Raw genomic sequence first — 57671 nt, forward strand, 5'->3', positions numbered from 1 at the left:
TCGAGCTTCGGCCTGGATGCAAAAGGAAAGGAAGACAACGGAAATCCTGCGACAGCATCCACACCACGCCCGGGATTTCTAAAACACCACGTTTGGTTCCTATAACCCGATGCGCGCGACGCGGGCCGCGCACTCGGCGTCTACGGCAACGCCCGCCCGGTCGGCGTGGTGATCGGCGCGCTTGCCGGCGCGCTCGCCATCGTCGTGGCGCCCGCGTCGCTCGGCTACGTGGCGGTGTTCCCCGCCGCGATCGTATGCGTCGCACTCGCCGCGTTCTTCCTGCGCAAGTAGGACTTCCTTATCCCCTGTGCCCCCTTGAGGGAGCCAGTGCGATTCGGACAGACGGTGGGACCACGGCTTCTTTGCGCCCCCTTGAGGGGGAGCTGGCGCGCGAAGCGCGACTGAGGGGGCTGTCGGCGGAGCCGACTGGAGATGATGGTGCGGGTACGATAGTCCCGTATATATGGTCATAGCGCGAAAAGGGAGTGGTGCATGGTCGGTATGCGCGACGTGGCCCGTCGGGCCGGAACCTCGGTGAGCACGGTGTCGCTCGTCGTCAACGGCACCGGATACGTGTCCGACGAGATGCGCAAACGCGTGCAGGACGCGATGGACGCGCTCGGCTACATCCCCAACGAGCTCGCACGCAACTTCTACCGCGACCGCACCAACATGGTCGGCGTGATCGTGCCGACCGTTCGCCACCCGTTCTTCGCCACGTTCGTCGCCGCCCTCCAGCGCGGCTTCTCGGCACGCGGCATGCGCGTCGTCCTGTGCTCGGTGGCGGACACCGGCAAGGACGAATCCGAGTACATCGACATGCTGCGACGGCACATGATGGACGGCATCGTCATGGCCGCGCACACGCGTCATCCCGCCGACTATTGGACATCCGTAGACCGTCCGATCGTCGCGTTCGACCGCTATCTCGGCGAAGGCGTGCCGTCGGTGAGATCCGACCACGAGCAGGGCGGCCGCATCGTCGCGCGCGAGCTGATAGCGTCCGGCGCGCGTCACGTCGCGCTGGTCGGCGGCCCACGCGCCCAGTTCCACGATCTGACTGACGATGATCCGTCGGACGGCCCGCATCCGGAATCCACGTTCCCCACCGTGCGCTACTACCTCACGCTGGAACGTGAGCTGGACGCGGCCGGCATCGCGCACGAGTACGTCGAGTCGGGCGGCGTCGACGATTTCGCCGGATACGTCGCCGCCGTGCGCGGCCTGTTCGACCGTCGCGGACGCGCGGTCGACAGCGGCGATGCCGGTAACGTCGACGGCGGTGACGACGGCGTCGCGCCCGTCGCGACGGACGCCGCCGTGCCGCCCGTCGACGCGATCGTCGGCAACGACGTCGTCGCCGCGCTCGCCGTGCAGGAGGCGGCGAGGCGCGGCATCCGCGTGCCCGACGACCTCCAGATTGTCGCGTACGACGGCACGTATCTCGTCGACGCGGCCGGCGTGCGGCTCACGACCGTCGCGCAGGATTTCGGCACGATCGCCGAGCGCATCGTCGACCGGATGATCGCGTTGATCGGGGATGGTGGTGACGACGCGACTGCCGGTGACGCTGCGATTGTCGATGATGGCGATGATGACGGAGCGGGGGAGCGCGGCGTCACGCTCGTGCCGCTCGTCCTGCGCAAGGCCGACTCGACGCGGTGACGGCGGCGCGGTGGCCGCGGTGGTGGCTGCGACCTGTCCCGCAGGTTACGGGAATGTGATGGGAAAATGCGACGAATTCGCATGGTTCACATAGTGAACATCAGTGGCCGGCGGCGGAACGGCGCTCCTATGGTGTGGAACCAGTTCGAGCGATAACCGCTCGGAGGACAAACTTCTAGACCGAAAGGAGGCCGCCGCGATGACTGGATACACTGCCGATACCACCGTTGATGAGTCCGTTCTGACCCTCGTCAACGTCGCTCTGCTGTCCGCACGAATTATTATTCCGTCTTCGCTGGCGGCATGATCGGCTTACAAGCTTGAGCCCCGTCAGCGAAGGCAGGGCGAGAGCGATTGATCACGTTTCAAGCCCTGCATGAGATGCGGGGCTTTTTCATTGCCCGCCCGCCACGATCCACAAGATCAGGGCGTGCGATGGAATTCCGCGAAATAGAGAGAGAAACCCCATCCAATTCAGGAGACAATCCCATGAGTGCAGTCGAGGAAACGGCTGAAAACGCAGCTGAAGGCAAGCTGCAGGCGATGGCCCACGATTCCGTGAAGACCGTCATCGCCGCCTCCATGGTCGGCACGGCCATCGAGTTCTACGACTTCTACGCCTACGGCACCGCCGCGGCGAACTACTTCCCGCACATCTTCTTCTCCGCGAAGGACAACCCGACCGTTGCGCTGCTGATGAGCCTGCTGACCTTCGCGATCGCGTTCATCGCCCGCCCGCTCGGCTCCCTCGTGTTCGGCCACTTCGGCGACCGCATGGGCCGCAAGACCACGCTGGTCGTCTCCCTGATGACGATGGGTATCGGCACGTTCCTCATCGGCTGCCTGCCGACCTACAACCAGGCGGGCGTCTTCGCCGTCGCCATCCTGTGCCTGCTGCGCTTCATCCAGGGCATCGGCCTCGGCGGCGAATGGTCCGGCGCGGCCCTGGTCGCGACCGAGAACGCGCCTGAGGACAAGCGCGCCCTCTACGGCTCCTTCCCGGAGCTCGGCGCCCCAATCGGATTCTTCCTCTCCAACGGCACCTACTTCCTGCTTGAGACCTTCAACGACTCCGACGCGATGCTCGCCTGGGGCTGGCGCGTGCCGTTCCTGCTCTCCGCGGTGCTCGTGATCATCGGCCTCGTCGTCCGAGTCCACATGGAGGAGACCCCGATCTTCCGTATGGCCCAGGAGCAGAAGAAGGTCGTCAAGTCCCCGCTCACCGAGGTGTTCCGCAAGTCCTGGAAGCAGGTCCTGCAGGCCACGTTCCTCGTCGCCGTCACCTACACGCTGTTCTACACGCTCGCCACCTGGTCCCTCGCATGGGGCACCAAGGAGCAGGGTGAGGGCGGCGGTGGCCTCGGCTTCACCAACCAGGAATACCTGCTCATGCTCATGATCGCCATCTGCGTGTTCGCCGCCTTCATCGTGATCTCCTGCGTGAACGCCGACAAGTGGGGCCGCAAGCGCGTCATCATCACGTCCTCCGTGCTGCTCGTCGTGTTCGCCGCGCTGTTCCCGTTCCTCCTGAACGGTGAGATCGTCGGCCAGCGCAACTTCTTCGCCAACATGGTCTTCCTGTGCGTCGGCTTCGCCCTCATGGGCACCGCGTTCGGCCCGATCGGCGCCTTCCTGCCCGAGCTGTTCGACGCCAACGTGCGCTACTCCGGCTCCGGCATCGGCTACAACCTCGCCGCCATCGTCGGCGCGGCCTTCGTGCCGACCATCGCCACCTGGCTGAGCTCCCACTGGGGCGTCCACTCCGTCGGCATCTACCTCGGCGTGATGGCCCTGTGCTGCCTCGTCGCCGTGCTCTCCTGCCACGAGACGAAGGACGTCGACTTCACCAAGTGACGTCTTCCCTTGGCTCCCTCTGACGAGGGAGCTGGCCGCCGCAGGCGGACTGAGGAAGAGATATTGCGGGCCGTCACGTTCCAGCTATCTCTCCCCCACCCGCTTCGCGGGAGCCCCCTCGTCAGAGGGGGCCGGAGAAAGCCCTCGCCACTTCCCGCCAGCGGGAGGGGCGCAGGGAATGCGAATCCCCCAAACTTTCCAGCTGTAATCGCGTTTGATTTCGGCTTGATTCCATAACTGAAAATTCAATTCAATATTTGGACGCGGGCGACCGCGCCGCCCACTGCGGGACTAGAAATAGTCCCCAGTGAACCGATGACTTTCCCCGACACAAGGACACAATCCTTCTCGCCGAAGGCCGTCAGCAATCTCACCGATTGTCGGACGTGGAGTTTCGTTCGGCACACTGAACAACATAAAGGAGTGCCTATCATGGCAGCAACTATCTGGTACGAGAAGGACGCCGACCTCTCCGTGTTCGAAGGCAAGAAGGTCGCCATCCTCGGCTACGGTTCCCAGGGCCACGCCCACGCGCTGAACCTGCGTGACTCCGGCGTCGACGTCGTCGTCGGCCTGCGTCCGACCTCCAAGTCCGTCGAGTTCGCCAAGGAGCAGGGCCTCGAGGTCAAGTCCGTCGGCGATGCCGTCGCCGAGGCCGACGTCGTCATGATCCTGCTGCCTGATCAGTACCAGGCCGCCGTCTACAAGAAGGACATCGAGCCGAACCTGAAGCCGGGTGCCGCTCTGGCCTTCGCCCATGGCTTCAACATCCACTACGGCTACATCAAGCCGTCCGAGGATCACCCGGTCTTCATGGTCGCGCCGAAGGGCCCGGGCCACATCGTGCGTCGTGAGTACGCCGCCGGCCGTGGCGTCCCGGTGGTCGTGGCCGTCGAGCAGGATCCGGATGGCAAGACCTGGCCGCTGTGCCTCGCCTACGCGAAGGCCCTCGGCGCGCTGCGCGCCGGCGCCATCAAGACGACCTTCACCGAGGAGACCGAGACCGATCTGTTCGGCGAGCAGGACGTCCTCATGGGCGGTATCAACCACCTGTGCGACATGGGCTTCGACGTGCTGACCGAGGCCGGCTACCAGCCGGAGATCGCCTACTTCGAGGTCTTCCACGAGCTGAAGATGCTCGTCGACCTCGCCAACGAGGGTGGTCTGAACAAGGCCCGTTGGTCCTGCTCCGACACCGCCCAGTACGGCGACTACACCTCCACGGTCATCACCGAGGAGACCAAGAAGCGCATGCAGTACCAGCTCAAGCGCATCCAGGACGGCTCCTTCGCCAAGGAGTTCATGGATGACCAGGCCGCCGGCGCCCCGAAGTTCAAGAAGCTGCAGGAGGAGTTCTCCCACCCGCACCTCGAGACCGTCGGCCCGAAGCTGCGCGCCATGTTCTCCTGGAACAACGGCCCGGCCAAGGATCAGGACGAGGCCGAGTCCTTCAACGGCAAGATTGCTCGTACCCAGGTTCAGTGAGCTTGACCGCCCCGGCTCCCGTCCGATGAGGACGCGGCCGGGCGACCATATCGGTCGGTGAAAGGCCGCCATCCGTTTACCACGGGTGGCGGCCTTTTTGGTTGTTTCTGTTGTTTCTGTTGTTTTGGTTGTTTGGGTCTTTTGGGTTTCGTTTCTTTGCCGGCGGTTGTCGGCCTCGATTGCCGGTCGGCGGCTGTCGTCTGCCCCGTATCGGTCGCCCCGTCCTCGGCGCGATAAATCCCGGGAATTCGGCCTATGCTCCGGGAATCTTTGTGCTGACTCGGTCTCAGCGCAAGGATTCCCGGGTGATGGGGCTGTTTTCCGGGATTTCTTGTGCTGGTGACGGTTCAGTGCAACAATTCCCGGATGACAGGGGTGATTCCCGGGAAAAATTGCGCTGGGAATTTGCGTTGGGGAATGGGGCGCAAGGATTCCCGGGTGATGGGGATGATTCCCGGGAAAAGTTGTGCTGGAGGTGTTTCAGCGCAACGATTTCCGGACGACAGGGGTGTTTTTCGGGAAAAGTTGCGCCGTGTCTGTGGTTGCGCCATGGTCGGCGGGGCGACGCGATGGGATGAGGCCCCGGCTGTCCACGATGCGGGGGAAAGGGTCGGATGATGGCCCGAATCATGGACGTGGGCCACTATCCGACCGCAATATCGCTAGGATTGAGCGCAGTTCACGGGACACAATCCCGTACGATCGAGGTCATCCGGTCAACGCACAACGCACGCGTCACCACGCACACGCGACCGGCGGACCACCCACCCGCGCAACATGCGCCAACGCATAACGCGCAACCACATAACGACACCGTGTACCGTTCGCACGAACGGTCGAACCGGTTGGACACGACCGACGGCGGCCCCGCAGGGGCGATGCCGGCGGGCGTCGTCGGACCGGCGCATCGACCGACGCCGTGCGACGGTACGCAAGTAAAGGAGTGCCACCATGGCTGCACAGATCTGGTATGAGAATGACGGCGATCTCTCCGTGCTCGAGGGCAAGAAGGTCGCGATCATCGGCTACGGCTCGCAGGGCCACGCCCACGCGCTGAACCTGCGCGATTCCGGCGTCGACGTCGTCGTCGGCCTGCGCCCCACCTCCAAGTCTGTGGACTTCGCGAAAGAGCAGGGCCTCGAGGTCAAGTCCGTGCCGGAAGCCGCCGCCGAGGCCGACGTCATCATGATCCTCGCGCCGGACCAGTACCAGCGCAACATCTGGAAGGACGACATCGAGCCGAACATCAAGCCGGGTGCGGCCGTCGCCTTCGCCCATGGCTTCAACATCCACTACGGCTACATCAAGCCGTCCGAGGATCATCCGGTGTTCATGGTCGCGCCGAAGGGCCCGGGCCACATCGTGCGTCGTGAGTACGCCGCCGGCCGTGGTGTCCCGGTGGTCGTCGCCGTCGAGCAGGACCCGCGCGGTGACGGCTGGGCGCTGACCCTGGCCTACGCGAAGGCCCTCGGCGCCCTGCGCGCCGGCGCCATCAAGACCACGTTCAAGGAGGAGACCGAGACCGATCTGTTCGGCGAGCAGAACGTCCTCATGGGCGGCGTGAACAAGCTCGTCGAGATGGGCTTCGAGGTCCTCACCGACGCCGGCTACCAGCCGGAGATCGCCTACTTCGAGGTCTGCCACGAGCTCAAGATGCTCGTCGACCTGATGAACGAGGGCGGCCTCAACAAGGCCCGTTGGTCCTGCTCCGACACCGCCCAGTACGGCGACTACACCAACACCGTCATCAACGAGGACTGCCGCAAGCGCATGGAGTACCACCTGGGCCGCATCCAGGACGGCTCCTTCGCCAAGGAGTTCATCGACGATCAGGACGCCGGCGCCCCGCACTTCAAGGAGCTGCAGGAGAAGTACTCCAACGAGCGCATCGAGACCGTCGGCCCGAAGCTGCGCGCCATGTTCTCCTGGAACAAGGACGGCGTGAAGGACGCCGACGAGGCCAACTCCTTCACCGGCAAGATCGCCCGCGCCCAGGTCCAGTGAGCCTGACGCTCTGAGCTGAGCCCATAAGCAAGGCCGCCGTTCCCCGATACGTGGGGAACGGCGGCCTTTCGCGTTATCGAAGAAATCAAAAGAATCAAAAATATCAAAAGAATCAAAAGCTGGGGTCGGGGAGGGGGAGTCGCGCGCCTGCGGTGCACGGCGTCGGTTCTGCTCCATGCTTGGCGCGGAAGCGACGCTGACGGCCTTCTTAGCGTCGTTGCCGTGCCATGGGTGGCGTGGGGACGACGCATTTGGCACGGATGTGATGGGGATGGCGGTCTTGGCGGTGGTTCCGTGCCATGGGTGGCGTGGGGGCGACGCATTTGGTGCGGAGGCGACGGAATCGGGGGAGTCGAAAGCGGCAAAGTGGGGGTGGGCGGGGGTCTCTCCCTCAGTCAGCCTTCGGCTGACGGCTCGACCGCGATTATGGACAGCCTTCGGCTGGCCTCATATCGGCTCGCCTGGCGGCTCGCACATCGCCTACAAACGCCTCTGGCGTTTGCTTGACGGCGATGTCCCGTCAGAGGGAGTCCCGCTTTGCGGGACAGCTCCCCCTGAAGGGGGAGCAAAGGTGGGGCGTATAGCACGTCTCGGCTGGGAAAACAAGTCTTGTGTTCTGGGAATTTGCGGCGTAAGTTGACGAATGGACTGTGAGTGTTCGACGGCGGCACCGGGAACGGGAAGATAAGGTGCCGTGTCCGGGGGTGGCGTCGGCGCTCGTCGTAACCGATTACGGGATTACGGGCAATCAGCATGGTCGGCCATCACCGATGGTCGTCGTGCGAAGTCGTCGTGCGAAGTCGTCGTGCGAAGTCGTCGTGCGAGGCCGTCGGTCGAATGACCGTAGTGCGTACCGTGCGTGCCCCGTGCCCCCGCGATCGGCAATCATCGACAGACCGATCAGATATGGATATGAGAGGGAACACCCGTATGGTTTCAGGGCATCATCATGCCGGACCATGGCGGTCGATCACGGCGCTTGCCGTGACAGCCGCCATGCTGCTCCCGGCCAATGTGGCGATGGCCGCGCCGGCTGCGTCGCAGCCTGCCGCGGCATCGCAGGATTCCGCCGTGGCCGCCGCGTCCGACGGTACCGGCAACAGCGCCAGCAACACCGTCACCACCGCTGATAGCGGCAAGAACGCCACCGGTAGCACCGGTAGCACTGCCGACACCGCCAAGACCGCCGACAAGACGGACGCGAAGGACGCCGACGCGCTGCTGCGCGCGGTCGGCGAGTCCGCGGACAAGTCCGGCAAGAACGACAAGTCCAGCGACAAGGGGCTGCTGTCCGGCTCCGGCGACGCCGCGACCGGTATCGCGACGATCATCGTGCAGCTCGACGACACCACCGCCGGCGTGCCGTGGTACCGTTCGCTGTTCGGCGTGAGCAAGCAGACGCGCCACCGCGAGATCAAGAACGACATCCGCGATCTGGCCGCGAACCAGCCGTCGCTGATGTCCACCGACGGCGCCAAGTCCAACGGCAAGGCGAAGTCCGTCCAGGTCTCCGACGTGCAGGACTACTACCACGCGATCGACGGCTTCGCGGTCAAGGCCCCGGCCGCGCTGCTCGACGGCATCCGCGAGCTGCCGGGCGTCAAGCGCGCGTTCATCGAAAGCAAGTACAGCATCCCGGACGAGAAGTCCGCGGCCGACGATTCCACGCCCGACCTGAAGAACCAGTCGTCGCTCGACATGACCGGCGCCGACAAGGCCGCGCAGAAGGGCGACGGCCAGACCATCGCAATCATCGATTCCGGCCTCGACACCGACCATGAGGCGTTCCAGGGCGACCTCGACGACGCCAAGGTGAAGATGAGCAAGTCGGACGCCGAATCGAAGATCAAGGAGCTCGGCCACGGCACGTACGTGTCCGAGAAGATCCCGTTCGCGCGCGACTACGCCGACAACGACGACAACGTGAACCCGAGCGACCTGTCCGGCATGGAGCACGGCACGCACGTCGCCGGCATCGCGGCCGCCAACTCCGGCGACCAGATCCGCGGCACCGCGCCCGACGCGCAGATCATGCCGATGAAGGTCGCCGACGATTTCAGCGGCGCCATCTACGATTCCTCCCTGCTCGCCGCCATCGACGACGCGAAGGCGCTCGACGCGGACACCGTGAACATGTCGCTCGGTTCCGACGCCGGCTTCTCCGAGGAGTCCACCGCCACCTACGGCGACGCCATCAAGGCGCTGCGCGACGGCGGCGCCACGGTGAACGTGGCCGCCGGCAACGCGACCACCGCCGCGCTCGGCAACGCCTCCGGCGCGAACCTGCCGTACGCCTCCGATCCGGACAGCTCCGTGATCTCCTCCCCGTCCTCCTTCCTCGATTCGCTGTCCGTGGCGAGCGTGAACAACGCGCAGCGCCAGTCCGCGTTCCTCGGCCCCGACGGCACGGCCATCGGCTACCTGCAGCTCGGCTTCGCCGATGAGAACGGCCAGGCCACCGGCGACAGCACGCCCGGCCTGTCCGACAAGGACAAGGGCCTCAAGGACGGCGAGTACGAGTACGTGGACGGCGGCATCGGCTCCTCCGAGGACCAGAACCGCCTCGCCAATGAATACAACTGGGACCTGTCCGGCAAGATCGTCGTCGTCAAGCGCGGCGGCACCGAGCCGAGTGACGGCCACGCCCTCACCTTCGGCGACAAGCTCATGAACGTCGGCACCGCGCTCAACGCGGCCGCCGTCATCTTCTACAACAACGCGGACGGCGCGATCACCGGCGCGGCCATCAAGACCGGCATCGTCGTCAACATCCCCGTCGTCTCCATCTCCGGCAAGGACGGCGAGAAGCTCATCGCCGCCGCCGACAAGAAGCTCACCGTCAAGGCCGACGCCACCGCCGCGCCCGCCGGCTACTCGATGAGCGACTTCACCAGCTGGGGCGTCACCCCGGACCTGAAGCTCAAGCCCGAGATCACCGCCCCCGGCGGCAACATCTGGTCGTCCATCCCGAACGACAAGTACGAGTACATGTCCGGCACGTCGATGGCCACGCCGCAGATGGCCGGCATCTCCGCGCAGATGCACGAGTACGTGGACGCCGACGGCAAGTTCGCCGGCATGTCCGACGCCGAGAAGGCGAAGGCCGTCACCCGCCTGCTGATGAGCACCGCCAAGCCGGTCGCGTCCGGCGACTCCTACGCCTCGCCGCGCCAGCAGGGCGCCGGCCTCGCCGACGTGCCCGCCGCCACCTCGACCGACGTCTACCTGACCGTCGACGACGCCGACGACGACTCCCGTCCGAAGGCCGACCTCGGCGACAGCACGGACGGCACGTGGTCGTTCACGATGACCCTGCACAACCTCGGCGGCAAGGCCCGCTCCTACACGCCGGACGCGCAGGCCCTGTCCGAGGCGGTCGCCGACGGCCTGTTCCAGAACACCGACACGAACTGGACCGGCAAGGGCATCGACGTCGCCTACTCCGGCAACGGCTACGACGCGAAGACCGGCAAGGTGACCGTCCCGGCGAACGGCAGCGCGAAGCTGACCGTCACCGTCGCCACCGCGCAGGCGTTCAAGGACTTCGCCGCCGCGAACACCCCGAACGGCACGTTCGTCGAAGGTTTCGCCATGCTCAAGGCCGCCGACAAGAACGGCGTCGACCTGTCCGCCCCGTTCGTCGGTTTCTACGGCAAGTGGAACCAGGCCTCCGTGTTCGACTCCGCGCTCTGGGAGAAGGGCGACAAGGCCTACCACGTGTACGGCACCGCGCTCGCCAACCCGAACAACGGCCTGCCGCTCGGTGTGAACCCGCTCGACGGCGACGCCACCGCCGGCCCGGTCTACGACATCGACCCGAACCGCATGGTCGTCTCCCGCACGAACTACAGCAGCTCGCCGATCGCCGCCTGGCCCGTCACCGGCCTGCTGCGCAACGCGAACAAGCTCAAGTACGAGTACACGGACGCGAACGGCAAGGTCGTCAGGAGCTACTCCTACGACTACGTGTCGAAGTCCACGCTCAACCAGACCACCGGCAGCGTGCTGTACGCCGAAGCGCGCCTCGGTAACGGCTCCGGCGCGTTCGACGGCAAGTCGGACGACGGCGCGAACCTGCCCGATGGCACGTACACGCTGCGCCAGACCGCCACGACCGCCGGCCCCGGCTCCACCGAGCAGCAGAGCGCCGCCTACCAGGTGACCCTCGACACGAAGGGCCCGCACATCAGCAACATGCAGCTCACCGGCGAAGGCGACGCGAAGACGTTCTCCTTCGATGTGACCGACGAGTCCTGGCTCTCCGCGATCGACTTCCACGATCCGACCACGCTCGCCTACTTCAAGCGCATCCTCGCGCCCGCCGACTACACGACGAACGCCGACGGCACCCGCACGTGGCACTTCGACGTGAAGGTCGCCGACGTGGCCGCCGCGTGGACCGCGTCCGGCTTGTCCGGCTCCCTGCCGAACACCGTCCCGCTGTACGCGTGGGACTACGGCCTCAACGCGAGCGATCGCACGACCGCCGTCATGACCCCGGTGGCCGCCACCGGCATCACCGTCACGCCGGACAAGCTCACGATCGCGCCCGGCCAGACCGCGAAGCTCAAGGCCGCCGTCCAGCCCGCCGACTCCACCGAGCAGGAGCTGACGTGGACGAGCGCCGACCCGACGAAGGTCAAGGTCGACGCCGACGGCACGCTCACCGGCGTCGCCCCGAGCGACGGCAAGCCGGTCGCTGTGACCGTCGCCTCGAAGATCGATCCGGACGTCAAGGCCGTCGCGCAGGTCACCGTCGCCGACGTGACCGACGAGACCGGCATCGCGATGGCGCAGGATTCCGCCACGATCGAGCCGGGCAAGACGCTCGACGTCGCCGCGATCGTCGCGCCGTCGCTCGACGGGAAGAAGATCGCGTGGTCGAGCTCCGACGAGAAGGTCGCCACCGTCGCCGCGAAGGACGGACAGTCCGGCAAGGCGATCGTCACGGCGGGCGAGCAGGTCGGCACGGCGACGATCACCGCCACCGTGGCCGGCAAGTCCGCCACGATGACCGTGCGCGTCCAGCCCGCCGACTTCGCCCAGTTCGTGTTCGACAAGGACGGCACGACGCTGCTCGGCTACACCGGCAACGCGCGTGACGTCGTGATTCCGAACAACACGAAGGCGATCGACTACAACGCCTTCGCCAACACGCAGGCCGTCACGATCACCGTGCCGTCCAGCGTGGAGACGATCGGCAAGCAGGCGTTCGCCGGCTCCGGAAAGCTGACTACGGTCACGTTCCAGAACGACGCGAAGCACCCGAGCCACCTCAAGTCCATCGGCGATGAGGCGTTCACGCAGACCCTCGCGCTCGACACGGTGAACCTGCCGGTCGACGTGAAGGACTTCGAGCTCGGCGTCAACGTGTTCTACAGCTCGACGCTCCGCCACGCGACGCTGCCCGCCTCCCTCACCGAGATTCCGGACGGCACGTTCAACGGCGACGCCCAGCTCGCCGACGTGACGATCTCCGCCGATACCACCGTGATCGGCGACAACGCGTTCAATGCGAACCAGTCGCTCGGCGCGCTCAAGCTCGTCGACCGGAAGGGCGACGTGACCACCGGCTGGCCGCAGAAGCTGAAGACGATCGGCGGCTCGGCGTTCGCCGGCACCGCGTTCGGCGGCGTCATCGAACTGCCCGCCAGCGTCCGTTCGATCGGCGACAGCGCCTTCGCCCTTGTCGGCGCCGATGTGCGCCTGAACGACGGACTGGAGTTCATCGGCGCGACCGCGCTCTCCGGCACCACCGGCACCGAGGTCGTCATGCCCGATTCGCTCGACGAGGTCGGCCACGGCGCGTTCTCCAACATGCCGAACCTCGCCAAGGCGACGATCGGCGCGAACGTGCCCGACAAGCAGTTGGAGGCCGCGTTCGTCGGCGACGCCAAGCTCGCCGAGTTCACCGTCGGCAAGGACGTGAAGCACTACAGCGAGTTCGGCGGCGTGCTGTTCAACAAGGACCGCACGCGCATCATCGCCTACCCGAACGCCAACGCGCAGGGGCCGAAGGACGGCGTCTACACGATCCCGGCCAAGGGCGAGAACGGCTTCGACACGACCGTGACCGACGTGGCCCAGTACGCGTTCTACGACAACTCCACGCTCAAGGGCGTGAAGTTCACCGAAGGCCTCAAGATCATCGGCGACTCCGCGTTCCTGAGCACCGACTTCACCGAGGTCGTCCTGCCGAAGACCCTGGAGACCGTCGAACACGGCGCGTTCATGAACATGGCGAACCTCAAGTCCGTCGACTTCGGCGGCACCATCACCGTGGGCGGCAGCGCCTTCTACAGCGATCCGGTGCTCACCGACCTCAACATGCGACCCGAGTACAACAGGCTCAAGTCGTTCGGTTCGCTGGCGTTCGGCAAGTCGCCGGCCATCACCGCGCTCGACTTCCCGGATTCGGTGACCGACCTGGGCGACCTGGCGTTCTCCAACATCACCTCGCTCAAGAAGGTCCACCTCGGCGCGGGCATCACGTCCGGCGTGGCCGGCGTCTTCACCGGCGCCAACGGCCTGAGCGAGATCACCGTGTCCGAGAAGAACCCGGTGTACTCCGCCAGCGGCAACGTCCTCTACCAGAAGCAGGATGACGGCCTCCACCTGGTGCTCTCCGCGCCGGGCAACCCCGTCACCGACTACACGGTCAAGGACGGCACCGTCGCCATCGAGGCGCAGGCGTTCCGCAACAACCACCAGTTGAAGCACATCACCCTGCCCGCGAGCCTCAAGACCACGACGACCGGCTCGTTCAACTCGACCGACGGACTCACCGAAGTCGTCTTCCCGGACGGCTTCGAGAGCACGAAGTCCTCGTTCCTGTTCGCCTCCGGCCTCGAATACGTCGAGTTCGGCACGAAGACCAAGAACATCCAGGACGAGTTCTGGGGCCACCGTCCGACGCACCTCGTGGTGCGCGGCGGCCAGGACGGCACGTACACCGGCGGCATCATCGCCGGCGGCATGCAGACCGCGTACTTCGGCGAAGGCATGACCACGCTGAACATCTCCGATACGCCGAGCATCGTCGTCGTGCCCGCCAGCCTGAAGAAGCTGAGCCTCGCCGGTGACGGCACGGTGTACGCGCCCGCCGGCTCGGAAGGCGAGAAGGTCGCCATCGCGACCGTCGGCGCCGACCGCGTCAAGGCGTACACGCCGCTCACCCTCACCGCCGACATCGACGGCGAGGTCAAGGCCGGTGCCAAGGTGACGGTCAAGGCCGAAGCCGAGGGCGGCGTCGACGGCGCGAAGCAGTACCGCTTCGTCGCCGTGGCCGCCGACGGCGCCGAGATCGTCCTGCAGGACTGGTCCGACGCCGCGCAGGCGGAGTGGACCGTGCCGGAACAGGCCGGCGGCGTGAAGGTGCGCGCCGAAGTGCGCGACGCCACGTGGTACAGCGTCGCCGCGACCGCGACCGACGCCACGCTCGACGCCGCCCGCGTGGCGCTTGACGAGTCCATCGCCGCCGCCAAGGCCGTCAAGCAGGGCGACAAGGTCGACTCCGCGTGGAAGACGCTCCAGGACGCGATCGCCGCCGCCGAGAAGGCGCGCGACAACGCGACCGCGACCGCCGGCGACCTCCAGCAGGCCTCCGCCACGCTCGACGCCGCCGTGACCGCGTTCGGCAAGGCCGACGCCAAGGCGGCCGACGCCCAGCGCGCCGCGCTCGCCGATGCGATCGATGCCGCCAAGGCCGTGACACAGGGCAAGAAGACCGACGAGGCGTGGAAGACGCTCCAGGATGCGATCGCCGCCGCCGAGAAGGTCTTGTCCGACACGAGCGGCGACCTCTCCGGCCGCGAGGTCGACTCCGCCACCGCCGCGCTGAACGCCGCCGTCACGGCGTTCCAGCAGTCCGCCGACAAGTCCGATTCGGGCGACAACGGTGGGAACGGCGATAACGGCGGTAACGGTTCCGGCGATAACGGAAACGGTGGCAACGGTTCCGGTAATGGTTCCGGCGATAACGGTGGTTCCGGTAACGGCAATGGTTCCGGAAACGCCGGTAACGGTAGCGGTTCCGGCTCCGGCTCGGCCGCCGGCAACGGCCAGTCCGGCCAGAACGGACAGAACGCCGCCGACCGCGGCGGACTGTCCGCCACCGGTTCGACGATCCTCCCGCTCGCCGTCTTCGTGACGGTCTGCATGGCGATCGCCGCAGCCGCCACCATCGCCCGCCTCCGTCACAAGGAGTAACGGCATGCGATGACGGAATGCGCCTCTAGACGCAAGGCGTTTTGTGGCCCCCTCTGTCGAGGGGGCTGTCCGCGAAGCGGACTGGGGGAGAGTAGAGGAGCGGCCGCAGGCCGCGGGAGATAAGGCATCGGCCGAAGGCCGATTCGATTTCCCCGCGGCCTGCGGCCGCTCTTCTTCTCTCCCTCCGTCATCGCTTCGCGATGACACCTCCCTCGTCAGAGGGAGGTTGTTTTTGTTTCAAGCGGTTTCGCGGGTGTCGGGCGGGGGTGTAATAATAGGCGGCAGTTTTCTATGAGAACGTTCACATTACAGGCGGACGTCGTTGAGGAGCGACGGACGGCGACCGATGCGAACGGGTATCGTGGAACGTCACGTGCGCGGGTGACGGGACGAACCGGAACCGGCGTGCGGAACGTCCGGCATGGCCGTGGTGTGGCGTAGCACCGTGGTACGGCGATGGCGGGGGAGAACGGAAGGAAGAGGCGCTGCGTCGCGCCTGAACGAAAGTGCATAGCAGCATATGAAGAACTGGAAGAAAGCAGTCGCGCTGATCGCGGTCGTGCCGATGTTCGCGGCGTTCGTGCCCGCGGCCACCGCCGCCGACGCGACGACCGCGGCCGCGCAGTCCGCGCCCGCCGTCACCGCCGCGGCCGACGCCGCACCGACCCTGCTCGCCAGCTGGGACTTCACCGGCAAGAACGGCACCAGCAGCGGCTCTATCGCCGATTCGACCGGCAAGTACAACCTGACCCTCAACGGCGGCGTCTCCGTCGGCAAGTTCGGCGACCGCTCCAACAACGAGGCGCTGAACCTCAACAACGACGCGAACAGCGCCAAGTACGCGCAGATCGATGACCAGCTGTTCAAGGACGCCGGCGACTCCTTCACCCTGGAGTTCGCGGCCAAGTCCCGTCAGGCGGACAGCGACGCGTTCTTCACCTTCGCGGTCGGCAAGGACTACAACAAGTACTTCTTCAACCGCATCAGCACCACCAAGGTGAAGACGGTCATCTCCGACAACAAGTGGAACAACGAGCACGGCGACAACGTCACCGTTTCCGGTAACGACAATACGTGGCACACCTACAAGATCGTCGTGGACGGCACCAATCTCGGCGTGTGGCGTGACGGCTCCCTGCTGAGCTTCACCACCAACACCGGCATCAAGATGAGCGACCTCGGCGGCTACACCACGTACATCGGCAAGTCGTTCTACGACGGCAGTGGCTCCGGCATCGGCACCGACAAGTACTGGAACGGCGCGATGGACGACATCAAGGTGTACAAGGGCGCCGAACTCGCCTCGCCGACCGGCGTGACCATCGCCGGTGACGGCGTGGTCGACGGCAAGCTCGCCCTGACCGAGAAGTCCACCGCGAAGCTCACCGCCACCGTCACCCCGGACGACGCCGTGAGCAAGAACGTCACCTGGTCGTCCTCCGACGAGGGCGTGGCGAAGGTCTCCGACGACGGCACCGTGACCGCCGTCAAGGCCGGATCCGCAACCATCACCGCGACCACCGAGATCGGCGGCGTGAAGGCCGAACTGCCCGTCACCGTGAACCCGCTGGACGCGAAGAGCGCCGCCACCGAGGACCTCGACTCCGCGATCAGCGCGCTCAAGACCACCACGACCGAGAACCTGCCGCTCGTCGCCGAAGGCACGAAGAACGGCTCCGCGATCACGTGGACGTCCTCCGATCCGAAGCTCATCACCGGCACGGACGCCGACTACAAGGCGCCGGCCAACGGCGCGGCCGCCGACCCGTACCAGGGTGCCGGCGTCGTGACCCGCCCCGCCTACGGCGACGGCGATTCCAAGCCGGTCACGCTGACCGCCACCGCCAGCTACAACGGCGGCGAGAAGGTCACCAAGACCGTCGAAGTCACCGTCAAGGAGAAGACGCGTTCCGTGCCGGACGGCGCGTATGCGTCCGTCACGTTCCTGTCCGACGCCGCGACCACCAACGGCAAGATCGGCGAGGCCCTGTACGAGTCCGCCACCGACGGCAACAACTTCTTCTCGTTCAAGGAGATCAACGGCTCCGACCCGGTCATCGTCTCGAACACCGACACCAAGGGCCTGCGCGACCCGTACGTGCTCAAGTCCCATGACGGCGACAAGTTCTACATGATCGCCACCGACCTCAAGGTCTCCTCGCAGGGCTGGGGCCAGAACCAGCAGTACGGCTCCCTCAAGCTCGAGGCGTGGGAGTCCACCGACATGGTGAACTGGACCCGCACCAACGCCGAGGATGGCGACACCGGCATCAAGGTCAATGCCGACAACATGGGCATGACCTGGGCGCCGGAGGCGTTCTGGGATGACGACCTCAACGCCTACGTCGTGTTCTTCTCCTCCCGCGAGTACACGGACGGCACCCGCTCCACCGCGGTGAAGAGCTCGAAGACCGGCGGCGCGTACAACATCGTGATGATGGCCATCACGCGCGACTTCAAGAGCTACACCCCGGTGCAGAAGTGGCAGGACACCCAGTACTCCCGCATCGACTCCACCGTGTTCAAGATCGGCGACATGTACTACCGCCTCACCAAGAACGAGGAGAGCGGCAAGGCCGGCGACTACATCACCACCGGCAAGTCCACGTTCCTCGAGCGCTCCAAGTGCCTGACCTGCGAGACGACCTCCGCCGATCCGAACGCCGATGTGACCAAGACCTGGCAGCTCGTCGACCAGAACATCCTGCCGTTCGAGGGCCCGGAGTCCATCAAGCTCAACGCGGGCGACCCGAACCAGAACGAGGCCGGCGACGCGATGATCATCATGGCCGACTCCGGCGGCTACAAGCCGTACATGACCTCCGAATCCGCGATCGCCGCCTCCAGCTGGGCCAACCGCCTGTCGCAGACCGACGGCTGGAACACGGAGAAGCAGTGGGGCCCGGGCGTCACCGGCAAGGTCACCCCGACCAACATGCCGACCCCGACCCGCCACGGCGCGTTCGTGAACGTGTCCGCCGCCATCGCCGAGAACATGCACCAGTGGACGACCGCCAACCCGACGAAGCTCGCCGCCGTGGACTCGACGACCACGCTCAAGTATGACAAGGACTCCCGCGTCCTGACCGCGACCGTCGCGGCCGCCGACAAGGGCACCGTCGCCGGCTCCGTGAAGTTCGCCACCGCGAACGGCAGCTGGACCGAGACCGTCAAGCTCGACGCCGACGGCGTCGCCGCCGTGACCGTCCCCGCCGCCGTCTCCGGCGACATCACCGCCACCTACGACGGCTACACCGACGGCCTCGTCAACGGTTCCACCAGCGACCCCGTCAAGGTCGAGCAGGGCGAGAATCCGAACCCGGATCCCGACCAGCCTGACCAGCCCGGCGCGACGGTTGACAAAGACGCGCTGTGGACGCTCTACAACAAGGTCAAGGGATACGAGGCGTCCGACTACCAGTCCGGTTGGGCCGCCTTCGCCGCCGCCCGTGCCGCCGCCGACGCTGTGCTGCGTGATGACCACGCCAGCCAGCAGCAGGTGGATCAGGTTCTCGCGAAGCTCCAGTCCGCCGTTGACGGTCTGGTGAAGAAGAGCTCGTCCGGCAAGCCGAACGGCACGACCGCTGCGAAGAAGCCGGTGCTGTCCTCCACGGGTAGTGCGATCGCAGGCGTGACCGCCGCCACCGCGCTGGTCCTCGCCGCCGGCATCGCCCTCACGGTCTGGCGCAAGCGCCAGGCGTGAGTCGCTTGCTCCCCCACGAATGTGGGGGAGCAAAGAACAGAATGCGCCGAAGGCGCATGTCGATTTCGGCCCCCTCTGACGAGGGGGCTCCCGGCGAAGCCGGGTGGGGGAGAGATGCCGCGAACGTAACGTTCCAGCTATCTCTCCCTCAGTCAGCCTTCGGCTGACAGCTCCCTCGTCAGAGGGAGCCACCCCGCTCGCCCCCCAAAAAACGTATGCGCCTGTGGCGCATTTCATTGGTGCATCGGTGCATCAACGGCCGTGTCATTGGTGATGCGGCACTACTGAAGATGTGCGTGGGACAACGTAGGTCTCACGCGAAGGAGGAAACAATGACCACCCAACCATCACCGATCGGACGGCCCCCGGCCGTGCGGCGATCGGCCGGAGGGCACGCGATCCGCAGGCGTCTTATCGGCGCCGTGATCGCCGTGCCGATGGCCCTGTCCGGACTGGCGCTCGGCGCGACCACCGCGGTCGCGGCCGACGGCGACACGGCCCAGACCATCGCCGCCAAGGCCGCCACCGCCACCGCCAACGCGACCACCAAGGCCGCCGCCCTGCCCACCCCGCTCGCCAGCTACTCGTTCGCCAAGGACGACGGCAGCGGCGCCGTGGCCAACGAGGCCACCGGCTCCACGTTCGGCGTCGCGCAGGTCAAGGACACGAAGGACGCCGACAAGGCCGGCACCTACGCGGACGGCGCGCTCCAACTCACCGGCGACGAGTACGTGAAGCTCCCCGACGACCTGCTCAAGGACAAGACCTCCGCCACCGTGGTCACGATGGTGAAGAACAGCGACTTCAGCATCAGCGACTCGAAGTGGACGTACTTCTTCACGTTCGGCGGCTCGCGACTGAAGAAGGAAGGCAACTGGGCGGTCTCCACCCACAACGGCCTGTACACCTCGATCACCGATTCGGAGAACGGCGTCAACGAGAACTACTTCAGCGCCTCGTCCAACCTGTCCACCGAGAAGTTCCAGCTGCTCGCCGCCACCATCGACGGCGCGACGAAGCAGGCGAACCTGTACATCAACGGCCGACTCGTCGGCTCCGGCACGTTCAACACGTTGCCGAACCAGTTCAAGGCGCAGGACTGGAACACGATCGGCAACTCCACGTATCCGGGCGTCGGCGACGCGATGTTCCACGGCGCGATCAAGTCGTTCGCCGTGTACGACACCGCGCTCACCCAAAGCCAGATCGTCACGATGCTCGACGCCGACGGCGCCGCCGACCTGCTCAACGGCGAAATCGGCAACCTCACCGTGCCGACCACCGCGAGCGCCGACTTCGCGCTGAAGACCGCGACCGACAACGCCGCCGTCACGTGGACGAGCGACAACGACAAGGTCATCAGCGTCGACAAGGCCGGCAATGCGACCGTCACGCCGTCCACCGAAAGCGATGTCACCGTGACGCTCACCGCCACGCTCTCGCCGAACACGGGCGTGCCCGCGCCGCCGCAACCCGTCACGAAGACGTTCACCGTGCTCGTGCCGCAGAAGCTCGGCGACGAGGAGATCGTCACCCGCGACCTGAAGGCGCTCTCGATCGAGAACGCGACCGACATGCGCTCCAACTTCTCCGTGCCCACGAAGGGCGCCAACGGCGCGACCATTTCGTGGACCGTCAAGGACGCCGGCAAGGCGAGCCCGACCATCGCGAACGGCGTCAACACGACCTCGAAGACCGTGAGGATCGCCCGCCCGGCCGCCGGCGCGAAGGCGACCACCATCACGCTCACCGCCGCCGTGACCAGCGGCGGCGTCACCAAGACCCGCGACTTCGCGGTCAAGGTGCAGCCGATGCCGTCCAGCAAGACCGACACCCAGGCCTACGTGTGGATGTACTTCACCGGCGAGGGCGGCGAATCGCAGAAGGTCAGCATCGCCGCGTCCAAGGGCAACAACGCGCTCGACTGGAACGCGCTCAACACGAACGCCGAAGGCAAGGCCGAGCCGATCATGACCTCCACGTTCGGCGAGAAGGGCCTGCGCGACCCGTTCATCATGCGCTCGCATGACGGCGACAAGTTCTACCTGCTCGCCACCGATCTGAAGGTCGTCAACGGCGACTTCTCCACCGCCCAGAACAAGGGTTCCAAGTACCTGGAGATCTGGGAGTCCACCGACCTCGTCAACTGGTCGAAGCAGCGCCACGTGAAGGTCAGCACCGACTATGCGGGCAACACATGGGCCCCGGAGGCCTACTGGGACGACGAACTCGGCACCTACGTGGTCTACTGGGCGTCGAACCTGTACGACACCACCGACGAGAACGACCGCACGTCGCTGACCTACAACCGCATGATGTATGCGACCACCGACGATTTCATCACCTTCTCCGAGCCGAAGGAATGGATCAACGTGGACCGCCGCGGCCAGGCCGGCGCCGGCTCGATCGACGCGACCGTGCAGAAGGTGGGCGACACCTATTACCGCATCTACAAGGACGAGAACTCGATGACCCTGCGCGAGGAGAAGTCCACCGACCTGACCGCCTCCATCGGCGCCGACGGCGTGACCGACTACGCGACCGCGCTCAAGGGCTCCAAGTGGACCGAAATCGGCGTGAACATCGGCAAGGGCCAGCCCAACGGCTACGGCGGCACGTTCACCGCCGGCGAAGGTCCGTCCCTGTTCAAGGCCAACAAGGGCGACGTGAACGGCTACCAGTACTACCTGTTCGCCGACCAGCCGAACTACCACGGCGGCCCGAACCACTACGTGCCGTTCGCCACGACCGACATCACCGACGCATCCAAGTGGACGTCCGTCGGCGAGAAGATGCCCGAATCGCAGATGCCGCTCAACTCCGACGGCGGCCGTCCGCGCCACGGCACCGTGCTCGGCGTCACCCGCGCCGAATACCAGGCCGTCCTCGAGGCGTACGAGCCGAGCATCGCCGTCAAGTCCGTCGACGCGCTCGACGCGACCACGAAGCCCGGCGAGGCGCCCACGCTGCCGCAGTCCGCGCACCTCACTATGGCCGACGGCAAGTCCGAGGACGTCGCCGTCGTCTGGAACGAGATCAAGGCGAGCGATTACGCGAAGGAAGGCACGTTCACCGTGTCCGGCGTCGCGCAGGACGCGTCGCGCATGCCGGTCGAGGCGACCGTCACCGTCGCCGCGAAGGCCGCGACCGTCACCGACGTCAAAACCGACGCGATGACGGTCTCGACGAACGGCACCGTGACGTTCGCCGAACCGGCGACGGTGAAGGGCCACGCGAAGCGGGCCCTCACCAAGGCGCCGGTGCAGGGCGTCGTCACGCTCACGGACGACGGCGTGCGCTACGACGCACTGGACGTCGCGACCGGAACGTTCACGTTCACCGTGCGCTACACGATGAAGGACGGCTCGATCGTCGACGTGACGTACACGGCCGACGTGACCGCCTCCCGCGCCGACGACACGCACCAGCGCGGCAGCGCGCACGACCCGAGCATCGTCAAGGAAGGCGACACGTACTATGTGTTCGGCTCCCACCGCGCATGGCTCAAGTCGAAGGACCTCCAGAACTGGGAGCCGTTCCAGAACAACCTGAGCACCGATTACAAGACCGTGCTCGGCGGCATCTGGAACGAATGGTCGTCGAAGAATGACGCCGGCAACAGCGAGATCGACGGCAACATGTGGGCGCCCGACGTCTCCTGGAACGCGACGATGGGCAAGTGGACGATGTACCTGTCCGTCAACGGCGGCGGCAAGGGCAACTACCAGAAGACCGTGATCGTGCTGCTCACCGCCGACCATCTCGACGGCGACTGGACGTACGTGGGCCCCGTGGTCTACTCCGGCTTCCAGGACTCCGACGTGGCGGCGACCGACGTGGCCAAGGTGCCCGGCGTGCTCACCACGGACGGCAAGGTGCCCGCCCGCTACAAGAGCCTCGACGACACCGGCATCAACGCGATCGACGCCGACGTGCACACCGACGACGACGGCCAGCTGTGGATGAGCTTCGGCTCCTGGTTCGGCGGCATCTGGGCGATCAAGCTCGACCCGGCCACCGGCCTGCGCGACTACGGTGCGACCTACGCGACCAAGGCGGACGTCTCCGACGCCTACTACGGCGTGAAGCTCGCCGGCGGCCACAACAACTCCGGCGAAGGCGCATCGTTCGTCAAGCACGGCGACTGGTGGTACATGTTCGTCTCCTACGGCAACCTCGGCGTGGACGGCGGCTACCAGATCCGCGAGTTCCGCTCGAAGAAGCTGACCGGCCCGTATGTGGACCAGAACGGCAACCCGGCGATCTACACGTCCGTGTACGGCAACCCGGGCTCCGGCGCGAACAAGACCATCAACCGCGGTCTGCGCGTGCTCTCCACCGTCGAGCAGAACGGCTCCACCGAGATCCGTACGTCGCAGGGCGGCAACGAGGTCTACGTCGGCTCCGACGGCGCGATCTACAACGTGTACCACACGCGCTTCGTCGACAAGACCGCCTCCGAGACGGCCACCAAGTCCGACAACGAGCTGCGCGTGCAGCAGATGGTCGCCACCGCCGACGGTTGGCTCGTCTCCACCCCGTACGAGTACTCCGGCGCGTTCCGCCAGAAGGCCTCGTACAAGGTCTCCGACGTGGCCGGCGAATACCAGATCGCCGTCAACGATCCGACGCGCAGCTACGCGACGAACACGGAAAAGGCCGATCTCGCGACGCGTCTCGCCGATGCGGGCATCGTGCACGCGGTCACCGTGCGCCTCAACGAGGACGGCACGATCTCCGGACGCGCGCAGGGCACGTGGGAGCTGTCCGGCAATACGGTCACGCTGCACGTGACCGCCGCCGCGACCGGCAGCGACCTGATGGGCGACTACACTGGCACGCTCGCCGGACAGCCCAACGAGACCGGCGGCTACGCGCTCGTGTTCGGCGCGGTCGGCGGCAGTGTGTTCACCAACGCCGGCACCGACGTGGCCGCCGCCACGCCGGGCGCCGTCTCCATCTGGGGCGCCAAGCAGACCGCCTGGCCGTCCAACGAGGACCCGGACAACCCGACCGGCCCGGGGGACAACGGCAACGGTGAGAACGGCACGGGTGACGGTTCCGGCAATGGCGCGGGCAACGCCGGCAGGAAGCCCGGCCTGTCCGCCACCGGCGCGTCCGTGACCGCCGCCGCGACCGTTGCCCTCGCGACGCTCGCCGCCGGCATCGCTCTAGCCCTCCGCCGCAAGCGCGCATAGCGGTGAGAGCCGGGTATGGCATTGCGCCCGGCTCTGGCCCCCTCTGACGGGACATCGCCGTGAAGCAAACGCCGGAGGCGTTTGTAGGCGATGTGCGAGCCGACAGGCGAGCTGATATGAGGCCGGCCGCAGGCCGTCCGCAATTGCGGTCGAGCTGTCCGCGAAGCGGACTGGGGGAGAGATAGCTGGAACGCAACGTTTGCGGTTGTCTCTCCCCCACCCGGCTTCGCCGGGAGCCCCCTCGTCAGAGGGGGCCGGTACCCCCTCAGTCGGGCTTCGCCCGCCAGCTCCCCCTCAAAGGGGGAGCAAGGAGTGTCGCCAGCTCCCCCCTAGGGGCGCGGTGTGTGATTCCTTTGCGCCCCCTTCAGGGGGAGCTGTCCGGCCGCAGGCCGGACTGAGGGGGTACCGGAGCCGGATCCGGCCGAACAATACATCGATTTCGAAGGAGAAACACGTAATGTCCATGTCAACTACCAGGCGCTGGGGGAAGAGGATCCTCGGCGCGGCGCTCGCGGTGCCGATGGCGCTCGCGGGCATGGCGCTCGGCGCGACCACGGCGGTCGCGGCCGACGCCGTCATCCCCACCGACCATCTCGTCGCCGCCTACGACTTCACGTCGAAGCCGGCCGACGGCAAGACCGTCGCCAACGGCGCGCCCGCCGCGAACTCGAGCCTCGGCGCGGCCGAAGTCCAGAACGCGGCCGACGGCCTCTGGTCCGACGGCGCCCTCACCCTGTCCGGCGGCGCGAAGACCGGCTCCGGCGACTGGGTGAAGCTGCCCGCCGGCCTGCTCACAGGCAAGGACGCGGCCACCGTGCAGATGGAGGTAAAGGCCGACAAGAGCATGCTGAGCTCGTTCCACTTCCTGTGGAACGTCGGCAACGACAGCTCCGATACCGAATACTTCTTCTCCACGCTCAACTGCGGTTCCGGCCGCAATCCGCTCGTCGGCCTCAAGTCCGGCGGCGCCGAGACGCTCGTCCAGGCGAAGTCCTGCGTCGCGTCCGCCGACCGCTGGCTGTCCGTCACCGCGACGATCGACGGCAACACGACCAAGATGTACATCGACGGCGTGCAGGTCGCGTCCGGCACCGTGCCGGCGAAACTGTCCACCGTCAAGGACCAGTCGCTGAACACGATCGCACGCTCGCCGTGGCCCGACGCGCTGTTCAAGGGCGCCGTCTCCACGTTCCGCGTGTACGACGCCGCGCTGAGCGCCGACCAGGTCGCCGCGATCAGCACGGTCGACGCGAAGATCCACGCCGACGAACTCACCGGATCGGCGCTCGACGGCATCAGCGTGCCGAGCGAGATCAACGCATCCTACGTCGCGTTGCCCACCGCGAACGGCGTCACGTGGACGTCGTCCGACGAGAGCGTCATCGCGACGAACGGCACCGTCACGCAGCCCGCCAAAGGCGAGGCCGCGAAAACGGTGACGTTGACGGCGACCGTCACCGTGCGCGGCGTCACCGCGACGAAACGGTTCACGGTGACCGTCAATCCGACCGACAAGACCGCCGCCGAAGTGCTCAAGGAAGCCGCCGACGGCTACGCGATCCCCGCCATCGTGCGTTCCGGCGACGCACTGCCCACGCCCGGTGACGGCACCACGGCGACCGTGAAGGCGACCACCGGCGGCGTGACCGCGGCCGACGGCGTCATCGCCGCGGCCGACGGGAACACCGACAAAGCCGCGGAAGGCACCATCACCGTGACGTTCGCGAAGGACGGCACCGCCGGCACCGTCGACAAGACGTTCGCCGTGACCGTCCTGCCGAAGTCGAAGTCCGCGACGATCGCCGCCTACGACCGCAACGCCACCAGCGTCGACGACGCGAACAACGGCGACATCGCGTACAGCATGCACCTCGCACGACTCGCCGACGACGGCTCCTACTCGCCGTACAACGAGAACTACGGCATCTTCTTCCCGCTCGGATACAAGTCCCAGCCGCTCAACATGAACACCGAGGACGTGGCCCGCAACCTCAAGGACCCGAGCCTGTTCCGCCTCGCCGACGGCACGTTCGCCGTGATCGCCGTGCGCACCAACCGCGGCACCGCGAACGGCGACTCCACCGCCAAGTCCAGTGTGCTCATCGCCACGTCGAAGGACCTGCTCGCCTACAGCGAGAAGGCGAACTCCGGTTCGATCGTCGACCTCGGCGAGACCAACGGCGTCAACGAGCCGTACGCGGTCTACGACACCGCCGCCAAGCAGTACCTCGTCGGCTGGAAGGACGACAACGGCGTGGCCAAGCACACGACGTTCGCCACGCTCTCCAACGACGGCAAGGCCGCCAAGCACGGCGACGTGGTCGTCGGCGCCTACGCGACGTCCGGCAGGCTCGCCGCATCCGGCGCGGGCGCGGTCACGGGCATCGCCGACTTCCGTTCCGGCGCGACGATCGCCGTCGACACCGCCACCGCGAAGGCGCTCGAGACGCGCTTCGGCCGCTCCACCAACACCGGTGCCAGCAACCTGCCCGAGACGATCACCGTCAAGCAGGGCGCGTCGATGGACGAGGTGACCAAGCAGCTGCCGAAGAATGTGGACCTCACCTACTCCGACGGCTCCACCGGCTCGTTGCCGATTTCGTCGTGGGACACTTCGGCGGTGGACACGTCCAAGGTGACGGGCGAAGCGAGCGGCGACGCGGACGGTTACACCGTGACCGGCACCGTCAAGCAGACCGAATACCAGATCCCGTTCGCCGAGGATCGCGCCGACCCGTCCATCACCAAGTGGGAGTGGACGCATCAGGTCGACGGCAAGGAAGTCACCGAAACCAAGTTCCTGATGATCGCCTCCAACGACATCCAAGGCGACGTGACCTGGCAGCACGGCTCCCCGCACATGCCGTTCCGCATGGCCGACTCGATCGCGGCGCTCGCCGACGAGCCGGGCAACCCGGACGCGACTATCCAGTCGAATGGATACAACAACAAGGAGGTGTCGCTGCTCACCGCCGGCGTCAAGGACTCCGAAGGCAAGGCGATCATGCACAGCTTCTGGGCCCCCGAGTTCCACGAGATCAACGGACGCCTGACGATTCTGTTCATGGCCGGCTACGGCAACACGTGGTCGAACGGCAAGTCCGTGTACATGCAGCTCAAGCAGGACGCGAACGGCTACGACCTCGACCCGAGCAAACCCGAGAACTGGACCACGCCGACGCCGATCTACCGTGACGCCGCCTCGCAGGTCAACGGCAAGAAGGACCTCGCGCTCGACGCGAACGGCAACGTGGGCATGTCGCTCGACATGACCTACTTCAAGGACGCGAACGGCAAGTCCTACTACGCGTGGCAGCAGCTCGGCGCGACCTACATCGCGACGATGGACCCGTCGAACCCGGGCCTCATCACGTCCAAGCCGGTGCGCATCGTCTCGCCGGAATACCCGTGGAACGTGACCATCGCCGAAGGCCCGAACGTGACCATGCGCGACGGCAAGCTGTACCTCATGTTCTCCGGCTCGTCCGTCGGCAAGACGTACACCACCGGCCTCGCCGTGGCCGACGCCTCCGGCAGCGACCTGACCGATCCGGCCAGCTGGACCGTGCTCAACTACCCGATTCAGAAGTCCGGCCCGTTCAACGGCGAGATGCAGCTCGGCACCGGCCACGGCATGTGGAGCGAGGACGAGGACGGCAACATGATCTACGTGTTCCACGCCTACGCGACGAAGAACCTCGGTTCCGTCAACGCGACCGGCCGTGACACGTTCGTGCGCCGCGTCCACTGGGCCGCCGACGGCATGCCCGTGTTCGACATGAGCTCGTCCGAGGAGCTTGCGGCTTCCTTGAAGACCGTGACCGTCAAGGTGAAGGTCGTGGCGGATGACGGCGACACGACACCGACCGACCCGGACAAGGGCGACGGCGATGGTGACGCGACCAAGCCGGAGACTCCGTCGGCCAAGCCAGGTGCTGGTGCTGGTGCTGGTGCTGGTGCTGGTGCTGGTGCGAACGGGGCAAACGGCTCGAACGGGGCGAAGAAGCCGGGCCTGTCGAGGACCGGCTCGTCCGTGGCCGGTGCCGCGGTCGCCGCGGTCACGCTGCTCGTGCTTGCCGCCGGCGCCGCGCTCACCCTCCGCAAGCGCCGCGCCTGACGGTCGCGTGCATCCCCCCTGCGCCCCCTTCAGGGGGAGCTGGCTCGCGCAGCGAGACTGAGGGGGGCGACTGATTTCGGCCCCCTCTGACGAGGGGGCTGTCCGCGAAGCGGACTGGGGGAGAGATACCGCGAACGTAACGTTCCAGCTATCTCTCCCCCAGCCTCACTTCGTTCGGCAGCCCCCTCGTCAGAGGGGGCCAATGTATGCGGGCTGCCTGCCATGTGGAATCGCTCTGCGCACACGCTGGTGATGGGGGCGTGGCGTAATGGGAGCGTTCACAGTACACTAAACAAGTGTATGGCGTGCGCGCGGTCGAGGTTGGTCGTGCGCAGCGGGAACCGGCGGAGACCACGACAGGTCGTCGCGTGGGCGTCGCGAGGAAGGGCGGCGTGCGGTTCACCCGGCGCGATACGAGGAGATACAGACGATTCCCTTATCGAAGGAGCATTATGGGGATGTGGACAAGAAAGGCCGTCGGCATCGTGGCGAGCGTCGCCACGCTGGCCGCCGGTCTCATGCTGCCGATGACGGCGGCCGCGGCGAGCGTGCCGAAGCCGCTCATCCATTATTCATTCGACACCGCGCCGAGCGGCAAGACCATCGCGAACGAGGGCGCCGCGGCGAACAGTGACGCCACCCTCTCCGGTGACGCGACCGTCGCGAACGGCCAGATCAACCTGACCGGATCGCAGACCATCAGCGTGCCGACCATCGCGATCAAGGGCCAGAAGGACGTGACCGTCTCCATCTGGCTGAAGAACAACTACGGTAACGGCAACGTCGCCGCCGCGTACATCGGCAACGGCGCGACGAAGAACGGCTACTTCCTGCTCAATCCGGCGAACCCGTCCGGCTACGTGAAGTCCGTGATGACCACCGCCACCGCGGCCGCCCCGAACAACAGCCCGTGGGGCACCGAAGTCGGTCCCGCCGCGACCAACGCCGCCACCACCGGCGCGAAGGCGACGAACGCGCTCGCGCTCTACACCACCGTGATCGACGGCACCGACGGCACGATGAGCTTCTACCTGAACGGCCAGCCGGTCGGCGACAAGACGTACACGATCCCCGCCGGCGGCCTCACGAACTACGGCGACCTCGTCGCCTACATCGCGAAATCCTCCTACGCCGATCCGAACACGAAGATCGACGTTGACGACTACGCGGTCTACGGCACCGCGCTCACCGCCGACGACGTCGCCGGACTCTACAGCGCCGAAGCGCTCGACAAGGCCGCCGCGGCCGTGGCCGCAGCTGTGCCGTCGAGCGCGACGGAGGACTTCACGCTGCCGGTCGCCGCCGCAGGCGCGACCGTCGCGTGGAAGTCCGACAACGCGGCCATCGCCGTCGACGCCGCGACCGGCAAGGCGACCGTCACGCGTCCCGCCGCGACCGCGGGCGACGCGACGGTGACGCTCACCGCGACGTTCACGCTCAACGGCGCGACCAAGACCGCGACGTACACGGTGACCGTGCCAAAGCAGCTGTCCGACAGTGATAAGGCGCAGGCCGACCTCGACGCAATCGCCATCGAAAGCGCGGACGACGTGCGTTCGAACATCTCCGTCGCGACGAAGGGCGACAACGGTTCCGCAATCACGTGGAAGATCGTCAAGGGCGGCGACTACGCCACCGTCGGCGACGGCGTGAACGACAAGTCGGCGACCGTGACCGTCAAGCGTCCCGCCTCCGGCAAGGACGCGGTCAAGGTCACGCTGGAAGCCACCGCGAAGAACGGCGCCGCCACGCTCACCAAGGACTTCGAGATCACGATCCAGCCGATGCCGGCCGCCGAGGAGAAGGACGAGGCCTACGTGTGGGCGTTCTTCACCGGTGAAGGCGTGGGCGGCGAGAAGATCAGCCTCGCGGCCTCCAAGGGCGACAATGCGCTCGACTGGAACACGCTCAACAACGGCACCCCGCTGTTCACCTCCGAATACGGTGAGAAGGGCCTGCGTGACCCGTTCATCATGAAGTCGAAGGACGGCGACAAGTTCTACATGCTCGCCACCGACCTGAAGATCTCCGGTCGTGCCAACGCCAACGGCATCAGCAGCCTGAACGGCTTCGCCGGCGCGCAGGTCAACGGCTCCAAGTACATCGAGATCTGGAAGTCCGACGACCTGGTCCACTGGTCCAAGCAGTCGCACGTGAAGGTCAGCTCCGACTACGCGGGCAACACGTGGGCACCCGAGGCGTACTGGGACGACGAGATCGGCAAGTACGTCGTCTACTGGGCGTCGAACATGTACGACACCGAGAACTCCGCCGACCGCAAGGCGATGACCTACAACCGCATGATCTACGTCACCACCGACGACTTCGTGAACTTCTCGGAGCCGAAGGTGTGGATCGACTCGCAGCGCGGCAACGGCAAGGATGGTAAGGGCTCCATCGACGCGACCGTGCAGAAGGTGGGCGACACCTACTACCGCGTCTACAAGGACGAGAACTCGATGAGTCTGCGTCAGGAGAAGTCCACGAACCTGCTCGCCACCGTGAAGGGCGATTACCCGGGGACCACCGGCGCGGCCGACCAGTGGACGTTGGTCGCCGAGAAGATCGGCAACGGCCAGCCCAACGGCTACGCCACCGGCAGCGGCAAGTTCACCTCCGGCGAGGGCCCGTCCCTGTTCAAGGCCAACGACGGTGACGTGAACGGCTACCAGTACTACCTGTTCGCTGACCAGCCGAACTACCACGGCGGTCCGAACCACTACGTGCCGATGGCGACCAACGACATCGCCAGCGGCAAGTGGACGGTCATCGGCGACAAGATGCCGGAAGAGAACTTCCCGACCAACTCCGACGGCGGCAAGCCGCGTCATGGCACCGTGCTGCCGGTGACCCGCGCCCAGTACCAGAAGGTGCTGGAGGCGTACGCCCCGGCCGTGGCCGTCAAGTCCGTGGGTGCGCTGGACGTCGTCGAGACGAAGGTCGGTGAGGATCCGACCGCCAAGCTGCCGGCGACCGTGCACCTCACGCATGCGGACGGCTCCGAGGCGGATGTCGCGGTGAAGTGGGATGCGGTTCCGGCTGATTCCTACGCGAAGACCGGCACGTTCACCGTGAAGGGCGTCGCGCAGGATAATTCCCGCATGCCGGTCGAGGCGACCGTCAGCGTCACCGGCATCGACATCTCCGGCGCGACCGTGAAGCTCGCGCAGACCGAGTACACGGCCGACGGCTCCGCCAAGGAGCCCACGGTCGAGTCCGTGACGCTCGCCGACGGCACCGTGCTCGGGGCTGGCGATTACACCGTGTCCTACGCGAACAACGTCGAGCCGGGCACCGCCACGGTGACCGTGACCGGCGCGGGCAAGTACTCGGGTACGGTGAAGGTCACGTTCACAATCAAGGAGGCCGAGACGCCGACGCCGTCCACCAAGTACGGTGTGGCCGACCTCAAGAATGTGACTGCGAACTACGCGGATAACGGTGCCCAGGTGGCGTCGTTCCGCTACGACCAGTCCGGTCCGTTCAGGATTGCGAAGGGCCGTAAGGTCAAGCTGCAGGGTGTTCCGGTTGCATGGAAGTTCGCGGATGTGACCTCTGATGCGTCGAAGGGTCAGGTGTTCAAGGTGACGAGCCCGGATGGCAAGTTCACGCAGACGTACACGTTCGCGTACGACACCACGAACCCGCCGACTCCGAAGCCGCAGCCTACGCCTGCGCCGAACACTGGTAGCGTCCTGTCCAAGACGGGTGCCGCCGTGGCGGGCGTGCTGGGTGTGGTGGCCGTCCTGGCCGCCGCTGGCATCGCCTTGACCATCTGGCGCAAGCGCCGCGCCTGACGGTTCCCTAGGCCCCCTCTGATGGGCTGAGCCGTGAAGCGGAGAGCCCGGTGGGCTCTCCGTAGGCGAAGGCGAGCGACAGCGAGCTGATATGAGGTCGGCCGTAGGCCGTCCTTGATTGCGGTCGGGCTGTCGGCCGTAGGCCGACTGGGGGAGAGACAGCGGCCGCAGGCCGCGGGGAAACGGAATCGGCCTTCGGCCGATGCGATATTCCCGCGGCCTGCGGCCGCTCTTTTTCTCTCCCCCAGTCCGCTGACGCGGACAGCCCCCTCGTCAGAGGGGGCCTATGTTGGCTGGCCTTATATCGGCTCGCTGTCGCTCGCACATCGCCTACAAACGCCTCCGGCGTTTGCTTCACGGCGATGTCCCCCCTCAGTCCGCTTCGCGGACAGCTCCCCCTGACAGGGGGAGCAGAGGGATGGTATGCGCCGTGGCGCATTCCGTTATCTTGCTCCCCCACGGATGTGGGGGAGCTGGCCGGCCGTAGGCCGGACTGAGGGGGGAAGGAAGGTCCGAGAAATCCCGTCCCCACGTTGCCATCGCAAAATTGAAGCGCTACAATGGATTGTGTTTTGTAAGCGCTCACATTACTGTGGGCAGTAAGGCGCACGCGGTGTGGACTGGGTGCGCCGGAACGCGGCGGGGAGGCCGTGCCGACCCAATCGAAGGAGAATCATGGGACGATGGAAGGCGGTGGTGGCGGCGTTCGCCGCCATACCGATGATGCTGGCGATGGCGCCGGCTGCGACCGCGGACACACCCAGCGACGTGCGCGAAAGCTCGATCGTCGCCACGAGCGACACGTTTGTGGCCTCGTGGAAGAAGCAGAAGCTCGACAACTACAACACGGCCAACGACCTGGTCGTGCAGAACACCGCCGACGGCGGCCGGAGCCAAGGCGAGCTGGGCGAGCAATTCGTCTCCACGAACACGAACGACGCCACCGATCTCAAGATGACGTTCCTCGCCTTCGATCTCTCGTCACTGGGCGGTCAGAAGCCTCTGTCCGCCGATCTAGCGCTGACGTTGATCGGCCGCAAGACCGGCGTGGCCAGTTCGACCGGCACCCTGCGCGTCGCCGCCATCGACCCGTCCACCGCGTGCACGACCGACGCGCAGTGCGACTTCTCGAAGATCACGTGGGCGAATCGCCCGCAGTTCACCGCCGACGCGAACGACGTCGTCACCTCCGAATCGTTCGCCATCGACGGCACCGACGTGCCGTCCGTCACCGCCGACGTGACCATCAGCGGCACGCAGGCCACGGCGGACGTCGCCGGGCTCGTCGACGCAGCCATCGCGCGCGGCGACTCCACGCTGCTGCTCGCCGTGAACGATACGGCCGCCGAACAGCTGCATTTCGTCAGCACGGAGGGCTCCCGCAACCTCACCAACGCGAACACCGGCATGGCTCCCGCGCTGCGCGTCACCCGCAGCGCGAAATCCGTCGGCGTCTACGGCCAGAGCGCGATGAGCGTGCTCGCCGGGTACGCGGCCACGACGTCGCCCGCCTTCGACGTCACCGGTGACGGCGCGACCGTCACCGTGACGGACGCCGGCGACGGCACCACGGGCGGCGACGGCACGGCCGCCGGTGCCGTGGCCGCCGGCAAGGTGACATGGGACGCGGCGGCGAAACGACTGGACATCGCCGCCGGACTCGCCGCCGGCACGTACCCGATGCGCCTGACCGCCACCGACGCGACCGGCGCGCACGCCAGCCTGACGTTCACGCTCACCGTGCAGAAGGCCGCGCCGTCGGCGAAACAGGCGGGCATGGACAACCCGCTGATGGACTACCAGTACGGCGCCGATCCGTGGGCCATGGAATACGACGGGCGACTCTACGTGTACATGAGCTCCGACGCGATGCAGGTCACCAGCGACGGGCAGGTCGTGCAGACCTACGAGACCAACGGCGACGGATCGTTGAAGAACAACACGTACCGGCAGATCAAGACCATCTCCGTGATCTCCACCGACGACATGGCCAACTGGCGCAACGAAGGCCAGATCCGCGTCTCCGGAACGGGCGGCGCGAACCCGAACGGCCGCTGGTCGTGGGCGCCGGCCGTCGTGCACAAGACCATCGACGGCGTGGAGAAGTTCTTCATGTACTACACCGACAACAACGAAGTGCACGTGCTGACCTCCGACTCGCCGGTCGGCCCGTGGACCGACCCGCTCGGCGGCCGCGCGCTCGTGAAGAAGAGCACGGCCGGCGTGAAGCTGGACGGCGCCACCACGCCGGAATGGGTGTTCGACCCGGCGGCGCTCGTGGACGACGACGGCACCGGCTACCTCTACCTCGGCGGCGGCCAGGGCAACGAGGGCGGCACGGGCGCGAACGCCGCGCATCCGAAGTACACGCGCGTGTTCAAGCTCGGCGACGACATGATCTCCCTGACCGGCGACGTAAAGGCGATCGACGCGCCCGGCATGTACGAGGACTCCGGAATCATGAAGATCGGCGACACGTACTACTACTCGTACTGCTCGAACCTCAGCTACGACGTGACCACCGACGGCCTGACCCTGCCTAAGGGCGACATCCACGTGATGACCTCCAAGGACCCGATGGGCCCGTACACGTACCAGGGCGACGTGATGCGCAATCCGGGCGACTTCTTCGGCATCTTCGGCAACAACCATCACGCCATGTTCACGTTCAAGGGCAAGACGTACATGGTCTACCACGCGCAGACCGTCATGAAGTCGCTGATCGACGCGGGCGTCGCGCCCAGCGGCGGCACCACCGACGACGGCGTCGAGAAGGGCTACACCTACCGCTCCACGCACATCGACGAGATGACCGTGAACACGGACGGCACGATCGAGCCGGTCACGATGACGATGACCGGTGTGCCGCAGACCCAGCGCCTCGACCCGTACGTGTCCGGCGGCGTCGCGGCGACCACGATCGCCCGTTCGTCCGGCCTCCAGACGCTCGACCGGAATTCCGGCGTGCGTGTGAGCGACTACGGCGTGAGCAATGCGGACGGCGTGCGGCTCACGAACGTCAACGCGGGGGAGTGGACGTCGCTTTCCGGCGTCGACTTCGGCGCGGATGGCGCGACCGGTGCCGCGAGCGTCGCGGTGCGCGCCATCGGCAAGGCGGGCGGCACCATCGCCATCCACCTTGATTCGGTCGACGGGCCGCTCGCCGGCACCGTGACGATTCCCGCCGGCGACGGCGCGTCCGCCACGGATTTCAGCGGGTACGCCACGTATGACGCCGACCTCGCCGGCGCCACCGGCGTCCACGACGTCTACTTCGTGTTCGACGGCGATTCCGCCGACGAGCTGTTCGACGTAGCGTCGTACACGTTCACCGCCGCGAAGCACGATGGCGGTGATGGTGATAACGGCGGTCCCGGCGATAACGGTTCCGGGGACAATGGCGACGGCAACCAGGGCGGCGACGGTGGCACTGGTGATGACGCCGATGGCGGCACCAACGGCACCGGCACCGGTTCGGATGCGAACGGCACTGTGACCGCCCCCGGCAAGCAGCCGTCCACCGACACCGCGCAGCAGCCGGGTGCCGGCACCGCCGGTTCGGCGCTGTCGGCGACGGGTGCGGGAATCGTCGGCGCGACCGCATTCACCGCGATCGCGCTCGCCGCCGGCATCTCCCTGACGATCTGGCGCAAGCGCCGCGCATAACGGACCGCCACGCGCCTCCGGCGCATGCCGATTTTGGCCCCCTCTGACGGGACATCGCCGTGAAGCAAACGCCGGAGGCGTTTGTAGGCGATATGCGAGCTGACAGGCGAGCCAACGTGAGGCCGGCCGCAGGCCGTCCTTGATTGCGGTCGGGCTGTCCGCGAAGCGGACTGGGGGGAGAGACACCGCAAACGTTACGTTCCAGCTATCTCTTCCCCAGTCGGCCTGCGGCCCGACAGCCCCCTCGTCAGAGGGGGCCTATGCATGCGCAGGGTCCCCCCTCAGTCGGCCTCACTGCTCAGCGCTTTCGCCCGGCCGTGCTTTCGCGGATCAGCAGTCGTGAGGGGATCACCACTTGGGCGTGCGCTGCATGGCCCCGTCCGTCCGCATCCTGCCGGGCCTCCGCACCGGGCAGGCTTCCATCGCTCTGCCCGTCCGCCTCCTGCCGGCTCCCATCGCGAATCTCGTCCAAAAGAACCCGGATCGCGGCGGCACCCATCTCGTAGCCGTGCGGCTCGATCGTCGTCAGCGGCACGCTGCCGCCCCATGCCAGCGGATTGCCGTCGCACCCCATCACCGCGATGTCGTCGGGGACGCCCAGTCCGCAACGCCGTATCCCGTCGATGCATCCCGCCGCCAGCACGTCGGTCAACGCGATGACGAAGTCCGGCCGTTCCGCCGCGGGCCGCCCGGCGAGCCGCATTCCGGCATCGAGCCCGGCGCGCGGCCCCCGCCAGTCGGCCGCGGTCACGATTTCGGCGCCGTCGCCGAGCACCGACCGGACGCCGTCGATGCGGTCGGCGAGGGACTGGATGTCGTCGTCCGCGGTCAGCACGGCGATGCGCCGCCGCCCGAGCTCCAGCGCGTGACGGGCCGCCTCCCGCCCCGCCTGCACGTTGTCGGCGTACACCTGTCCGAATTCCCGCCGGTCGTCGTGATAGTCGACGAGCACCACCGGCAGGTCGTCGGGCCATTGCGGAATCCACGCGGCGCTGGGACGCGGCTCCATCACGATGCCGGCCACGTGCGCGCCGCGGAAGAAGTCGACGTAATGGTTGGCGAGCAGCTGGTCGTTGTCGGTGCTGGTGATGAGCAGATCGTATCCGGCCGCGCGGGCCGCGTCGTGCGCGCCCTGCGCGAGCTGCAGCGAGAACGCGTGGTCGAGTCCGGTGAGCAGCAGTCCGAACGCCTGGTTCGTGCCTCCGGCGAGCGCCCGCGCGCTGCGGTTCGGCACGAAGCCGAGCCGGTCGATGGCGGTCTGGATGCGTTTGCGTGTTTCGGGCCGGACGCGTTCGGGATGGTTGAGCATGTTGGACACCGTCCCCATCGAGACGTGCGCCTGCCGTGCGACGTCGCTGATGGTCACCCGTGCCATGGATCGTCCTTTCGTTGCGTCGGTACGGCTATCCATGATACGGAAAAGATACAGAAAAACGGCGTCGTCGCAGTGGAATCACCGCGGCGACGCCGTCGTCATGCCGTCATCGTCGTCGTGTCAGACGTGACGTTTGCGCCAGACGGTGAGACCGACGCCCGCCGCGGCGCACAGCGCGGTCGCGGCGATGGCGACGGCCACCGCCGCGCCGCTGTGCGACAGCGTCGTGCCGTGCGCGGCGTTCGTGTCGGCGGCGTTCGCGCCGGAACCGGTGGCGCCGTTGCCGGAGCCGTTCGCGCCGGTGCCGGTGCCGTCGCTGTCGTCGCCGTCGCCGGAATCACCCGGCTGGTTCGGCTGATTCGGATTGTCTGGCTGATTCGGCTGATCCGGATTCGTCTCGCCGGACGATGCCGTGTAGCCATCGGCGATGGCGGCGGACAGCGCGCCGTCGCGGATCTCGAACGCGTAGCCGCCGGATTCCAGCTCGAAGCGCGCGGTCTCGACGCCGTTGTGCTCGGTCATGCCCTTGTAGGTGACTCCGGCGATGTCCTTGAACCCCTTGGCGGCGGATTCGGCGACGGGCAGGTACAGGGTGGCGGTCGTGTTCGCCGGAACCGTCGCCTTGTAGGTCTTCAACGTGGAGGCCGCACCCTTGCCGGTGCTGGTCCATTCGGACGCGATCGTGCCGTAGTAGGAATCGTAGGTGCCTTTGGCGTGGGAGATGCGGCTCTCGTCGTTGTACTGGTCACCGGTGTCGATGGTCGGCTGCAGCACGATGTGCTTGAAGCCGGGGGCGTCCTCGGAGGAGGCGATGCCCGCCATGTAACGGTACATCCATTCGACCACCGCGCCGTACGCGTAATGGTTGAACGAGTTCATCTCGGAATCGCCGAAGCCGACGCCCGGGGTGTAGGAGTTCCAACGCTCCCAGATGGTCGTCGCGCCCGCGTTCACCTCGAACAGCCACGAAGGCTGCGCGTCGTTGAGCAGCAGGTCGTACGAGACGCTGGACTGGCCGGCGTCGGTGAGCGTCGGGGCGATCACGTTCGCGCCGAGGAAGCCGACGGCCAGCGAGTTCTTCGCCATGTTCGCGCGCACCGAGCCTTCGGCCGGGTTCTCGTTGCGGATGTTGTCCACCAGCAGCTTCGTCGCGGCCTCGCGCATCGCGTCGGAATCGTAGAAGCCGAGCTTGAGCATCCACAGCAGCGCGGTCTGGGAGTTGTCCTCCCACGTGCCGCCCTTGCCCAGGTTCATCTGGAACTGGTTCTTGCTGCTCGCGGTGTCGCCGGACTTGATGGTCAGGGTGCCGTCCGTGAACGTCACGTGCGTGGCGAGGAACTTCGCCTTGATCGCCTCGAACTTGGCCGCGTAGCGGGCCTCGTCATCGGACTTGCCCAGCACGCCGGCGATCTTCGCCATGAGCTGCGCGTCATAGCCGTAGTAGTAGTCGGCCATGATGTTCACGTTCGTGCCCTGGAACGACAGCCAGTCGCCGAAGTTCTTGTCGCCGGTCACGCGCGCCTGGTCGGGGCCGCGCTCGCCGGCGATCATGAAGTCCATGTACTTGGTCAGGGCCTCGTAGCTGCGGGAGAGGATGGACGCGTCGCCGGTCTGCTGGTACATGACCCAGGCGTCGATGATGAGCGCGTCGCTCCAGCCGGCCGCCTGGTTGCTGAAGTAGCCGCTCAGCTGGTCGGCGACCGAGGGCGTGTATCCCTTGATCATCGTGTTCTCGTCGAGGATGTCCTGGATGTCGTCGAGGAACGCGACCGAATCGAAGTTGTAGGTGGCGGTCTGCGCGAACGCCTGCAGGTCGCCGGTCCACAGCAGACGTTCGTCGCGCTGCGGGCAGTCGGTGGACGTGGTGTAGTAGTTGCTCAGCTGGCCGTGCAGCGTGTTCGAGAACAGCTTGTTCACGTGCGCGTTGTCGGTGCTGATCGTGCCGGTCTGGCGGCTCACGGACGAGAGCGCGTTCGACTTCGCCGCGTACACGGTCATGTCGGCGGTGGCCGTCAGTTCGATGTACTGGTAGCCGAAGTACGACATCAGCGGCTGGTAGGTCTCCTTGCCGTTGCTGCTGTTGCCGTTGTTGCTGTTGCTGCCGCCGCCGTCGAACACGTAGGTGGCCTGCGAACGGGCGTTGCGCAGGTTCTTCTGGTACATCGAGCCCTTCGGCCCGTCGGCCTGCGTGTTGCCGTTGCCGACCGCGCTGCCGTCGTTGAGCATCTCGCCGAACCGGACGGTCGCCTTGGTCCCGGAGGCCGCGGCGAAGGTGAGCGTCGGCACGGCGGTGAGGTTCTGCCCCATGTCGATGATCATCGTCTGTCCCTTCTTCAGGGTGAGGCCGTTCCTGCCGAAGAGGCTGTCGCCTTTGGCGACGTTCGTGTACGCGGACTGGTACAGGGCGTCGGAGGGCTTCGCGTAGGCGCGGTAGTCGACGACGTTCACCTGCCCGCCGGCGAACTCGCTGGTCGCGGCGTCGCCCTCGTACACGGTGGCGGACACCGGTTCGGCGGAGAACGCGTCGACGATGCGCCCGGTCAGGCCCGGCTTGGCGACGATCTTCCCCGCGTAGGTGGTCGTGCCCAGCGCGAGCGCGCCGGCGAGCACGGTGTTGCGCACGCTGCCGGCGTCCACATTCCTCTTGACGTCGGTCCAGGTCTTGCCGCCGTCCTTCGAGACCTGCACGGAGTAGGTCTGCGGGTAGTTCGCGGCGGTGCCGGAGAGGACGGAATCGACCTTGGTGCGCGGGGTCATCGTCAGCCCGGCGATGGAGACGGCCTTGTCGAAGTGGAAGTCGAACGTGATCGGCTCGTCGATGTCCTGTGTGACGTTCCCCTTGCCGAGGATGGCGCTGGACCATCCCGCATCGCTGGTCTCGCCCAGGTCGCCGTCGGTCAGGTTCGCGGGCTTCCACTGGCCGCCGCCGGTGAACGTGTCGGACACGGTCGGCGTGACGCCGCCGGACACCACGTCGCCGTCGGCGTCGGTGAGCTGCATCTCCATGATCTGCAGACGGTTCTCGTTGTCTTGCGCGTTGGCCGGTCCGGACTGCGAGACGCTCACGCGCACGTCCTTGGCGGTGGTCTCGTCGAACGAGGTGGTGACGGCCGGCATCGCGGTCTGTGGGTGCAGCACGGTGTTGCGCAGCGAGTCCACGTGCTTCGTGGTCACGTCGGTCCAGTGCTCGCCGTCGTCGGAGATCTGCAGCGTGTAGTCCTTCGGATAGTTGGCCGCCTGCACGCCGTCGATCGAATCGGCCTGCACGCGCGGCTGCAGCGTGAGCCTGTCGAATGATTTCGCCTCGCCCAGGTCGAAGGTGAGCGTGATGGGCTGCGTGAGCGCGACCTCGCTCTGGTTGTTGGCGAGCACGCCGCTGGAGTAGCCGGCGTCCGATTCGACGCCGTCGTCGCCGTCGGTCAGCTTCGCCACGCCCCACGTGTCATCCCAGTCGAAGGTGTCGGACGCCTGCGCGGTCAGGCCCTTGAGCAGATTGGTGGTGCCGGAGCCGGTACCGGTGCCGTCGCCGTCGGCGTACAGTCCCATCTCCATGATCTGCAGGCGGTTCTCGTTGGTGTCCTCCTTGATGGCCGGGCCGGTGGCGCTCACCGAAAGCCGCACGTAGCGCGCCTTCGCGGTGTCGAAGGTGTCGGTGAGCTTCGGCACGACCGTCGCGGCGGTATCGTCCGCGCCGGTCCAGTCGCCGTCGTCGTAGCCGACCTTGGTGAAATCGCCCAGTCGGTCGGCCACGCGCGCGTCGTAGTCCTCGCCGTAGTAGACGCCGTTCTTGAGGATGCCGCCGCTGAGCGTGCCCTTCCAGTCGGTGGTGTTGGTGGGGATGTACGTGACGTCGCCGTCCGTGCCGGTCACGGCGAGCAGCGCCTTGACCGCCGGCTGCGCGGCCGTCGTGTTCAGGCCGAACTTCCAGCCGTTGCCGGCCACGACGGACAGGGCGATGTCGCGTTGTCCCTTGAGATAGCCGGTGACGTCGTAGGTCTGGTAGCCGAGGGATACGTCGCCGTTGCCATATCCGGGATTCATATGGTCGTGCGTGACGGTGCCGTCCGCCTGGGTCTCGCCGACCTCCTTGCCGTTCAGATACGCCTGGTAGGCGCCGAGCGCGGTGATGTAGAGACGGGCGGAGACGATGTCGCTGCCGACCTTGCGCTCGGTGCGGAAGATCGGGGCGCTCGACGACTTGTTCATGCGGATGAACTGCGCGTCCTGCCATTGCTTGGTGTCGGTCACGCCGGTCTCGAACGTGGCGGGGGAGGAGACGGCCTTCGCGCCGTCGCCGTCCCAGACGGTGACGGTCCACGAGTACGCCGTACCATCGGTCAGGTCCGGTCCCGCGTAGGGGATGCCGACGGACGTGCCGCCGTCCGTCTTGCCGCTGGACCATACCGTGCCTTTGCCGTCGGCCGTGACGTCGATCTGGTAGGCGGACTGCGTGGCGCCGATGACCTTCGAGTCCATCCGCCAGCCGAAGGTCACGCCGTCGGTCTCCACGCCCACCGGATTGGTGAGGTAATCGGTGGTGAGACCGGTGATGGTCGGGGCGGGGCGCGCGGTTTCGGCGGCGGTGGCCGTCATCGGCGCGATGAGCATGCCCGCCGCGGCGAGCAGGGCGCAGAGGATGCGCGCCGGCGTCCTGGTCGTGCCGATGTTCCGGATGATGCCTGTGCGCCGGATGATGCCGGTGTTCCGGCCTGTACTTGTGCCTATGACTGCGTCGGTGTCTTGTCGCGGGCGTTCCGTTGCCCGCGTGATGACGTGATGCATGAGCTACCTCGTTGTAAGTATGTTATCGTTGACATGCAAATTGAAACGCTTCAATTATAAACCAAGGGAGGACACGTGATGACAGCAATGTGACCGCTTACGAAAAGCGTTTTCTTACGAGGTGCCGGCTAACGGAATGCACCTTACGGCGCATGCCATTACTTTGCTCCCCCCTTCAGGGGGAGCTGTCGGCCGTAGGCCGACTGAGGGGGCATCGCCGTCAAGCAAACGCCGGAAGCGTTTGCAGGCGATGTGCGAGCCGACAGGCGAGCTGATGTGGGGCCGGCCGCAGGCCGTCCTTGATTGCGGACGAGGTGTCATCGCGAAGCGATGACGGAGGGAGGGAAGAAGAGCGGCCGCAGGCCGCGGGGATATCGCATCGGCCGAAGGCCGATTCCGTTTCCTGCGGCCTGCGGCCGCCGTCTCTCCCCCAGTCGGCCTGTGGCCGACAGCCCCCTCGTCAGAGGGGGCCTATGCGGCCCTCGGCCGAACGAGGTCTCGTTGTAAGCGCTTAAGTAAAGTGAGCGTTCACAGTATAATGAGGGGCACAAGAGCCGGGGAGCCGGCCGTGCGAAAACGTTGTTCCGGGAAACGTTGTGGTGACTGGGATTGCGGGTGCGGCGGGCGTTTCCGGCGAAGGAAACCGATTGCGGCGTCGCGTGCGCCGTGAAGGAGGGCGACGGCGAAACACGCCACTTGAGGAGGATTGGCGGCCGGTCGTCGATAACGATTTGGTAACAAAATTACAAATCGGGTGTTCGTTTGCCAGACATCGAGTCCCCCCCCCCCTCAGTCGCGCTTCGCGCGACAGCTCCCCCTGAAAGGGGCGCAAAGGAATGGTTGTGCTGCGTGGCGCGTTCCATTCCCTTTGCTCCCCCACGTATGTGGGGGAGCTGACCGGCCATAGGCCGGACTGAGGGGGCAGGCGCGCGGTAGACGAACGCAATCCAACGAAGGAACTTGAGGAAATCCGAGGAAGGAATCTCAGTGAAGAGAGCCACACGACTCGCGGCCATCGTGGCCGCGGTATCGACGCTCGGCATGGGACTGATCCTGCCCATGACCGCGTCGGCGGACGACGCCGTGACCACGGCCACGCAATCCGCGACGGCATCCACCGCGCAGCTGCGTGCCGCCCAGGCCCAGGCCCAGGCGCAGGCCGCCGCCGACACGACCAAGTCCGCCAAGGCGGCCGCCGCAACCGCCGTCGACCCGATCGCCAGCTTCGACTTCAACGCCAACCCGGCCGCGCAGGACAACGGAACCGCCGCGTTCACGAGCGCGAAGGGCGACGCGAAGGCGACCGTCAACGGCACCGCGAACCTCGTCGCCGGCCAGAACGATGACGCCGGCAAGGCCGCCCAGCTCGGCCAGAACTTCTGGCTGAACGTCACCAAGTCGGACGGCAGCCCGCTGCTCGCCGGCCTCAACGACGTGACCATCAGCTACGACTCCAAGGCCAACGCGACCGGCGGCGCATGGACCGTGTTCGCCGCGCCGAACGCGAACGGCGTCAACGGCAACGCGCCCACCTATCTCGGCGTGCTCGACCAGACCAACAAGACGCGCGTCGAACGCTACCTGAACGGCCGCAACAGCGACGTCGCCACAATCGACCAGAACGCGGGCACCAAGGACGCGTGGAAGCACGTCGACCTCGTGATCTCCGGCAAGACCGCGAAACTGTACGTCGACCGCAAGTTCGTCGCGAGCAACGTGAACGGCGAGGAGCTCTCCACTATTCTCGGAGGCTCCGGCGGCGTGCTGCAGATCGGCAAGGGCAACTGGGGCAACGGCGAATACTTCACCGGCCTGCTCGACAACCTCACCATCTACGGTTCCGCCCTCTCCGCCGCGGACCTCGGCGTCGCTTCGCCCACGAAGCTGCACATCGGCGGCTCCGCCGTGGCCGACGACGGCACGCTGACCCTCAAGGAAGGCTCCTCCACCTCGCTCACCACGACCGTCGAACCGGCGTCCGCCGAGCCGACCGTCACGTGGGAGTCCGACAACCCGGCCGTCGCCACCGTCGACGCGAGCGGCAGCGTGACCGCCAAGAAAGCCGGCACCGCCACGATCACCGCCACCTCCACCGCCGCCGCGAACGTCACGGCGAGCATCAAGGTGACCGTCAAGGAAGTCAAGGCCGACGATCCGTACGGCTACGCGATGGTCCACTTCATCGAGAACAACAAGGGCTACGCGGAGAAGATCTACCTCGACATCTCCCGCGGCGACAACCCCTACCAGTGGGATACGCTCAACGGCGGCGAGCCGATCCTCGCCAGCAACGAATCCACGACCGGCGTGCGCGACCCGTTCATCGCCTACAACCCGCAGGCGAAGACCTACTACATCCTCGCCACCGACCTGCGCGTGTTCGGCGGCGACAACGCCAACTGGACCGCGTGGACCAACGGCTACAGCACGAAGCTGCACGTGTGGGCCTCGAAGGACCTCATCCACTTCGACGACATGACCGAACTCGACACCGCGGTGGACGAGAACGGCAAGCATGACACCACGCTCACCGACAGCGTGACCGGCAAGACCATCTCGAACATCGGCATGGCGTGGGCCCCCGAAGCCACGTGGGTCCCCGACTTCTACGACCTCAACGACGACGGCAAGGACAACGGTTCCGCCAAGGGCGGCGCGTTCGTCATGTACTGGTCCGTCTCCGCAAGCGTGGACGGCGGCTCCAAGAACAACAACGTCGTGTGGGGCTACACCAGTGACTTCACGCAGGACACCTACCACTTCGGCGGCGTGTTCGTGCCGAACAGCGCGGTGAACCGCAACACCATCGACACGACGATGACCCAGAACAACGGCCGCTCCTACCGCATGAGCGGATCCGGCCGCATCTTCATGGAGTACACCGACCGCGCCGACTGGTGGCGCGGCGACCAGGGCGCCACCAATCCGGCCAAGGGCTGGGTCATGGGCCAGAAGAACATCGGCAGCACGTTCGGCTCCTCCCAGGAAGGCCCGAACGCGTTCAAGGTCAACGGCGAGAACAAGTGGATCCTGTTCGTCGACAACTACGGCTCCGTCGCCTCCGGCGCGCGCTACGGCTACAACCCGCTGATCGCCACCGACCTCAACGCGGAGAACCCGTGGACGCCGCTCAACGTGAGCGAGACCAACTTCTTCCTCACCGCGAACACCAAGCACGGCGGCGTCGTCTCCCTCACCAAGGCGCAGTACGACGCGATCCGCAACGCCGACGCGAAGGCCTCCGACAACCAGAACCTCTCCGTCGACGACGAGGTGACCGTCAAGCAGAACGCCGACGCGAAGGACGTCACGTCCAAGCTCCCGAAGACGCAGACCGTCACGCTCGCCAACGGCTACGGCACCGCCGACCGCGACGTCACGTGGGACGTCTCCGGCGTCGACACCGCCAAGCCCGGCGAGTACACGGTCACCGGCACGGTCGACACGATCGGCGCGAACAAGAACCACTGGAAGTGGACCAACACGGCCGGCGAAGCCAAGACCGACGAGGACGACCTCATCAACAGCGGCGCGAACGCGAACAACAGCTGGAAGCAGACCGGCGGCTTCGTCGACAACGCGACCGCACAGAAGAACCGTCCGCTCTACAGCTCCACCGCGATCACCGTCACCGCCACAGTGAAGGTCGTCGACGACGGCAGCGGCGAGCCGACCGAGCCCACCGACCCGGACCAGCTCGCCGACTTCACGTTCGACAAGGCCTCCGCCGACGGCACGTTCGACGGCGGCAACGCGACCGGCGCCACGCAGGGCACCGCCGCGCTCGCCGACTCCAAGGACGCGAAGGACGGCAAGGCCGTGAAGCTGAGCAAGGACTTCTGGCTGAACGTCACCGCCAAGGACGGCTCCCCGCTCCTCAAGGGCAAGACCGACGTCACGATCTCCTACGACTCCAAGCCCGACGCGGGCAACGCGAACACCGGATGGACGTTCTTCGCCGCCTCCAACGCCACCAAGCAGGAGTACGGCAAGGAGCACTACGTCGGCGTCCTCGACAAGACCACCGGCATCACGGTCGAACGCTACAACAACGCGAGCGGTCGCGACTCCTCCGGCAACCTCTCCACCACCGCGAAGAACGAAGGCTGGAAGCACGTCGACATCGTCATCGCCGGCAAGACCGCGAAACTGTACGTCGACCAGCAGCTCGTCGCCGTCAACACCAACGGCCAGGTCCTGACCGACATCCTCGGCGCCGACGGCGGCATCCTCCAGATCGGCAAGGCGAACTGGGGCAACGGCGAATACTTCACCGGACTCCTCGACAACCTGACGATCACCGGCCGCGCGCTCACCGCCGACGAACTCGGCGTCGAAGGCGCGAAGACCGACTACGCCGCCGCGCTCGCCATCCCGTCGCGCATCACCGACGACCTGCCGTCCACCGTGCTCGGCAAGACGGTCACGTGGAAGGCCGCGGGCGACGGCGCGAAGCTCGTCGCCGCGGACGGCAAGGTCACGCTGCCTGCCGCCGGAAGCGCGCCCGTGAAGGTCGCGCTCACGGCGACGATCGACGGCGTCGCGACGCCGGTCACGGCGGACGCGACGATTCTCGACGACGGCGGACAGATCGCGTCCTACGTCAAGGACGTCGATCGCAGCGACCAGAACGGCGCGAAGTACGATCCGCTCGCCTACAACGACGATCGTCGCGCGGACTCGCTGTATGTGGCCGACAAGGCCGCGGGCGAGGCCACGTGGACGACGCTGAACCGTGCGCAGTCGATCCTGTCGGTCAAGTGGGACGGCTCGCAGTCCGCCAAGCCGAACGCGCAGATGGGTTCGCCCACGTTCTACCGCGCCGCGGACGGCACGCTCGGCGTCGTCGCGTCGCAGAACAACGCGACCGGCGCGATCTACGTGTGGGACGGCAAGGGCGACGGCGCGACGTTCACCAACCAGCGCGCGATCACGCTGTCCTCCTCCGATACCGTCACCAACCCGCGCATCGTCTATGACGCCGCCGCGAAGGGCTACAAGGTGTTCTTCACCGACGGCCTGACTGGCGAGGGCCGCGTGGCCGTGCTCTCCGACCTGACCGCCTCCGCGAAGGTCACGGGCCTGTACAAGGCCGACGCCGCCCAGATGGGCGTGTCCGGCGCGACCGACGGCCTGCCCGCGTGGGCCGGCGAAGGCCAGACCAGCGCGTTCACGGTGAGCCAGACGGAGTTCGCGAAGTTCCACAAGAACTACGTGGACCTCCAGAACACCGGCGTTTCCGTGAAGGGCGTCGAGGCGGACGCGAAGGACGCCACCGCGGAATCCATCGCGAAGGACGTCGCCAAGACCAAGGCGACGATGACCTACAACGATGACTCCACGAAGTCGTTCGACGTGGATTGGAACACCGACTCGATCGCCGATCAGCTCGCATCGCTCGACAAGTCGAAGGGCGGTTCGATCAAGGTCCAGGGCACCGTCAAGCAGACCGACGAGGCCATGTATAACGACGCCCGCGCCGATCCGGACATCTTCTACAACGAGGACGACGGCTACTACTACCTCACCGGTTCCACCTACGAGGTGAAGTCCACCGATCCGAGCACGTTGCAGAAGAACAGCTACCGTTCCATCGGACTCAAGCGCGCGAAGACCATCAACGGCCTCAAGAGCGCCGAGGAGCACATCATCATCAAGCCGGAGAACGGCACTCCGGGCCACAAGGACCAGTACCCCGACTCGTTCTACGGGTGGAGCGCGTTCATCTGGGCCCAGGAGTTCCACAAGATCAACGGCAAGTGGTGGATCGTGGCCGGCTTCCATAAGGGAGCCTCGAGCGTGAACGGCGGCTGGTGCAACAACACCATCCTCATCCCGTACACCGGCGACGAGCAGTCCATCAAGGACGGCGGCTTCCTCAAGGCCGAGAACTGGGGCGAGCCGACCGTGCTCGAAGGCGCCGCGTTCGACGTGACGTACTTCGAACGCGAAGAGAACGGCAAGACCCAGGGCTACTGGCTGTTCCCGAAGAGCGCCGGCCTGTACCTCGCCAAGGCGAAGATGGGCGACGGCGTCACCCCGCTCGTCGACGGCTCGCTCAAGCACATCTACCAGGTGAGCCAGCAGTTCGAGTACGGCAAGCAGTCCCCGACCCCCGGCGACAACACCGAAGGCTCGGACCAGGCGATCGTCGAGGCACCGTTCATGTTCGCGCACGGCAAGTACGTGTACATCGCGTACGCGGGCGCCACGGTGGACAAGTACTACAACACCAACGTGATGCGCGCCTCCCTCGACGCCGACCTGACCGACCCGGCCAGCTGGACGACCGCCGACTTCCCGTCGATTGACACGAACGACACCTACACCGGCAAGTACGGCGCCGACGAGACCTCGTACGAGCGCAAGCAGGCCGGCCCCGGCCACATCTCGCTCGTGCACGACGAGGCCGGCAACATCGTCATGGCCTACCACGCCCGCCCCTACCCGGAGCCCCACTCCGGCAGCGCGGCCGGCGGCCTGTTCGACCAGGACCGCAACACGTGGGTCAAGTCGGTGAACGTGCGCGCCAACGGCATGCTCGACATGTCGCTGAGCAAGGACCAGGAGGTCGCGCCCGCCAACCGCACCGTCACCGTCACCGTGACCGTCAAGGGCACGGGCGAGACGCCGGTCGACCCGGACAAGCCCGGTGAGAGCGTCGTCACCGCCGTCACGGTGAGCGGCAAGCAGCAGCTCACCGTCGGCGACGTCGCGCAGCTCGCCGCCGACATCACGTGGTCCGGCGACGCGGGCGACGCCGCGGCCGCCGGTCTCGTGTGGACCAGTTCCGACGCGACCGTCGCCTCCGTCGACCAGAACGGCGCCGTGACCGCGCGCGCCGCCGGCGACGCGACGATCACCGCCACCGCCAAGAACGGCGTCTCCGGTTCCCTGAAGATCACCGTCAAGGCGAAGGATTCCGGTGATAACGGCGGAAACGGTGGAAACGGCGGCAACGCGGGTGATAACGGTGATGCCGGCAACGGCAACGCCGGAGCCGGTTCCGTGAACGGCAACGGTTCCGCGACCAAGCCGAACGGCAACGGCGCGGGCCTGTCCGCGACGGGCACCGCCGTGGCCGGTGCGCTCGGCGTGGCGGTCCTGCTCGCCGCCGCCGGCGTCTCCCTGACCATCCAGCGCAAGCGCCAGGCCTGAGCCGACCGTGCGAATTGGCCCCCTCTGACGAGGGGGCTCCCGGCGAAGCCGGGTGGGGGAGAGACTGCGGCGTGAGCCGCTGAGGAAACGGCATCGGCCGAAGACCGATTCGATGTTCCCGCGGCCTACGGCCGTGGTCTCTCCCTCCGTCATCGCTTCGCGATGACACCTCGTCCGCCATTACGGACAGCCTGCGGCTGACCTCACATCGGCTCGCCTGTCGGCTCGCACATCGCCTACAAACGCCTCCGGCGTTTGCTTCACGGCGATGTCCCCTCAGAGGGAGGCAGTTTTACCCAACACACTTCACCACATAACTGAATATCGAAGGAAGAAATCCCCTTACCGAAGGAGCATCATGGGGAATTGGAAGAAAGCGGTGGCGGCCCTTGCGGCGCTGCCGGTCATGCTCGCGGGGCTGGCCTTGGGGCCGAGCACCGCGATGGCCGCTGATCCGGCCGATGGCGGCCTCACGGACGCGAACCTGCTCGCATCCTATGATTTCGAGGATGAGAACGACAAGGGCAAGGACGTCTCCGGCCACGGCAACGACCTGACCATCAAGGGCGACAACGTCGAGTACGGCAAGCCCGGCGACTTCACCAGCAAGGTCGTCCAATTGCGCGGCAACGACGGCCAGTACCTCGAGCTGCCGAAGGGCCTGCTCAACGGCACCGACTCGTTCACCGTGCAGTTCGATTCGAAGTCGCGCATGGCAGACAACGACAACTTCTTCTCGTTCGCAATCGGCAACGACAATCAGAAGTACTTCTTCTCCCGTCTGCGCCCGAGCAGCGTGTACACCGCCATCACGAAGGGTTCCAACCGCGCCGAGCAGGGCGTGACCGTGAACACGAACACGTCCAGCGTGTGGCACACGTACCGCATCTCCGTGAGCCCGAGCTTCATCGCCGTGTTCCAGGACGGCGCGCTCAAGGGCATCAACAGGAACGTGACCACGAAACTCTCCGACCTCGGCGCCGATCTGCCGGTCACGTTCGGCAAGTCCACGTGGAACGGCGACAAGTACTACAACGGCGGACTCGACAACATCAAGGTGTGGAAGGCCGCCTACGTCTCCGACGCGATGATCTGGGACGGCGTCACCGTGCCCGGCTCCACCGAGACCGGCGTGACGTTGCCCGCGACCGATGCACTCGGCAACCCGCTCGCGTGGTCGTCGTCCGACACGACCGTGCTCGGCAATGACGGCAAGGTCGTGAAGGCGCCCGCCAAGGACACCGAAGTCACGCTCACCGCGTCCTCCACCGTGAACGGTGTCGTCTACACGAAGCAGTTCACGGTGGTCGTCACCGCGGCCATCACCACCGCCGACGCGGCCGCGGACCGACTGCTCGTCGACTACCAGCTCACCGCCGGCGCGACGTTGCCCGCGACCGTCGCCGCCGCTCCCGGCGCGACCGTCGCGTGGAAGTCGTCCGACACGTCGCTCGTGAAGGACGACGGCACGGTGGTCGGCGTTTCCGGTGATGCCGAGAAGACCGTCGACCTGACCGCCACCGTCACGCTGAACGGCAAGACCGCGACGAAGAAGTTCACCGCCGTGCGCGTCATGCCGAAGAGCGCCGAGACGCTCGCATCGTACACGCGCGACCACTCCATCAACGGTGGCGCGCGCGTCGGCGACGCCCTCCATCTCGCGCTCAGCGCGGATGGTTCCTCCTACACCGCACTGAACAGTGACTACGGCGTCGCGTTCGCCGAAGCGCAGATCACCGTCGGTCCGAAGAACGACAAAGGCTATCCGACGCAGACCACCGATGTCCGCGGACTCGTCGACCCGTACCTGTTCCAGCTCAAGGACGGCAAGTACGCGTACGTGGCCGTCTTCACCGACGTCAACGGCAACCGCGTGGATGGCGGCAAGATCGCCTTCTCCACGTCCGGCGACCTGACCGAGTGGTCCGGCAAGCCGAACGACGACGAACGCGGCGACATGGTCCAGGTGACCGACGATGCCACGCTGTTCGACGCTGGTACCATCGCCGCCGGCTACGACGCTTCCACCGGTGAATACCGTATCTCCTGGAAGACCAGCGGCGTCAGCCGTTACGTGACCACCAAGGACTTCAAGACGTTCTCCGACGTGAAGACCGGTGTCGGCTTCGCGCGTACGCAGGCCGACCTGAGCGGCGTCGCCAACGCACTCGCCGGCAGCGGCAACACGATCGCCCTGACCAAGGCCGCCGCGGCCGCCGTCACCGAGCGGCTCGGCCGCGTCCACAACACGGGCGTCGAAGCCCCGAAGACCGTGACCGTCGAAGCGGGCAAGACCACCGAGCAGGAGCTGCTCCAGCAGGTCAATGGCGGCACGACGCTCGACAACGGCCTGCTCTCCAAGGGCGCGACCGCGACCGCCACCTACTCCGACGGTTCCACCTTCGACTTCCGCGTCAACTGGAACCAGGACGAGCTGAAGAACATCGACCTCACCAAGGCCGGCGAATACACGATCAGCGGCACCATCAACCAGCAGAACTACTCCGAGCAGTTCCCGATGATGAAGAACCGCGCCGACCCGAACATCGTGTACTGGAAGGGCAAGTACTACGCGATGGGCACGTCCGACGCGGGCGGCATGCACACGCTGTTCATCCGCTCCTCCGACACGCTCGCCGGGCTCAAGGACCAGAAGGCCGGAGTGGTCGCAGACGGCGGCTACAAGGTCGAAGGCCAGGACACCTACCTGTTCGGCGACAACGACGGACTCGGCCACAAGGGCTACCACTGGGCGCCGGAGCTGCACGTCATCAACGGCAAGCTGTACTGCTTCTACGCCACCGTGCCCGACAAGGCCTACGGCGGCCCGAACTGGGTCGGCACCGCACCCGTCGCGTACATCATGGAGCTCAAGGACGGCGGCGACCCGACCAAGACCGCCGACTGGATCGAGCACCGTGTGCAGCGCCAGCTCGCCGACGGCAGCCTCGACAACCTCTCCAACCTCGGTCTGACCATCGACATGACCTACTTCGAGGCGGGTGGCAAGTCCTACATCGCCTGGAGCCAGGGTGACGAGGAGCGCGCCGGCGCCAAGGCCAATGTCTCCATCGCCGAAGTCAATCCGGACAAGCCGTGGGTGGCGCTCACCACGCCGCAGCGCATCATGCGCCCCGAATGGGGATGGGAGCTCGACGGCGTCAACGAGGGCCCGAACGTGCTCGTCTCCGGCGGCAAGGTGTACATGGTGTTCTCCGCCCAGCTCGTCACCCCGCAGTACGCGACCGGCATGCTGATCGCGAACGTGGGCTCCGACCTGACCAAGGCGTCCAGCTGGACGAAGTCGAACTACCCGTGGCTGCACAACGGCACCTTCGCCGACCAGTTCGGTCTTGGCCACAACTCCTACTTCACCGACCCGTACGGTGACGTGTACAACGTGTACCACGCAATGACCAACGGTTCGCGCAACACCGCGCGCGACGCCGGCATCCTCCCGGTGCACTTCCGCGCAGACGGCACGCCGATCATCGACATGACCACCAGCGAGGAGCTTGACCAGTCGAAGAAGGACGTCACGCTGAAGGTCGTCGTGGCCGACAAGCCGGTGTCCACCGATGCGTCGCTCAAGTCGCTCACGGTGGCGGGTTCCGAGGTGTCGCTCGATGACGCCGCGTCCGACAAGGGCGCGACGCTGAAGGTCGACGATCCTGCCGCGGTGACCGTGGCCGACGTGGCCGCCGAGACCACCGACGCCGGCGCTTCGGCCGATGTGGCCGTGGCCGACGGCGTGGTGACCGTGAAGGTCACCGCCGCCGACGGCACCACCACGAAGACCTACAAGGTCACCCTCGTCAAGAAGGATTCGGAGAACCCGAACCCGGGCACTGGCGACAACAACGGTAACGGTGACGGTTCCGCGACCAAGCCGGGTGCTGGTGACGGTGCTGGTAATGGCACCGCGGCCAAGCCGACGGCCAAACCGTCCGGCAACGGTGCGGCTCTGTCGAGGACGGGTGCCGCCGTGGCGTCCGTGCTCGGCGTGGTGGCCGTGCTCGCCGCCGCGGGTGTCGCCCTGACCGTCTGGCGCAAGCGCCGCGCGTAGCGCGCTGGGTTCCCCCTCAGTCCGGCCTTGCGCCGGACAGCTCCCCCACATGCGTGGGGGAGCAAGGCGATGGCATGTGTCTGACGGCGCATGCCATTCCTTTTGCTCCCCCTTTTAGGGGGAGCTGTCGGCGAAGCCGACTGAGGGGTGGCCCCCCTCTGACGGGCTGAGCCGTGAAACGGAGAGCCCGGTGGGCTCTCCGTAGGCGAAGGCGGGCGGCAGCGAGCCGATGTGGGGTCAGCCGCAGGCTGTCCGTAATTGCGGACGGGCTGTCCGCGAAGCGGACTGGGAGAGAGTAGAGGAGCGGCCGCTGGCCGCGGGAATATCGTATCGGCCGAAGGCCGATTCCGTTTCCTGTGGCCTGCGCCCATTGTCTCTCCCCCACCCGGCTTCGCCGGGAGCCCCCTCATCAGAGGGGGCCTATTTCGGTAGCGGCCGGCCCACGTTCTGCAACCGCTTTCGGCGTGGCTTTGTGACCGCTCACATGTATGATGGGAACGAACATTTCCGATGGTAGGTTCGGTCATCGGCTCCTTGGGGAAGATGGTGAGGTCTTCGATGGGCGGCTGGTGCACAGGCGAATCCCGTCATCGCAAGGTAGGCGATGACGGGCGAGGAGGAGACCGTCGGAAGAACATGATTCCCTGATCGAAGGAGCATTATGGGGAACTGGAAGAAGGCGGTGGCGCTGGTGGCCACAGTGCCGATGCTGATGGCGTTGGCGCCGGCCGCGAACGCGGCCGACACGACGACGTCGGCGGCGAACACGCCGGCCGCGCAGCAGGCGCTCGCGGCCGCCGTCGCGCAGAACGGAACGATCACGGCGGACGATACCGCCGCCGCAACCGCCGACGCGACGCCCGCCGAGGGGCCGAGCGACCTCGCGAACTACGAGAAGGACGCGAACCTGCTCGCCAACTACGACTTCAACGACGTCAAGGCCGACCAGACCGGCACGCTGAACGACAAGACCGGCAAGGCCAAGGCGACCATCAACGGCAAGGCCACGACCGCGACCAACACGAAGGACAGCACGACCGCGCTCACGCTGGGCTCCGGCAACTGGCTGAACCTGACCAACGCCGACGGCTCCGCCCTGCTCAAGGGCAAGCACGCCGTCACCATCAGCTACGATTCCAAGGCCAACGCGACCGGCGGCGCCTGGACGGTCTTCGCCGCGCCGAACGCGAACGGCGTCAACGGCAGCGCGCCCACGTATCTCGGCGTGCTCGACCAGACCAACAAGACGCGCGTCGAGCGCTACATCAACGGCCGCAACTCCGACAAGGCCACCATCGACAAGAACGCCGGAACCGCCGGCAACTGGAAGCACGTCGACATTGTCGTGACCGACGAGTTCTCCGCGCTGTACGTGGACGGCAAGCAGCAGGGCGTCTCCACCGACACCGCCGATTCGCCGCTGACGTCGATCCTCGGCGCCGAGGGCGGCGTGTTCCAGATCGGCAAGGGCAACTGGGGCAACGGCGAATACTTCACCGGTGACATCGACAACCTCAAGGTCTACGATTCCACCGCCGCGGCCATCGCCGACGCGCTGGCCAACGCGGACGTGCCGGAATCCGTGACCGCCGACTTCACCGTGCCGGTCAGCTCGAACGGCACCGCGATCGCGTGGACGTCCGACAACGCCGCGATCGCGATCGACGCCGCGACCGGCAAGGCGACCGTCACGCGTCCGGCCTCCGACCAGGCTGACGTGAAGGTGACGCTCACCGCCACCGTCGCGGGAACGAGCGAGTCCAAGACCTTCACCGTCACCGTCAAGCATGAGGAATCCGCCGCCGACAAGGCGCAGGCCGACCTCGACGCGATCGGCCTCGGTAACCTCAACGCCGTGTACTCGAGCATCACGCTCCCGACCACCGGCTCGAAGTTCGGCAGCCCGATCACGTGGACCTCGTCCGATCCGTCCGTCATCTCCGACAAGGCCGACGGCAAGGTCGCGCCGGGCGTCGTCACCCGTCCGGCCGACGGCGACAAGACCGTCGTGCTCACCGCCTCCGTCGAGGGCGCGACCGCCGTCAAGCGTTTCGTCGCGACCGTGAAGAAGGCCGTCAAGCAGGAGGCCACCACCGACTACCTGTTCGCGCACTTCACCGGCTCCGAGCGCAACGTCACCGATGAGCAGATGTACTTCGCCACCAGCGAGGACGGTCTCAAGTGGACCGACACGCATAAGGACGGCGACCCGGTGCTCACCTCCGACGTGGGCGAGACCGGCGTGCGCGACCCGTACCTCGTGCGTTCCCCGGAGGGCGACACCGTCTACCTGATCGCCACCGATCTGAGCGTCAAGAAGTACGGCTGGCACTTCCGTCCGGGCGCGGGCGGCAGCACCAAGCTCGTCATCTGGGAATCCCATAACCTCGTTTCCTGGTCGAAGCCGCGTCTCGTCGACGTCGCCTCGAAGATTCCGGGCGCCGGCTGCGCCTGGGCGCCGGAAGCCTACTGGATTCCGGAGATCGGCGAATACATGGTCTACTGGGCGACGACCGCGTATGAGCGCAGCGACCCGAGGTCCAACGACAGCCCGCTGGCCAACGAGTACAACGATCAGATGAACATGTACTATGCGACCACGCGTGACTTCGTGCACTTCTCCGATCCGGTCAAGTGGATCGACCGCAACGTCTCCGTCATCGACACCACGATGATGAAGGTGGGCGACTGGTACTACCGTGCCAACGGCGACGGCAAGAACTCCATCGAGAAGTCCAAGGACCCGTTCGCCGTGGTGGACATCAACGGCGAGGCCGCGGACAACACCAACACGGACGAGAACCAGTGGTCGTACGTGGGCGCGCTGCAGGACATCCTCAGCAACCCGAAGTACAGCGGCAGCTACCTTGAAGGCCCGGAGTTCTTCAAGTACAACTCCGACGACATTCCGACCGTCAACGGCAAGAAGATGCCGTACGGCCTGATGTGGGACCAGTACCGTGAGGGCAAGGGCTACCTGCCGTTCTTCACCTCCGATCCGGGCAGTAACAGCGCCTCCGATTGGTCGTTCGCCTCCTCCGTGAACTTCGGTTCGCTCAAGAAGCGCCACGGCACGATCCTGCCGATTACGAAGACCGAGTATGACGCGGTGATGAAGGCCTACAACGGCACCACTCTGCAGAACAACTACTCCGAGGGCGCCGCGGCCGCCAAGTCACTCACCGTGCTTGACTCCGCGAACGCGTCCGTCGCCGGCACGACCGTCAAGGTCAAGGCCGGTGCGACGGCCACGTTCAGCGCCGTGACCAGCGGCCTCGCCGACGGCACGCAGGTCGCGTGGACTTCCGCCGATCCGTCCGTCGCCTCTGTCGACCCGGCGACCGGCGACACCGCCACGTTCACCGGCGTCAAGGCCGGCACGACCACGGTGACGGTGAAGGCCGGCGACCAGACCGTCGAGTTCACGCTCGAGGTCGAGAAGTCCGGCAACGAGCCGACGACCAAGTACGGCGTGGAGGACCTCAAGGCCGTGACCGCGAACTATGCGGACAACGGCGCTCAGGTGGCCTCGTTCCGTTACGACCAGTCCGGTCCGTTCACGATCGCTGCTGGCCGTAAGGTGAAGCTGCAGGGCGTTCCGATCGATTGGAAGATCGCGGAGATCACGCCCGACGCCACGAAGGGCCAGACCTTCACGGTGACGAGCCCGGATGGTCTGTTCACGCAGACCTACGCGTTCGTGTTCGCCGGTGCCGAGACGCCGAAGCCGAACTCGGGCGCGGGCGACGCGAACCAGAGCAACGGCGCGAACCGGGGTAACGGCACGAACGCCGGCAAGGGCGGCCTGTCCGCCACCGGCTCCGCCGTCGCCGGCCTGATCGGCGTGACGGCGATGCTCGCCGCCGCCGGCGTCACCCTCACCCTCCGCAAGCGCCGCGCCTAGCGCGACCGGTGTGTTCTGGCCCCCTCTGACGAGGGGGCTCCCGGCGAAGCCGGGTGGGGGAGAGACAGCGGCCGTAGGCCGCGGGAGATACGGCATCGGCCGAAGGCCGATTCGATTTCCCCGCGGCCCGTGGCCGCTCATCTTCTCTCCCCCAGTCGGCCTTCGGCCGACAGCCCCCTCGTCAGAGGGGGCTTGGTTTTATGCGTCGTGGGTTTTGTTACCGCTCACAGGTATGATGGGGGATTGTACATGGCCGATGCTGGTTTGTTCGGTCGTGGGTGCCTTGGGGGAGTGGTGGAAGAGCTCCGATGGGAGCCTGCGAACGGGGACGATGTCGCAAGCGGGCATCGGATGTGCGAGGAAGCAATCCCCTTACCGAAGGAGCACTATGGGGAGTTGGAAGAAAGCGGTGGCCGCAGTCGCGGCGCTGCCGATGCTGATGGCGATCGTGCCATCGGCGACGGCCGCGGACGCGTCATCATCGGCCACAACCGCGCAATCACAAACCGCGCAACAGGCGCTGCAACAGGCCGTCGCGCAGAACGCCGCGGATACCGACCTGCTCGCGAACCTCGACTTCAACGACGTGAAGGCGGGCGCGACCGGCAGCATCACCGACGCGACCACCGGCGTGAAGGCGACGATCAACGGCAAGGCCGCGACCGGCACCGGCAAGGACGGCACGACCG

At 66.4% G+C, this 57671-nt stretch carries 17 protein-coding genes (1 of these 17 running past the window's edge); 15 read left to right on the forward strand and 2 right to left on the reverse strand.

Translation table 11 applies throughout. The features are described from left to right. Positions 1-168: 168 nt before the first annotated feature. From AC1AYX_RS08860 to AC1AYX_RS08910, 11 genes are all read left to right on the forward strand, one after another. Positions 169-291, forward strand: coding sequence for a hypothetical protein (locus tag AC1AYX_RS08860; RefSeq protein ID WP_476503134.1), 123 nt, complete (start codon positions 169-171; stop codon positions 289-291). A 201-nt stretch (positions 292-492) separates the two neighbouring features. Then, positions 493-1665, forward strand: coding sequence for a LacI family DNA-binding transcriptional regulator (locus AC1AYX_RS08865; protein WP_476503135.1), 1173 nt, complete (start codon positions 493-495; stop codon positions 1663-1665). 489 nt (positions 1666-2154) lie between these two features. Beyond that, a complete protein-coding gene (locus tag AC1AYX_RS08870; protein WP_476503136.1) occupies positions 2155-3519 on the forward strand; it encodes an MFS transporter in 1365 nt (454 codons plus the stop codon). 432 nt (positions 3520-3951) lie between these two features. Next, positions 3952-5004, forward strand: coding sequence for a ketol-acid reductoisomerase (gene ilvC, locus AC1AYX_RS08875; RefSeq protein WP_476503137.1), 1053 nt, complete (start codon positions 3952-3954; stop codon positions 5002-5004). 951 nt (positions 5005-5955) lie between these two features. Then, the gene (gene ilvC / locus AC1AYX_RS08880) at positions 5956-7008 is read left to right on the forward strand and encodes a ketol-acid reductoisomerase (RefSeq protein WP_034529598.1); all 1053 of its coding nucleotides are present in this window, start codon (positions 5956-5958) and stop codon (positions 7006-7008) included. A gap of 984 nt (positions 7009-7992) precedes the next feature. Then, a complete protein-coding gene (locus AC1AYX_RS08885; RefSeq protein ID WP_476503138.1) occupies positions 7993-15216 on the forward strand; it encodes a leucine-rich repeat protein in 7224 nt (2407 codons plus the stop codon). 520 nt (positions 15217-15736) lie between these two features. Further along, complete coding sequence (locus AC1AYX_RS08890) at positions 15737-18919, forward strand: Ig-like domain-containing protein (RefSeq protein ID WP_476503139.1); 3183 nt, start codon at positions 15737-15739, stop codon at positions 18917-18919. A gap of 332 nt (positions 18920-19251) precedes the next feature. Then, the gene (locus AC1AYX_RS08895; protein WP_476503140.1) at positions 19252-24117 is read left to right on the forward strand and encodes a family 43 glycosylhydrolase; all 4866 of its coding nucleotides are present in this window, start codon (positions 19252-19254) and stop codon (positions 24115-24117) included. 457 nt (positions 24118-24574) lie between these two features. After that, positions 24575-28234, forward strand: a complete 3660-nt coding sequence (locus AC1AYX_RS08900) for a family 43 glycosylhydrolase (protein ID WP_476503141.1) — start codon at positions 24575-24577, stop codon at positions 28232-28234. Between the two features lie 452 nt (positions 28235-28686). Continuing rightward, positions 28687-32031: an immunoglobulin-like domain-containing protein gene (locus tag AC1AYX_RS08905; RefSeq protein ID WP_476503142.1), complete on the forward strand. Its 3345-nt coding sequence runs from the start codon at positions 28687-28689 to the stop codon at positions 32029-32031. Between the two features lie 675 nt (positions 32032-32706). Continuing rightward, positions 32707-35697: a glycoside hydrolase family 43 protein gene (locus tag AC1AYX_RS08910; protein ID WP_476503143.1), complete on the forward strand. Its 2991-nt coding sequence runs from the start codon at positions 32707-32709 to the stop codon at positions 35695-35697. Between the two features lie 298 nt (positions 35698-35995). Here the strand turns inward: AC1AYX_RS08910 and AC1AYX_RS08915 are convergent, their stop codons facing one another. Together AC1AYX_RS08915 and AC1AYX_RS08920 are read right to left on the reverse strand one after the other, a co-directional pair. Then, entirely contained in the window at positions 35996-37072 is a 1077-nt protein-coding gene (locus AC1AYX_RS08915; protein WP_476503144.1) for a LacI family DNA-binding transcriptional regulator, read from the reverse strand. Between the two features lie 120 nt (positions 37073-37192). Further along, positions 37193-41854: a family 78 glycoside hydrolase catalytic domain gene (locus AC1AYX_RS08920; RefSeq protein ID WP_476503145.1), complete on the reverse strand. Its 4662-nt coding sequence runs from the start codon at positions 41852-41854 to the stop codon at positions 37193-37195. 987 nt (positions 41855-42841) lie between these two features. On the opposite strand from AC1AYX_RS08920, the gene AC1AYX_RS08925 reads away from it, so the two are divergent. From AC1AYX_RS08925 to AC1AYX_RS08940, 4 genes are all read left to right on the forward strand, one after another. Beyond that, entirely contained in the window at positions 42842-49012 is a 6171-nt protein-coding gene (locus tag AC1AYX_RS08925) for a LamG-like jellyroll fold domain-containing protein (RefSeq protein WP_476503146.1), read from the forward strand. Positions 49013-49370: 358 nt separating this feature from the next. Next, complete coding sequence (locus tag AC1AYX_RS08930) at positions 49371-53078, forward strand: family 43 glycosylhydrolase (RefSeq protein WP_476503147.1); 3708 nt, start codon at positions 49371-49373, stop codon at positions 53076-53078. 661 nt (positions 53079-53739) lie between these two features. Then, entirely contained in the window at positions 53740-56982 is a 3243-nt protein-coding gene (locus AC1AYX_RS08935) for an immunoglobulin-like domain-containing protein (RefSeq protein WP_476503148.1), read from the forward strand. A 388-nt stretch (positions 56983-57370) separates the two neighbouring features. Beyond that, positions 57371-57671, forward strand: partial view of a family 43 glycosylhydrolase gene (locus tag AC1AYX_RS08940; RefSeq protein WP_476503149.1) — the 5' portion only. It continues 4754 nt past the right edge of the window; only the first 301 of its 5055 coding nucleotides appear in the window; the start codon lies at positions 57371-57373; the stop codon falls past the right edge of the window.

It is taken from the genome of Bifidobacterium sp. LH_419, assembly GCF_056356955.1.

Bases quoted from the DNA above. Each gene is read 5' to 3' on its own strand.
- ilvC (WP_476503137.1), top strand. From the start codon at position 3,952: ATGGCAGCAACTATCTGGTACGAGAAGGACGCCGACCTCTCCGTGTTC.
- AC1AYX_RS08920 (WP_476503145.1), bottom strand. From the start codon at position 41,854: ATGCATCACGTCATCACGCGGGCAACGGAACGCCCGCGACAAGACACC.
- AC1AYX_RS08890 (WP_476503139.1), top strand. From the start codon at position 15,737: ATGAAGAACTGGAAGAAAGCAGTCGCGCTGATCGCGGTCGTGCCGATG.
- AC1AYX_RS08870 (WP_476503136.1), top strand. From the start codon at position 2,155: ATGAGTGCAGTCGAGGAAACGGCTGAAAACGCAGCTGAAGGCAAGCTG.
- AC1AYX_RS08930 (WP_476503147.1), top strand. From the start codon at position 49,371: ATGGGGAATTGGAAGAAAGCGGTGGCGGCCCTTGCGGCGCTGCCGGTC.
- AC1AYX_RS08935 (WP_476503148.1), top strand. From the start codon at position 53,740: ATGGGGAACTGGAAGAAGGCGGTGGCGCTGGTGGCCACAGTGCCGATG.
- AC1AYX_RS08900 (WP_476503141.1), top strand. From the start codon at position 24,575: ATGTCCATGTCAACTACCAGGCGCTGGGGGAAGAGGATCCTCGGCGCG.
- AC1AYX_RS08895 (WP_476503140.1), top strand. From the start codon at position 19,252: ATGACCACCCAACCATCACCGATCGGACGGCCCCCGGCCGTGCGGCGA.
- AC1AYX_RS08865 (WP_476503135.1), top strand. From the start codon at position 493: ATGGTCGGTATGCGCGACGTGGCCCGTCGGGCCGGAACCTCGGTGAGC.
- ilvC (WP_034529598.1), top strand. From the start codon at position 5,956: ATGGCTGCACAGATCTGGTATGAGAATGACGGCGATCTCTCCGTGCTC.
- AC1AYX_RS08905 (WP_476503142.1), top strand. From the start codon at position 28,687: ATGGGGATGTGGACAAGAAAGGCCGTCGGCATCGTGGCGAGCGTCGCC.
- AC1AYX_RS08915 (WP_476503144.1), bottom strand. From the start codon at position 37,072: ATGGCACGGGTGACCATCAGCGACGTCGCACGGCAGGCGCACGTCTCG.
- AC1AYX_RS08910 (WP_476503143.1), top strand. From the start codon at position 32,707: ATGGGACGATGGAAGGCGGTGGTGGCGGCGTTCGCCGCCATACCGATG.